Raw genomic sequence first — 56232 nt, 5'->3', positions numbered from 1 at the left:
GGGAAGGAACCGACGAGGAGGAAGGAGGCGACCGCCGCCGCCGTGACGAGCGCGAGGAGCACGGAGACGCCGCGCGGCCCGCGTCGGTCGGCGAGCGTCCCGAGCGGCATCCCTGCCGACGAGCCCACCGCCCAGGCGACGGCGAGGCCCGCGCCGACCTGGCCCGCGGAGAGCCCGGCGACGCCGGTGAAGTAGAGCGCGGAGGTCACGTAGAAGGCGCCGTCGCCGACGGAGTTGCCCAGCTGGGCGAGGAGCAGGGTGCGGGTCGCGGCCGGACGGCCGGGGCCCGCCGCGTCGGGTGCGGAGGTGGTGCCCACGGCGGAGCGCGCTGGGGAGGTGTTCGCCATGGACACGACCGTACGGGGATGTGGCCCGCTCCTTCTGGTCCATTGACGGCATGGAGAACTGGGCCACTTGGGCCGCCCGTCAGCGCCCGTACATGTCCCGGCACAGCTCCGCCGCGCCCATCGGGGCCTCGATCCGCTGCGCCTCCCGGCACAGGTTCCGCATCTCGGGGACCTGCCCGGCCACCGGCCGGGCCTGACCGGCGGGAGCGGGAGCGGGAGCGGGGGTGGTGGTGCGGGAACGCGTCCGCGCGCGGGGCGGGAGCGGCTTCCTCCCGGTCTCGCGGGGTGCCGGAGTCGCCCGGGGTGCCGGAGTCGCCCGGGGTGCCGGAGTCGCCCGGGCGGGGGCCGCCGCCCTGCCGTTCCCCGCCTTCCGCCCGTCCGGCTCCCCGGTGGGCGCGGCGCCGGCCCGGGGGCGTACGGGATCGGCCTGGGGGTCCCGCACCGCCGCCGCACCGGCCCCCGCTTCCCCCTCCTCCCCCTCTCCTCCCTCTTCCGCCGCCGCCAGCTCCTCCCGGGGCGGGGCCTGCTCGGGGGGCTCCGGCCAGACCGGCAGGGCCGAGGGAGGTCGCCGGGCGGCGGGCGCGAGCGCGGGCGGCCCGGTCTCCGGAGTCCGCGCGGCGGGCGGCGCGGACGGGTCCGGGAGGGCGACGCAGCCGCCGACCAGGAGGGCGGCGAGGAGCGGGAGCGCGGTGCGGCGGAGGTTCATGGCGGCCACGCTGCCGCACGAGGGGGAGCCCGGTCGGCGCTACGGGCGGCGACCACCGCCACGGGTGAACTCCGCGAACGGGACGGGACGGGTCGGGTCGGGTCGGGACGGGACGGGCCGGGTCGGGACGGGACGGGACGGGCCGGGTCGGGACGGGTCGGAAAGAGACAGGACGGAACGGTCGGCGCGGCCACACCGCCACCCGCCTCCCCGCCCGTCGGCCCACGCCTTCGGACCGCGCCGCTATGCTACGGCGAAAACAGAATCCTGTTCTAGAACCGATTTCCGGACTGCCGGTGATCCACAGGGGGACCCGATGTCATCCACACCGCCGTCCTGGCACCCGGCGGGGCGGCCCCCCGCGCCGGCCCCCCGCGCCCGGCGTGACCGCGGGCTGACCGCGCTCGCCGTCGGCCTGGCGCTGCTGGTCGTCGCGGTGGCGGGAGCGGGGTGGTACGGGTACGGGGCCGAGCACGCGCGGCCCGCGGCCGCGCGGGAGGGGAACGCGCCACCGTCGAGGACCGCCACCCCGCCCGCCGGGCCCGCCCTCCGCACCGCCGAGCCGGTCCGCGCCCCCGGCGCCCGGGAGCTCGCCGCCGCCCGCCGCCCGGGCGAGGCCACCGCCTGGATCGCCTCGGACACCACGGACCTGCCCCGGCGCGGCATCCCCGTCGACGGCCCCTGGATCGTCGGCGACACCGTCGTCCAGGCCCTGTACCGCGAGGTCACCGCCTACCGGCTCTCCGACGGCGCCGAGGTCTGGAACCTGACGCTGCCCACCCCGGTCTGCGAGGTGCCGGAGAATCCGACCCCGGACGGCCGGATCGTCCTCGTCCTCGCGACGAGCGGCTCGCAGCGCGGCGCGCACTGCGACCGGTTCCAGATGATCGACCTGCGGACCGGGAAGGCCGGCTGGCGGAAGGAGCTGCTGCGGGACCCCGCCCGGGACACCCCCGCCTTCATCGTCCACACGGCGATCAGCGGGGACACCCTCGCCGTCGCCGAGGGGATCGGCGCCGCCGCGTTCCGCGTGTCCGACGGCGCCCGGCTCTTCACCATCCCGACCGAGGACCCGGGCCGCTGCCACCCCGACCAGGTGGCCGGCGGCAGCAGGCTCCTCGTCAGCGCCACCTGCGCGCTCGGCGTCGACCGCCGGAAGCGGTACACGCAGCTCCGCGAGCTCGATCCGCGCACCGGCGCCGTGCGCTGGCGCCATCGGACCCCGGCCGGCCGGAGGGCCGAGCGGGTCGTCTCCGTCGACCCGGTGGTGTACACGTCGCTCGACAACGACCGGCTCACCGACGACTGGCGGATCGTCGCCCTCGGCCCCCGCGGCGAGGTCCGCCGCACGATCGACCCGCGCCCCAAGGGCTTCGAGCACTGCGCTCACGTCGGCATCGACGCGGACCTCCAGCCGTGCCCGGGCATCGTCGTCGGCCACGGGCTGGTCCACGTGGGCGGTACGGACCGGGTCGGCGCCTACGACCTGGCGACCGGGAGACTCCTCTGGGGGATCCGGTCGCATGACGGCAGGACCCTGACACCGGTCGGCTTCCGCTCCGCGTCGGGAACGGTCGTGTACGAGTCGGCCACCCCGAGCCTCCCCGGCCGTACCTTCGTCCTGGACAAGGACGGAGCCGGCAAGGAGAAGGTGCTGATGAGACACCCGGCCGCCTCGGCCGAGGCCGAGTACAGCACGATGGCGGGCCGCGTCCTGAGGGTCGGCGGCCGGATCGTCGCGATGCCCACGGGCGTCAGCGGCGACGACGCCCAGCGCCGGCCCCGGCTGGTCTCCTTCGCCCCGGGGCCGGACTGACCACGCGCCCCTCACCGCCACCGAGTGAAGAGAGCGCTCTCAAGCCTCTCGTCCGTACGGATATCCTGACCCCGTCCGGAGCAGACGAAGGGGGCCGACGTGGCCGAGCAGACGACAGGGGCCCGCCCCACCCTGGAGGCCGTCGCGGCCCGTGCCGGGGTGTCGCGGGCCACGGCCTCGCGGGTCGTCAACGGGGGCGCGGGAGTCCGCGCACCGCTGGCCGACAAGGTGCGGCAGGCGGTCGAGGAGCTCGGCTACGTCCCGAACCTCGCGGCCCGCACCCTGGTCACCCGGCGCAACGGCGCCGTGGCGGTGGTGATCGCCGAGCCCGAGTTCCGGATCTTCTCCGACCCCTTCTTCCAGGAGCAGGTGCGCGGCATCAGCCGCGAACTGACCGCCCACGACTCGCAGTTGGTGTTGCTGTGGGTGGAGAGCCCGGGCGATTACGACCGGATCGCCCGCTACCTCGGCGGCGGGCACGTGGACGGCGCGCTCGCCTTCTCCCTCCACGACGAGGACGAGCTGGCGGCGGTGCTGCGCCGGGCGAAGATCCCGACCGTGCTCGGCGGACGCCCGACGGACGGGATCGGTCCCGACATGCCCTACGTCGACTGCGACAACCGCGGCGGGGCGCGCGAGGCCGTCCGGCTCCTGGTCGACCGGGGCTGCCGGGCCGTCGCGCACCTGGCCGGGCCCCGCGACCAGACGTCCGCCGTGGACCGCGCCCTCGGCTACCGGGACGCGCTCGGCGACCCGGATCCGGCCCTGCTGGGCCACGGCGACTTCACGGCGGAGAGCGGCGCCCGGGCGATGGCCGAACTCCTGGACCGGCGCCCGGACGTGGACGGGGTGTTCGCCGCCAACGACCTGATGGCCTCCGGCGCGCTGCGGGTCCTGCGGGAGCGGGGCCTGCGGGTGCCGGACGACGTCGCCGTGGTCGGCTTCGACGACGTGGCGTCGATCGCCGAGCGCACGGATCCGCCGCTGACGACGGTCCGGCAGGACATCGAGGGCATGGGCCGGCTGATGGTCCGGCTGCTCATGCGGCTCCAGAACGAGCACGGGTCCGGGGCACCGGCCCCGGACCCGCTGATCACGCCGACGACGCTGGTGCGCCGGGCGTCGGCGTGAGCGTCCCTCAGTCGTAGGGGATGACCAGGACCGAGTCCGCCGTGCCGGTCCTGACCGTCGACGGGCCGTTGCCGATGGCACTCCACAGCTCCAGGCGGACGGTGCCGCCGCGGAGGTCGCCGAGGGTGCCGGTGGCGGACTTCAGACCGCGGTTCTGGTCGTAGCGCTCCCAGCCGGTCACCGGGTCGGTGGCGAAGTAGTGGTAGGTCTCGGTGCGTTCGAAGGTGCCGTCGCCGGTCAGGTCGTAGCTGACCCGGACCTGCTGACCGAGGCCGACCGAGGTGCCGGCGTCCACCCCGAGGCGGAAGGCGGTGGCGGCGCCCGGGGCGAGGGTGCCGGTGACGTTCCGCACCTCGTAGACGAGCGGCTGGTACGGGGTGCCGTCGCGGTTGACGCCGCCGGCGGAGGCGATCGTGTCGCTGCCGGCGGTGGTGTCGGTGGCGGTGGTCAGCTTGCCGCCGGAGGCCAGGCGGAAGGTGTCGCCGGTGCTCGGGTCCGGGTCGGGGCAGACGGGTCCGCCGGGCTGGCCGCAGGGGATCGTCCCGGTGCCCTTGCCGGTGGCGGTGGAACGGGCCGGTACGGAGAGGGACTTGCCGTCGGAGAAGGTGACGGTGACGGGCGCCGAGCCGAAGTTGTGGGCGGCGTAGGTGCGTTCGGTGCCCTTCAGGAAGACGGCCGAGCTCGGGATCGAGCCGGTGACGCTCGCGTCGGGAGCGCCGAGCGCGTCCAGGGTGGTCAGCCAGTGGTAGGTGTGGGCGCGGGTCTCACCGGCCTCGGGGGTGTAGTTGCCGCCGACGGCGTCGAAGCGGGCCTTGGCGCGGGCCGGTTCGGCGAGCGACTCGAACTCCCAGAGGATGTCGCGCCATTCGACGGCCGGGCCGCCGTTCTCGCGCTCCATCTCGGCCAGGTTGCGCCGGATGGCGCCCGGGTAGGCGCCCATGTGCAGCGCGTTGCCGGAGGTCACCGGGAGGGTGTTGATGCCGTGGATCTCCTCCGGGTTGGCGGTCCACCAGGTGGAGTACGCACCGCCGCTGCCCCAGACCATGCCGACGGTGTCGTGGGTGAAGGAGCCGGGGAAGACCTGCTGGTCGGCGTCGAACCAGTACTGGCCGATCGCGTCGGACTCGGTGGCCAGGAGGTAGCCGCCGAGGTCGCGCAGGGAGGTGTCACCGGTCGCGGAGCCCCACAGGACGAGGGCGGCGCTGAGGTTGGTGGACTCCGAGGAGGACTCCTGGTTGTTGCCGGCCGCGAAGCCGGAGTGGCCGGAGGCCCAGCTGTGTCCGGCGTAGACGTCGAAGCCGCGCAGGAAGGGGAAGGCCGTGTCCGTGCGGCTGGGGTTGGCGACGTCGCGGACCAGGGTCCTCACCATGCCGCCCCAGGCGGAGTCGGCGGCCCAGGCCTGGTCGTACTGGGCGACGACGGCGGCGGCGTACACGTAGTAGCCGTAGTGGAAGTGGTGGTCGTTGAGCTCGGTGTCGCTGCCATAGGAGGCCGGGTAGCCGGTCAGGGTCTTCCAGGTGCGGTCGTACGAGAACTCGTTCGCGCCGCCGGCGGTGAACCAGTCCTGGAGCCGGCCCTTGAGCAGGCCGAGGAGCCGGTCGCGCAGGGCGGTGTCGCCGAGCTGCTCGGCGAGCGGCACGAGCTGGGCGAGCTTGCCGAGCGCCTTGCCGGTCCAGTACGTGTCGGTGGCCCCGGAGAACGGGTCCGCGGAGTTCACCACCTCGTTCAGGTACGTACGCAGCCGGGCCTGGTCGACGGCGCCGGTGGCGGGCAGCCCGGGCAGGACGGCGGCCTGCTTGCGGCTGGTGGTGAAGGAGCGGCCCTCGCGGACCTTCATGGTGCCGCGCGGCGAGACGTAGGTGTAGGCGGTGAGCGGGTCGGTGGAGTTCAGCCACTGGTGCCGGTAGAGGGCCTGGAGGGTGCCGGTCTCGGTGCCCTCCTTCGCCTCGGTGGTCAGCGTGTAGGTGGCGTCGACCTTGCCGCCGGCGGCGGACCAGGCGACGCGGGAGCCGGTGACGAAGCTGTAGGCGTAGCGGCGGTAGGTCGCGAGGGCGTCGGTCGAGGGCAGGACGGCGACGGAGAAGTAGTCCTTGCCGCCGAGGCCCGCGGTGAGGGTGGTGCCGGAGACGTTCCAGTCGGTGCCGGTGGGGGCGAAGAGGGCGTAGTGGTGGCCGGCGACGGTGATGCCGAGGACGTTGCCCTGGTCGGCGAAGACGGTGGGCGGCGCGGCGGTGGTGACGCGGGCGTCGCCGCCGGTGCCCTTGGCGTACACGTAGGGCAGGCCGTGGCCGATGGTGGTGCGCAGGGTGCGGGCGCCGTCGGACCAGAGGGGGGTGACGGTCCAGTCGGACCAGTCGTCGGCCTTGGTGTCGGGCGAGTTGAGCCCGGTGAGGCCGAGGGTCAGGTCGGCCTTGTGGGGGAACTCGTACTGGCGGCCGTCGCCGACGATCGCCGGGGTGGTGGGATAGCCGATCTCCAGTCCGCCGGCGACGGCCTGGTAGGTGAGCGGGTGGCCGTACATGGGGGTGGAGTACGGGTTGTCGCCGTAGCGCTGGAAGGCGAGCGAGGACCACCAGTCGTTGGTGGGGACGGGCCGGTCCTTGGCGGCGGCGGTCACCTTGGGGGTGACGGGGGCGCCGGTGTTGGTGGTGGGGCCGGAGGTCCCGGCGGGGCGGGTGTCGGAGTAACCGCCCGCGCCCACGGGGACGGTGGCGGCGGAGGCGGTCCCGGCGGCGGCGGGCACGAGTCCGGCGGCCGCCAGGGCGGCGGTGAGGACCAGCGACGCGGCCGGTCGGGAGCGGGGAGCTGACACGTACAGCACCTCGTTGGCTCGGAGGAGGGGTTCGTGGGGGTTCGTCCGTCGTTGTGACGGATCTTGAGAGCGCTCTCAACAGTGCGCAACGTAAAACTCCCGAAACCTGGGAGTCAAGAGAGTCGGGGGAAAGCCGAGTTGGGACGGCGGCCCCGTAGGGACCCTTCGATTCCGAGCCGTTACGCCTTCGAGTCTTGACGGGAGCCGGAGAGTCGAGGCACGCTCCAGACCGTTCTTGAGAGCGCTCTCAAGCGTCCTCCGGTCTCCGGAAGGACCCGGAGCCGACCCCGTTCCCCTCCCCCGATCCGCCCCGACGCCAAGGGAGCCCGTCCATGTCCACCACCCGAGCCGCCACCAAGGCCGCCCTCCGCATCGGAGCGGTCGCGCTCGCCGGTTCCCTCCTCGCCGCCTGCGGCTCCGGAGACTCCGGCACCGCCTCCGACAAGGCGGGCGGCAAGGTCACGGTCACCGTCGACCTCTTCGGCTCCTTCGGCTACAAGGAGGCCGGCCTCTACGCCGAGTACGAGAAGCTCCACCCCGGCATCACCATCAAGCAGACCGACACCGAGGACGAGGCCGACTACTGGAAGTCGCTCCAGACCCGGCTCGCCGGCGGCGGCGGTCTCGCCGACGTCCAGGGCCTGGAGGTCGGCCGGATCGCCTCCGTCACCCAGCAGCAGGCCGACCGCTTCGAGGACCTGCGGAAGTACGGCGCCGACGGGCTGAAGAGCCAGTTCGCCGAGGCGAAGTGGGCCGCCGCCACCGGGAAGAACGGCGAGGTCCTCGGCCTCGGCACCGACGTCGGCCCCGAGGCGCTGTGCTACCGCACCGACCTCTTCAAGCAGGCCGGACTCCCCACCGACCGCGCCGAGCTGGCCAAGAGATGGTCCACCTGGGACGGCTACCTGGAGCTCGGCAAGCAGTACAAGGCCAAGGCCCCCGCCAAGAGCACCTGGCTGGACAGCATCGGCAGCCTCTACTCGATCATGATCGGGCAGGAGAAGGAGCGGTACTACGACGCCTCCGGCGCGCTGATCTGGGAGACCAACCCCGCCCTCAAGACCGCCTGGGAGACCTCCGTCAAGGCCAGCGAGGCCGGCCTCAGCGCCAAGCTCGACCAGTGGTCCCCGCAGTGGAACCAGGCCTTCGCCGCCGGCTCCTTCGCCACCATCCCCTGCCCCGCGTGGATGCTCGGCTACATCAAGGGCCAGGCCGGCGAGACCGGCAAGGGCAAGTGGGACATCGCCACGCTGCCCGGCGGCGCCGGCAACTGGGGCGGCTCCTACCTCGCCGTGCCCAAGGCCGCGAAGAACAAGAAGGAGGCGTACGAGCTGGTCAAGTGGCTCACCGCGCCGGAGCAGCAGGCGAAGATCTTCGCCAAGCAGGGCAACTTCCCGTCCTCGACCGGCGCCATCGCCGAGGTCGCCGGCACCACCGACCCGTACTTCTCCGGCGCGCCCATCGGGCAGATCTTCGGTGACGCCGCGAAGGCCGCACCGGTCCAGGTCCTCGGCGTCCACGACCAGAACATCAGCCAGCAGATCACCAACGCGCTGAGCGAGGTCGAGCGCAAGGGCCTCGCCCCGGAGAAGGCCTGGGAGAACGCGAAGAAGGGCGTCGCGAACACCCTGGGCTGACCCCGCCGGCATACCGGGACCGGGGCGCCGTCCGCCCCGGGTCCGGGCGCCGGCCGCCGGGCCGGTCACGCGGCACCGGGTCGGTCACGCGGCGCCGGGTCGGGTGGCACGGCCCCGGGTCGGGTGGCACGGCCCCGGCGGTACGACCCCGGCGGCGCTCGGCACCCCCGTCCGGCACGGTCCCGCCGGGCTTCCGTCCTGGCGGAGGTCGGGCGGAGGTCCGCCGGACCTCCGGAGGACGCCGGGCTCGGCGCGGGGGCGCCCGGCCGGGCGCCGGGACCACAGGGGCGCAGCCGCAGCCGGCCGCGCCGCAACCCGGCGGCGAACGCCTCACTGTCCGTCCGGTCCCACCGGAATCCGCCCGAACGGGCCGGCCGCCCCCACGGGCTCCGGCCGGTGAACGTCCCGGCCCGGTGGGGCGCAGCCACGAGCGGCGGGCCCCGGCGGGCCGCGCCACGACGGCGTACACCGCGCCGTCGGCCCGGCCCCACGGGGTGCCTCCCGACGGGCAACCGCCCAGCGGGCACCGCCCCCACGAGCATCGTCCCCAAGGGAACGGTCCCGACAGGCACCGTCCCAGCGAGCCATGTCCCCCACGAGGACCGGCCCGACGGGCAACCGCCCAGCGGGCCGTCCCCACGAGCACCGTCCCTACGAGCACCGTCTCACGAGCACCACCCCGGCGGACACGGTCCCGGCGGGCACCGTCCCGCCGGACGACCGTCCCGCCGGACGCCGTCCCCACCGGCACGTCCCGGCACGGGCGCACCCCCGGCCCTCGGGCCGCGTCCTTCCCGGGCCGAGGCCCGGCAGGTGCGCCCGTGCCCGGGGCGGGCGGCCCGCCGTGGCCGTCCCCCGGGCGGGCCGGCCGGGGCTCGTCCCCACTCCTCCGTCACCGTCTCCCGAAGGGCCGCACCGTGACCCTCGTCGCACCGGCGAAAGCCGCAGCAGTCCCGCGTACGCCGGTCTTCCGGCGCGTGTGGGGCGTCCTCTCCCCGTACACGTACGTCGCCCCGTTCTTCACCCTGTTCGCCGCCTTCGGGCTCTTCCCGCTGGTCTACACGGCGTACGTGTCCCTCCACCGGGTCGAGCTCCAGGACCCCGGCGCCATGGAGTGGCGCGGGCTCGGCAACTACACCGCGCTCTTCGGTGACGAGTTCTTCTGGACCGCACTGCGCAACACCTTCACCATCGGCGTGCTCTCCACCGTGCCGCAGCTGGTGATGGCGCTGGCACTCGCCCATCTGCTCAACCACCGGCTGCGCGGCCGGACCTTCCTGCGGACGGCGATGCTGCTGCCGTACGCCACCTCCGTGGCCGCCGCGACCCTCGTCTTCGCCCAGCTCTTCGGCCGCGACTTCGGGCTCTTCAACTACGTCCTCGGCCTCGTCGGCGTCGGCCCGATCGACTGGCAGTCGGGCACCCTCAGCTCCCAGATCGCGGTCTCGACGATCGTCGTCTGGCGGTGGACCGGCTACAACGCGCTCATCTACCTCGCCGGCATGCAGTCCATCCCGTCCGAGCTGTACGAGGCGGCCGAGATGGACGGCGCGTCGCGCTGGCGGCAGTTCTTCCACGTCACGCTGCCCGGGCTGCGGCCCACGATCCTCTTCACCGTCGTCGTCTCGACGATCGGCGCGACCCAGCTCTTCGGCGAGCCGCTGCTCTTCGAGGGGTCCATGTCGGGCGGCATCTCGCACCAGTACCAGACCCTCGGCCTGTACATGTACGAGCAGGGCTGGGGCTTCTTCCACCTGGGCCGGGCCGCCGCGATCGCCTGGGTGATGTTCCTGCTGATCCTGGTGCTGGTCGGGGCCAACGCCCTGATCGCGCGCCGCCGTTCCCGCAAGGAGGCCGGCCGATGACCGCGCTCGCCGACCCGCCCGCCCCGGCCGCCCCGGCCGTCTCCCCCACCCGGCGCCCGTCCGTCCGGCGCCCACGCCGCTCGGGCGCCGGACGGACCCTGAAGGCCGGCCCGCTCGCGTACGCCGTCCTGATCCTGGCGGTGCTCGTCTCGGCCTTCCCCTTCTACTGGACGATCGTCGCGGCCAGCCGCACCAACGCCGACCTGGCGCAGGTGCCGCCGTCGCTGGTGCCGGGTCCGCACCTGATCCGCAACTTCGAGGCGGTCCTCGCCGAGGCGGACATCGGCAAGGCGCTGCTCAACTCGCTGATCGTGTCCGGGTCGATCACCGTGGGCACGGTGCTGTGCTGCACGCTCGCCGGCTTCGCCTTCGCCAAGCTCCGCTTCCGGGGCCGGGGCGCGCTGCTCGCGATCACGGTCGGGACGATGATGATCCCGCCGCAGCTCGGCGTCATCCCGCTCTTCATGCTGATCGCCGAGCTCCAGTGGGTGAACCAGCTCCAGTCGGTGATCCTGCCGGGTCTGGTCTCCGCGTTCGGCGTGTTCTTCATGCGCCAGTACCTGGTGCAGTCGCTGCCCGACGAACTGATCGAGGCGGCCCGGGTGGACGGCGCGTCCACCGCCCGGATCTTCTGGTCGATCGTGGTGCCGATCGCCCGCCCGGGCATGGCCGTCCTCGGCCTCCTCACCTTCATGGCCGCCTGGAACGACTTCTTCTGGCCGATCGTGGCCCTGTCCTCGCAGGAACCGACCGTCCAGGTGGCGCTCCGTCAGCTCGGCGGCGGATACGTCCACGACCAGTCCGTGATCATGGCGGGCACCCTGCTCGGCACGCTGCCCGTGCTGCTGGTCTTCGGCCTCCTGGGCCGCCAGATCGTCGGCGGCATCATGCAGGGCGCGGTCAAGGGCTGACCCCCCGGCGCCCCTGCCAGGATGCCCCTGGACCTCCCTCCTCTCCTCTCCTCTCCTCCCCCCTCCCCTCTTTCGCTTCCGTTCCCTCTCCCAGGAGTTGCCTCCTCATGACCGCTGTCGACGCACGCCCCGAGTCCTCCGCGACGCTCCGCTTCCCGGAGGGCTTCCGCTGGGGCACCGCCACCGCCGCGTACCAGATCGAGGGCGCGGCCACGGAGGACGGCCGGACGCCGTCCATCTGGGACACCTTCAGCCGGACGCCGGGCAAGGTCCGCAACGGCGACACCGGCGACATCGCCGCCGACCACTACCACCGGGTCCGCGAGGACGTGGCCCTGATGCGCGAGCTGGGCGTCACGGACTACCGGTTCTCGGTGGCGTGGCCGCGCGTCCAGCCGACCGGGCGCGGCCCGGCCCTCCAGAAGGGGCTGGACTTCTACCGGCGCCTCTGCGACGAGCTGCGGGAGGCGGGAATCCGGCCGGTGGCGACGCTGTACCACTGGGACCTGCCGCAGGAGCTGGAGGACGCGGGCGGCTGGCCGCGCCGGGAGACGGCCGAGCGGTTCGCCGAGTACGCGGGGATCACGGCGGCGGCGCTCGGCGACCGGGTCTCCACCTGGACCACGCTGAACGAGCCGTGGTGTGCCGCCTTCCTGGGGTACGGGAACGGGGTGCACGCCCCGGGCCGGACCAGCGACGCGGACGCGCTGCGCGCCGCCCACCACCTGAACCTGGCGCACGGGCTCGCGGTGGGCGCGCTGCGGGAGGCGCTGCCGGCGGGGTCGGAGGTGTCGCTGACGCTCAACCTGCATGTGGTGCGGGCGCTGACGGAGTCGGCCGAGGACCTGGACGCGGCGCGCCGGATCGACGCGGTGGCGAACCGGATCTTCCTGGACCCGGTGTTCCGTGGCCGGCTGCCGGAGGACCTGGTGCGGGACACGGCCCGGGTGACGGACTGGGGGTTCGTGCGGGACGGGGACCTGGCGGCGATCTCGGCACCGATCGACTCGCTGGGGCTGAACTACTACTCCCCCACCGTGGTCGCGGCGGGGTCCTCGGAGTCGCCGTCGCCGTGGGCGGGGGCCGAGCGGCACGTGCGGTTCCTGCCGGCCCCGGGGCCCCGGACGGCGATGGACTGGCCGGTGGACGCGGACGGGCTGTACGAGCTGCTCGCCCGGCTGCGCGACGAGCTGCCGGGCGTGCCGCTGGTGATCACCGAGAACGGGGCCGCGTACGACGACTACGCGGACCCGTCCGGACAGGTGCGCGACCCGGAGCGGGTGGCGTACCTGCACGGTCATCTGGCGGCGGTGCGCCGGGCGATCGAGGACGGCGCGGACGTGCGGGGCTACTTCCTGTGGTCGCTCCTGGACAACTTCGAGTGGGCGTTCGGGTACAGCAAGCGGTTCGGGATCGTGCACGTGGACTTCGCGAGCCAGCGGCGGACGCTCAAGGACAGTGCCCGCTGGTACGCGGAGGTGATCGCGCGCGGCGGGCTGCCGTCCTGAGCGTCCGGCCCGCCGCCGGTCAGGCGGTGGTGAGGACGGCGAGGCGCTGGGTGGCGCGGGTCATCGCCACGTAGTGGTCGACCGCGCCCTCGATGCCCTCGCCGAACCGCTCCGGGTCGAGGAGGACGACGAGGTCGAACTCCAGGCCCTTGGAGAGGCTGGGGGTGAGCGCCCTGACCCGGGGGCGGTCGCCGAGGTCGGGGAGGCGCCCCTCGGCGGCGATGACACAGGCGACGCCGTCGGCGTGCTCGGCGGTCCAGGCGTCGAGGAGGGCGTCGAGTTCGTCGGTGGTGCCGTGGTGGACGGGGAGGCCGGAGGCGCGGACCGAGGTCGGCACGTTGGCGTCCGGGAGGACGGCGCGGATGACCGGTTCGGCCTCGGCCATGACCTCTTCGGGCGTGCGGTAGTTGATGCCGAGCGAGGTCATCCCGACCCGGTCGAGGCCGACGCGCTCCAGGCGCTCCGGCCAGGTCTCGGTGAAGCCGTGGCGGGCCTGGGCGCGGTCGCCGACGATGGTGAAGCTGCGCGAGGGGCAGCGGGCGAGCAGCATCTGCCATTCGGCGTCGGTGAGTTCCTGGGCCTCGTCGACGACGACGTGGGCGAAGGGGCCGGCCAGCGGGTCGCCGGCGGCGACCGGGAGGCCGCTGTCGTCGACGAGGCTGTCCTGGAGGTCCTTGCCGAGGAGCATGGTGACGGCGCCCTCGCCGTCGTCGTCGGAGCGCACGATGTTGTCGATGACGCCGGCCATCCGCTCCTTGCGGGCGGCGAGGGTCGCCTTCTCGCGGCGCTTGCGGGCGCTGGCCCGGGGGTCGCCGAGCCGGTGCCGGGCCGCGTCGAGGTAGGGCAGGTCGGACTCGGTCCACGCCTGGGCGTCGGCCCGCTGGAGGGCGCGCACCTCGTCCCGGTCCAGCCAGGGGGCGCACAGGCGCAGATAGGCGGGGACGGTCCAGAGGTCGCCGACGAGGTCGGTGGGTTCCAGCATGGGCCAGGCGCGGTCGAGGGTGGAGACCAGCTGCCGGTCGTGCCGCAGGGCCCGCTCGAAGAGGATCTCGGGGACCTCGTCGCCGGCCTTCTCCTTCAGGAGGGTGACGAGCTCCTCCCAGATCAGCTCGCGGGCCTCGTTGTGCGGGGTGCTGGGGCCGGGGGCGTCGAAGGCCTCGGCCCAGTCCTCGGCGGTGACCGTGAGGTCGCCCCAGTCGGTGGTGACGGGGGTCGGTTCGGCCGGCGGCTCCTCGTAGAAGCGGACGGCCTTCTCGATGCCCCGGACCAGGGCGGCGGAGGACTTGAGCCGGGCGACCTCGGTGTCCTTCTCGGGGCGGACGGTCGCCCCTTCGGGGACGAGGTCGCGGACGGTGCAGGTGCGCACGCCCTCCTCGCCGAGGCTGGGGAGCACGTCGGAGACGTAGGCGAGGTAGGGCTGGTGGGGGCCGACGAAGAGGACGCCGCCCCGGCGGTGGCCGAGCCGGGGGTCGGAGTAGAGCAGGTAGGCGGCCCGGTGGAGGGCGACGACGGTCTTGCCGGTGCCGGGGCCGCCGTCGACGACGAGGGCGCCGCGCGAGCCCGCGCGGACGATGGCGTCCTGGTCGGCCTGGATGGTGGACAGCACGTCGCGCATCCGCTCGGAGCGGTTGGTGCCGAGGCTGGCGATGAAGGCCGACTGGTCGTCGAGGGCGGCGTGCGCGTCGAGGCCGCCCTCGGTGAAGACCTCGTCCCAGTAGTCGGTGATCCGGCCGCCGTTCCAGCGGTAGCGGCGGCGGCTGGCCAAGCCCATCGGGTGGGCGTGGGTGGCGGCGAAGAAGGGCTCGGCGGCGGGCGACCGCCAGTCGACGAGCAGCCGGTTGCCGTCGCTGTCGGTGAGGCCGAGGCGTCCGATGTAGAGGGGCTCGGTGTCGTCGGCGGAGACGATCCGGCCGAGGCAGAGGTCGAGTCCGAAGCGGCGCAGGGCGCGCAGCCGACCGGAGAGGCGGTGGACCTCCAGGTCGCGCTCCATCGCCTCGCGGCCGACGCCGCCGGGGGCGCGGCGTACCTCGTCGAGCCGCTCGGAGAGTTCGGCGACGGCCTGTTCGAGGCTCTCGGCGACGGCGGCGAAGTGCTTCTCGTCGTCGGCGATGAGCGCCGGGTCGGCCTTGGCGGCGAGACGGTCGGGAAGCTCGAAGGGGCCGGTGGTCCGCGGAGGCATGGGCACGCGCGCAATCTCGTTTCGGCAGGTGACGGGGGTAGATGTGCGATTGTGCGGCATCCGGGGGGCCTTGCCGCAAGGCCCCCCATGCGCTATATCTTGAACATGGCGGGAGAAGTTCCCGCCTTTCGTGTGTCCGGCCGCGGCCGGCCCGGCCTCCGCTGTGCCCGGCCTCCGCGAGCGCCTCGCCGCTTCTCTCCCGCCGCCGTGACCGGACCCGTCAGCGGGTGTCGCCGGTCCAGTCGAAGCGCGCGGGATCGCCGGCCCGTGGACCGTACACCGCCTTTCCCTCCGCGCCGTAGCGGCTGAGCTCCGTCTCCAGGGCGGCGCCGGCGCGTATCTCCTCGCCGGTCCAGTCGGTGACGTCCAGCAGGAGCCCGTCGAGCGGGCCGCCGACCAGTTCCACGTAGGCCCGCCCGGGGCGCGGTCCCGGGCGCGGGTCGTCGTGGTCCATGCCGTAGACCCGGCCCCTCAGCAGCTCCTCGTCACGGTCCCCGCCCATGTCGCCGCCCTTCCCCCCGCCCCCGGGACTCTCGCTCTGCCTGTCCATGGCTCCAGCGTGCCAGCCGCCACTGACAACGGCCCGCCGGCCGGCCCCGTACGGACGCTTTCGGGCGGTTCCGGGGAACCGTACGGGCCGTCACACCGTCCTCCCGGGCAGAGCCCGCCGGATCTTGTTCCGGCCGCACCACCTGGAAGGACGCCGATGACGATCACGCTCGCCGAGGAGATCACGCTGCTGTCGCTGGACGACGAGTCCGGGGAGGCGAAGGAGCGGCAGTCGGCCTCGTGGGCGGTCGCGGGCGGGATCCTGCTGGAGCTGGCGCTCGCGGGGCGGGTGTCGGTGGCCGGCGGACGGCTGACCGTGACGGACGGGAGCCCCACCGGGGAAGCGCTGCTCGACGAGCGGCTGGCGCTGCTCACCGCCTGGGCGGGGCGCCGGAGCAGGGCGCCGAAGGTCACCGACTGGCTGACGAAGGACCAGGCGAAGGCGCCGGCCGCGACGATCGCGCGGCTGTGCGAGCGGGGGCTGGTCGTGGAGGAGCGGCGCCGGGTCCTGGGCGTGTTCCCGGTCCGGCGCTATCCGGAGGCGGACGGTTCGGTCGAGCGGCGGCTGCGGGAGCGGCTGCGGGCCGCGGTCCTGGACGGCGCGGCGCCGGACGAGCGGACGGCCGGGCTGATCGCCCTGGTGCACGGGGCGAAGCTGCACCGGATCGCCTTCCCCGAGGAGCCCCGCAAGGAGGTCGCCGCGCGGATGGAGAAGCTCGCGGAGGGCCAGTGGGCGGGCGAGGGCGTGCGGGAGGCGATCCGGAACATGCAGGCGGCGATGGCCGCGGTGACGGTGGCCACGATCGTCGCGGCCACCGGCTGAACCGGGCCGGCGGCTCAGGTCACGGCGTGTCCGTGCGCGGCGGCCAGGGCGTCGAGTTCGGGGTCCCCGTAGAGCCGGCGCAGGGCCTGGAACACGGTGACCTTCTCCTGGCCGAAGCGGGCGATCCGCGTCTCGAAGCTGTCCGGGGAGACGAACCGGGGCGGGGTGCTCTTGCTGTGGAACTTGTCGGCGTACATGACCATCCGCTCCTCCGGCGTGGTGGGCACGTAGTCGGCGGGCGGGATGGGCAGGCCCTGCGCGAGGACGTCCTCCTGGGTGATGCCGACGCCGGTGTGGCAGGAGCAGAAGCGGCAGAGGGCCTCGGGCAGGCCCTCCTCCGCGAGCAGCCGGTGGCCGAGGACGCCGTGCGTCACGTAGGAGGCGCCGTCGATGCGTCCGGCGGAGTCGTACAGCCGGTAGACGCCGATGTCGTGCAGCAGGCAGCCGGCGCGGACGAGGTCCGCGTCGACGCCCCGTCCGGAGCGGGAGAGCAGCTGGTCGGCGATGGCGGCGACGATCTCGCAGTGGGTGAAGACGAGGGCGAAGGCCGCGTCGCTGGGGGCGTGCTTCCGGTGCAGCGCCCGGATTTCGTCATATGAGGGGATCTCCACACCGGAAGGATAGCCGGGTGGGTCTCCGCCCCCGCCGGAGTGCGGCGGGAGCGTGACGACCGGGCGGCCCGTCCGTCGGGGCGGTCCGCCCGCCGCCCGGAGCGGTGCCGCGGGACGCCCCGGGGAGGGAACCCAAGCTTCCACCGCGCCGCCTCCGGAGTCGAACTCCCCGTAACCGTCCGGTAACTGACGGGTTGTCTCCTCTGTACCCAGACAGCTCCCTTTCGGGAAGGACTCCCATGCAGCGCAGGCCCCTCCTCGTCCTGGCGGCCGCGGTGATCCTGTCGGCCGGATCGTCGGTGCCCCTGGCACAGGCCCGTGCCGACGGCCCCGCCGTCGCGACGCGCGGCACCGTCCACGGAGCCGCCCGCGTCACCAGCACCCCGGCACCGGGCGTGACGCTCACCACCCTCACCTACGGGAAGCGGGACGCGGACGACGTCTGGACGGTCCAGGTGAACCTCCCCCGGCAACCCGACGGGCCCACGACCGGGGCACCGCTCGCCCTCGGGCCGCGCGACACCGCGCTGCGGGTCGCGACGGCGCTGAGCGCGGCCGGCTTCACCCCGCGCGTCGAACAGGTGACCACGCCGGAGTACGCGGACCGGCGCGCGGGGGTGCTCGGCTGGACGGTGCGGACCGGGCGGTACGCGGACGAGGCCGCGGCGACGGCGCTCGTCGACCGCCTCAGGGCCGCCGGCTTCACCGCCCGCACCCGCTACACGGGGCAGGACGGCACCGACGACGACGCGCCCCAGCGCGTGCACGTCCTCCGGGTCGACCTCGCCGCCTTCGGAGGCCGCCTGGAGGCGGCCCACGGCCCCACCCTGGAGGGCACCGAGAAGCTGACCGCCCTCATCGGCGCCTCGGGCGCCGTCGCGGGGATCAACGGGCAGTGGTTCTACAACAGCGCGCCCGGCGGCCTGTACGTGAAGAACGGCAGGATCCTCGCCTCCGCCACCCAGGGGCGGGCCGGCATCCGGCTGGACGACGGCGGGCGCTCCTTCGCCGTCGACACCTTCACGGCACGGGTGACGGTGACGGCGGACGGCGAGACGGCGGAGGTCGACGGGGTCAACCGGCTCCCCGGCGAGATCTGGAACTGCGGCGGGGTCGGCGGCGACCTGCCGACGGAGCGCCCCCAGCACGACCTCAAGTGCACGGACGCCAGCGAACTCGTCCGGTTCACCCCCGAGTGGGGCACTCCCCCGGCAGGCCCCGGGGCGGAGGCCGTCCTCGACTCCCGGGGCCGGGTGACCGCCGTGCACACCACGCGCGGCGCGGCCGTCCCGCCCGGCGGCTCGACGCTCCAGGCCACCGGCGACAGCGGCACCTGGCTGCTGCGCACCGCGCGGGTCGGCGCGACCCTCTCCTTCGACGAGCGGATGTGGGACGGCCAGGGCCGCCCGGTCACGCTCGGGCCCGACACGCTGATCCTCCAGGTGGGCCCCTCCCTGGTCCGCGCGGGGCGGGTGGCGGTCAACGCGGTGGGCGACGGCGTCGTCCGCGAGGGCGCCGACCAGACCTTCACCTACGACTGGACGGTACGCGCCAACCCCCGTTCCATGATCGGCAGGGACACCCAGGGCCGGCTGATGCTGGTCGTCGCGGACGGCCGCGACCCCGGGGTCAGCGAGGGCCTGAGCATCGACGGCGCCGCCCGCCTGATGCGTTCCCTGGGCGCCCGCGAGGCCCTCAACCTCGACGGCGGCGGTTCGAGCGTCCTCGCGACGGACGCGGGCATCGTCAACCGGCCCTCGGACGCCACCGGCGAACGCTCCCTCGGCACCGGGCTGCTCCTGCTCCCCCGGTGACTCCGACCCGCCGGTGGGCGGGCTCGCGACAGGCGGAGGGCGCCCGGAGCGGCGAGACTGGGCCTGGACCGGGTGTCGACGGCAGGCAGGTGCAGCATGTTCGAGGACGTCCCGCCCCCTCCGGCCCCGGAAGGGGCGGCCTCCGGGGACGGTGTGGCGGCGTCCCTGCTCGACCGTGCCGTCCTCGACGTCGTGTTCCGGCAGGCCTCGGTCGGCGTGCACGTGCTCGACCGGGACCTGCGGCTGATCCGGGCCACCGGAGCGGCGCTCGCCCAGCGGAGCGTCACGGAGGAGGAGGTCCTCGGACGCCCGGCGGTGGACGCGTACCGGATCCTCGGCGTCGAGGTGAAGGAGCAGATGCTCCGCGAGGTCCTCGACGGCGGGCCCCCCGCGCGGGACCTCCTGGTACGGGGTCGGCCACCGCACGACGCGGGCCGGGAGCACGTCTACTCGGTCTCCGTCTACCCACTCCACACCCCGGGGGCGGACGGCGCGAAGCGGGAGGCGATCGGGCTCGTCGCCACCGTCACGGACGTCACCGAACGGATCCTGGCCCAGCGGCGGCTCGCGCTGCTGTACGAGGCCCGGGAACGGATCGGGCGGACGCTGGACGTGGAACGGACCGCCCGCGAACTCGTCCAGGTGACCTCGCCCGGCTTCGCCGGCTCGGTCGTGGTCGCGCTGACGGACGCGGTGCTGCGCGGGAAGCCGCCGGAGCTGCGGCACGCGGGCGAGACGCCGCTGCTGCGGTGCGCCGCCGTGGGCGGCTCCGGGGACCCGGGCGCGGACGGGCCGCTGCCGGAGCCGGGGGCGGTGCTGCTGCCCGGGCTGTTCGGCGACCGGCTGCCCGACGGCCCCGAACTGCGGCCGGTGGGAGGGGAGGTGCGGCTGATGGCGCCGCTGGCGGTCCGCGGGCAGCTGCTCGGGGCCGTGGCCTTCCGCCGCCCGCCGGGATCCGACCCGTACACCGAGGACGACCTCGCGATGGTCGAGGGGGTGACGGCGCACACGGCGACCTGCCTGGAGAACGCGCTCCGCTTCACCCGCGAGCACATCGTCATGACGGCCCTCCAGTCCTGGCCGCTGCGCCCCGAGGGCGAGACCCGGCACGCCGTGGAGCTCGCCCAGCGGCACCGGCCGGGCGGCACGGGGGCCGGCTCGTGGTTCGACGTCATCGCGCTGCCGGGGGCGCGGGTGGCGCTGGTGGTCGGCCAGGTGGAGCGGCCCGGGCTGAGCTCGGTGGCGGCGATGGGCCGGCTGCGGACCGCCGTGTACAGCCTGGCGACGCTCGACCTCGCCCCGCACGAACTGCTGGCCCGGCTGCACATGGTGACGCAGCGGCTGGCCCGGGAGCAGGGGCACGCGTACGGCATCGACGAGCCCGCCGCGAGCTGCACGGTCGCCGTGCACGACCCCGTGACCGGCCGCCTCGACCTCGCCCGGGCCGGAACCTCGCTGTGCGTCGCCGTCCGGCCGGACGGCTCCCTCGACTCGGACCTGGTGGAAGAGGGGCCGCTGCTGGGCGGTGACGGCCCGCCGTTCGCCTGCTCCTCCCTCCTCCTGCCGGAGGGCACCACCCTGTGCCTCGCCTCCTCCGCCCGCGCGGACGGCGGCCCGTCGCAGGCCCGGGTGGCCGCGGCGCTGGCCTCCCCCGACCGGGGCCCGCACCCGATGGCGGACGACCTGGCGGCCCTGCTCGCGCCCGAGCGGGTCCTGCTGGTGGCCCGCACGCTGCGGCTGCCGGCGGCGGACGTCGCCGAGTGGGAGGTGCCGGGCGAGCTGTCGGCGGTGGCCCCGGTACGCCACGCGGCCATGGAGCGGGTGCGGGAGTGGGACCTCGGGGTGGACCCGCTCACCGTCGAACTGGTCGTCAGCGAACTGGTCACCAACGCGGTCCGGCACGGCGCCCCGCCGTACGCCCTCCGGCTGCTGCGCGGCGAGTCCACCCTCACCGTGGAGGTCCGCGACGGCGCGGCCACCGCTCCGCACCTGCGGCACGCGAAGGCCGGCGACGAGGGCGGCCGCGGCCTGCACATCTGCGCGACGCTGGCGGACGCGTGGGGCGTGCGGTACGAGGAGAAGGGCAAGACGGTGTGGGCGGAGATCGCGCTGGACGGGGCCGGGGCCGCCTGAACGGCCCCGGACCGGCTCAGCCGATCCCGTACGACCGCGGGACGAGCGGCTCGACGGCCCGTGGGGCCGGGACGAGCCCGAAACCGTGGGTGGCGGCGACGGCGCGGATGTGGTCGACGGAGAGCGATCCCTGCCGTTCCAGGACGAGCGCGGGCAGGCCGGAGCGGGTGTGTCCGGCGGTGCGGTGGAAGGCCAGGATGCTGACGGACGTCGGCCGGTGGAAGGGATGGCGCCGGCGGGCGGCCTCCTCGTCGGCGTGGGCCAGGATCCGGACGCCGGGCTCGGCGCCGAACTCCTCGGCGAGACCCTCGGCCCGCCAGTGCGGGGGCTCGTGGTCGCGCCCGGTGAGATGGCGGGAGCGGTTGACGGAGGTGACGGCGAGGAAGTCGCCGCCGGTGAGGGCGAGCGCGGCGCCGAGGAAGGCGTGCGAGGGGCAGCGGGTGCCCGGCACGACGACCTGGACGGTGGGGCCGCCCTCTGCCGGGGCGACGAGCGCCTCCGGCACCCGGCCCGCCGCCGGTCCGCGCAGCCCGATGGGCCCGAGGCCGAGCAGCTCGTCCATCAACGACCTGACCTGCTGCCAGGGCACCCCGTCCGGGAGCCGCGTCCAGTCGAACGCGGCCGGCACCCGCTCGGGCAGCGTCGTCGCGCTCGCGGTCTGTCCGGCCGGGCGCCCCTTCATCCGGTTGACCCGCTCCACGGCCTCCCGCTCGGGACGGAAGCTGAGCGCGTAGAAGTTCCCGAACCCATGCGCCACGGCCTGCCCGCCCACGAGCGCGTCGGCCGCGTCCCGTACGTCCTGCGGGTCGTCGAGCACCAGGGTCTTCACCGCCGTGGCCTGCTGAACGCTCACGGAAACCACCTCCGCGTCTTCGCCATGTGATCGTTTTACGCGTGCAACGACCCAACACCCCCACGGTCACCCAAACCGCCCCATCGGCCCACGCGCCCGGCTACCCGCTACGATCCCGGCTTCGGCCCGGGCGGTACGGCTCGGGGGGGTTCCGGCGGCCTGTGGCGCGCCGGTCGTCGAGGGGATGGGCTGTGAAGGGTGTGTGGGGTGTGTTCCACGACCTCGTGGCGTTCGTGGTGGAGTTGGTGGCGCTCGGGGTGCTCGCGTGGTGGGGCTGGCGCGCGGCGGATCCGGTGGTGCTGCGGGTGGTGCTGGCCGTGGCGGTGCCGGGGACGGCGGCGGTGGTGTGGGGGTTGTTCGCCGCGCCGAAGGCGCGGTTCCGGGTGCCGGTGGCGGGGGTTCTGGCGGTGAAGGCGCTGGTGTTCGGGGCGGCGACCGTGGCCTTGGTGGGGTTGGGGCACGGTACGGCGGCGGTGGTGTTCGGTGTCGTCGCGGCGGTGAACACGGTCCTGGTGACGGTGAGCAGGACGGGCGGCGCGCGCCGGGACGTCGCCTAGGGACGGGCGGGCGGCGCGCGCCGGAACGTCTCCTGGGACGGGCGCGCGCCGCCGGACGGGGGGTCAGACCACCGCGCCCGTGGGGTTGGCCGCGCGGGGCTTCGCGGGGCGGGTGGGGGCCGGGGCCCGGGACTCCAGGGTGACCGTCAGGGGGAGGGCGGTGAAGACGGTCGAGGCCATGCCGAGGACCACGCCGGCCAGGAGCGCCACGGAGAAGTCCGTGAGGGTGTCGCCGCCGAGGACGGCCAGCGCGGCGAGGACGAAGAGGGCGCCCATGCCGGTGTTGACCGTGCGCGGGAGCGTCTGGGCCACCGCGCGGTCGGCGAGGTCCGCGAGCGGGAGGCGGGCGCCCGTGCGGCGGAGTTCCCTGAGGCGGTCGAGGACGACGACCGAGTCGTTGACCGAGTAGCCGACGACGGTCAGCAGCGCGGCCAGGAAGACGCTGTCCACCGGCTTGCCGAGCCAGGCGAAGAGGCCGACGACGAGCAACACGTCCTGGACCATCGCGGCGACGGCCGCCGCCGCGTACGTCCAGCGGAAGCGGACGGAGAGGTAGGCGAGCTGGGCGGCGACGGCGAGGCCGAGCGCGAGCAGCGCGTGGGTGCGGAGTTCGCCGCCGAGGCTCGGGCCGACCAGGTCGTCGCGCTCGACCGTGACGGGGCCGACGGCTTCCGTGAGGGCCTCGGTGACGCGGCTCTGGGCCGAGTCGTCGGTCTCCCCCACGCGGACGGTGACGTCCCGGCCCCCGTCGCCGGTGGTCTGGACGACGGCGTCGGGGAAGCCGGCGGCGGCGACCGCGGCGCGGGCCGTGTCGGCGTCCACCGGGCGCGTGGCCGCGTACTGGACGTCCCGGCCGCCCGTGAACTCCACGCCCAGCTGCACGCCGCGCACGCCGATCCCCGCGAGGGCGACGAGGAGCAGCGCGGTGCTGACGGTGAACCAGCGGCGCCGGTGGACCATCAGGCGCGGTGCCCGCCGGGCCAGCCGGGTGCGCAGCCGGCCGAGGCCCGCCATGCCGGTGAGCGCGGGCCTGCGGCGTACGGCGGGCAGGGCGAGGGCCGCGTCGGCGAGCAGCCGGGTGATCACCATGGCGGTGACCATCGAGGCGAGGACGCCGATGGCGAGGGTCACGCCGAAGCCCTTCACCGGCCCGGTGGCGAAGACGAAGAGGAGGCCGGCGGCGAGCAGCGTGGTGACGTTGGAGTCGGCGACGGCGCTCCAGGCCTTGCCGAAGGCGGCCGCGAGCGGGCGGCGCGGGTCGTGGACGGCGGCGGAGCGGCCGAGCGCCGCGTACTCCTCCCGGGCCCGTTCGAAGACGAGGACGTTGGCGTCGACGGCGATGCCGACCGCGAGGACGAAGCCGGCGAGGCCGGGGAGGGTGAGGGTGGCGCCGAGGGCGACGACGGCCGCGTACGAGATCAGCCCGTAGAGGAGCAGGGCGACCGTGGCGAGGAGGCCGAGCAGCCGGTAGACGGCGATGACGAAGACGCCCGTGCAGGCGAGGCCGATGACGGCGGCGAGCGCGCTGGCGCGGATGGCCTCGGCGCCGAGGGTCGGGCCGACGGTGCTCTGTTCGACGGTGGTGACGGGCAGGGGCAGTGCGCCGCCCTCGACGAGCGCGGCGAGGTCGCGGGCCTCCTCCGCGGAGAAGCCGCCGGTGATCTGGGTGGAGCCGCCGGCGATGCCGGCGCCGCAGGTCACCCCGGTCTGGACGGCGGGGGCCGAGACGATCCGGTCGTCGAGGACGATCGCGACCCGGCGGGCCGGGTCGCCGGCCGGTGCGCAGGCGGCCTCTCCGGTGAGGCGGGCCCAGTCGGCGGCGGCGCCGTCGCGGAAGGCGAGGTCGACGGTCCAGCCGCGGCCGCCGGTGGTGTCGAGGACGGCGTCGGCGCTCTTCACTCCGTCGCCGGTGAGGGCGGGCGCGGCGAGCGTGAGGAGGCCTCCGCCATCGGGGTCGGGGAGGGTCCGGGTGCCGTCGGCGGCGGGGCGTCCGTCCGGTGCGGCGGCGGTGCCGGTGACGGCGTGGACGGTGAGCTGGGCGGTGCGGCCGATGACCTCGGCGGCCTCGCGCGGGTCGCGCAGGCCGGGGAGTTCGACGACGATCCGGTTCTCGCCGGCGCGGGCCAGCGACGGCTCGGCGACGCCGAGGCCGTCGACCCGCTTGCGGAGCACTTCGAGGGCGCGGTCGGTGGCCTCCGCGTCGGCGCGGAGCTCCGGGGTGTCCTGGGTCTCCAGGACGATCCGGGTGCCGCCCCGGAGGTCGAGTCCGAGGCGGGGCTGGGTGGTGAGGGCGGTCCAGAGGGCGAGTGCGACGACGGCGAGCGCGAGGAGCGCGCGCCGGAGCACGGCGGACGTGGGCATGGGTCCTCCACGGGCGGTGCACGGCCGGACGCGAGGGGCGGCGGGTCCGTGCGGGCATGACGGGGGTACGCGCGCGTGGCGGGGTCTCGGACATGCCGAGGGCCCGGACGGCGGCGCGGTCGGGACGGCGTCAGCTGTGCCGGGTGGAGGGTGGGCCGCGAGGGGCCGCGAGGTGGTGCGGGAGCCCGGGCGGCGCGCGCTCCCGGCGCGGGTCCCCGGCGACGCGCCCGCGCACGGGCGCCTCGGTCCCGTCCCGGACGACCGGGGGCGCGACGGGCGGCGCGTGGAAGCGTACGGACTGCTCGACGACGGCGGGCAGTTCCGCCGTCTCGGCGGCGGACACGTGGGTGTCGGGCGCGGTCGGCGCGGGGGCGACCTCCGCGACGGCGACCGTCGGGACGCCGGTGCCGATGTCGGCGCTCGCGGGCGCCACGAGGAACGCGCAGAGCGCGCAGAGCAGCGCCGGGAGGAGCCGGGCGAGGGCACGGGCCGAGGCCGGCGTCGTGGTGCGTCGCACCGCCCACCCCCGTCCTCCGTCGTGACCACCCGTCGTGACCACCCGTCGGGCCAGCCTAGACGGGCGGCCGCAGGGACGGGACACCCGGTGGGCGGGGCGGCGGGATGAGTACGCGGGTGAGTACGGGCGCGCATGCCGGAGGGGGTGGCTCCGGCTGACGATGGGCCCGTCGCCGTACCGGTTCCGAAGGTGGAGGGCCCCGCCCGTGCTCAGTCGTCTCGCCGCACGTCTCGTCCCGTTCTTCGGACGGTTGACCGTGACCGCGGATCCCGGTGCCCGGATCGAGCCGGGCAGCATCATCGTCGTCAACCACACGTCGCTGGCCGATCCGGCGCTGGTGCTGGCCGCGCTGCGCCGGCGGCTGGGCGCCGAGCCGGTGCTGCTCGCGGCGGCCGGGCTGTGGCGGGTGCCGGGGCTCGGGCGGGCGCTGTCGCGGGACGGGTACGTGCCGGTGCACCGCAACACCTCGCACGCCTCGGCGGCGCTCGACCGGGCGGCGGTGGCGCTCGCCTCGGGGCGGCCGGTGATGCTCTACGCGGAGGGGCGGATCCCGCCGCGCAGGGAGGCGTCGGAGGCGCCGCCGGAGGAGTTCCGTACCGGCCTGGCGCGGCTCGCGGGGGCGACGGGCGCGCCGGTGGTGCCGGTCGGTCAGGCGGGGGCGCGGCGGATCACCTCGGGCGGGACGGTCAAGCAGATCGCGGGGGTGCTGACGGCACCGCTGCGGCGCCCGTGCCTGCACGTGCACATCGGGTCGCCGCTGCGGCTGCCGCAGGACGTGCCGACCGCGACGGCGCTGGCCCACGGGGCCGTCACGGAAGCGTGGCGGACCGCGGCGCTGGCGCTGGGCGAGCCGGCGGCGGGGGCGGAGCCGGTCAGCCGGCCGCGAGGCCGAGGTCGCCGCCGGGCGGGGGCGTGAGGTAGCGGGCGACGTCGGCTTCGGTGACCCCGGCGAGGGCCGCCGGGTCCCAGCGCGGGTTCCGGTCCTTGTCGACGACCTGGGCGCGGATGCCCTCGACGAGGTCGTGGCTGGTGAGGGCGGCGCAGGAGGCGCGGTACTCCAGGTCCAGGACGGCTTCGAGGCTGTCGAGGGCGCGGGCGGCGCGCAGCACCGTGAGGGTGGCCTTGAGGGCGGTCGGGGACTTGGCGAGGAGGGTGTCGGCGGTCTCCTTGGCGGCGGGCACTCCGGAGTCGAGGAGGCGTTCGACGATCTCCTCGACGGTGGCGGCCGAGTAGCAGGCGTCGATCCACTCCCGCTGCTCGGCGAGGACGCCGGGGGCGGGCGGGGTGGTGTGCCGGGCGAGGGCCTCGTCGACGGGGAGGCGGGGGAGGTCGGCGGCGAGGGCGTCGAGCGCGGCGGCGGGGACGTGGTGGTCGGCGAGGCCGGTGAGGAGGGCGTCGGCGGCGCCGATCTGGGCGCCGGTGAGGGCGAGGTGGGTGCCGAGCTCGCCGGGTGCGCGGCCGAGGAGCCAGGTGCCGCCGACGTCGGGGACGAAGCCGATGCCGGTCTCGGGCATGGCGATCCGGGAGCGTTCGGTGACGACGCGGACGGAGCCGTGGGCGGAGACGCCGACGCCGCCGCCCATGACGATGCCGTCCATGAGGGCGACGTACGGCTTGGGGTAGCGGGCGATGCGGGCGTTGAGGCGGTACTCGTCGCGCCAGAAGGCGGCGGAGGCGGTGCCGCCGGCGCGGGCGTCGTCGTGGATGGCGCGGATGTCGCCGCCGGCGCACAGGCCCCGCTCCCCCGCGCCGCGCAGGACGACGGTGGTGACGGCCGGGTCGTCCGCCCAGTCGGCGAGGGCGGCGTCGAGGGCGCGGACCATGGGGTGGGTGAGGGCGTTGATGGCCCGGGGCCGGTCGAGGGTGAGGAACCCGGCCCTGCCCTCGGTGCGGCGCAGGACGTCGGGTCCCGGGGCGGCGGGGGCGGCTGCGGGGTTCTCGGCGGGCACGACGTTCACTCGGTCCTTCCCTGGCACGGCTCTGTGTCGCCGCCCACGCTACCCGGCGGGGCGCCGCGTCCCGGGAGCGGTCCCGCCCGGTCGGCCGCCGAAGAGGACGGAACCGAGGCCTCGGCGGCGTCGATCGCCGCGAGGGTCGGGGGTGCGGTCCAGCCGGTGACTCCGGCGAAGCGGACGTCGGTCACGCCGGTCGCCGGAGGAGCCGCGTCGCCGGATCCGGGGCCGACGGGCGGGGGGAGCGGTACCGGCCTAGCGTGGATCGGGGGAGGGTCCTAAGGAGGGATCGCGGTATGGGCAGCGCCGCCGACAAGGCCCGGGGAAAGATCAAGGAGATCGCCGGAAAGCTCACCGGCGACGAGCGGCTGGAGGCCGAGGGAAGGACGGACCAGGCGAAGGCGAAGGCGCGCGAGGCCGTGAGGAGCCTTCGCGAACGCGCCCGTGGTGTCAGGGACTCGCTCAAGCGCGACCACTCCTGACGGCCGACGCCGCGCCGAGGCGTTCGGGCACGGAAGCGGATGCGGATGCGGATGCGGAGACAGGTACGGCGAGGAGTGGTGCCCCGATGGCGCTCGACCTGTTGTTGATCGGGCTGGCGATCACCTTGTTCCCGCTGCCGGTCATGGCCTTCGTCCTGGTGCTGGCCTCGCCGCGCGGGGTGCGCAAGGGGCTGGTGTTCATCCTGGCCTGGGTGGCGTGTCTGGTACTGGTGATCACGCTGGTCCTCCTCCTCACGGGAGGCACGCCGCCGGCGCCCCGCTCGCCGCCGTCCGCGACGGCGCTCTGGATCTCGCTGCTCATCGGCGCGGGCCTGGTCGGCTACGGCGTGCGCCGATGGCGCCGGGTACGGAGCGGCGCGATCGCGCCGAAAGCGGCCGAGGAGTCGCCCGCGTCCGCGCACAAGGGCGCCTCGCTCTGGTCCGCCGCCGCCCTCGCCGTACTCCTCCAACCGTGGGGGATGGTCGGCGCCGCGGCCGCCACCGTCGTCCAGGCCGATCTCTCGGAGGCCGGGTCCGTCGTGGCCCTGGCGGCCTTCTGCCTCGTGGCCACGTCCAGCCTGCTGGCCATGGAGCTGTCGATGGTCTTCGCGCCCGAGCGGTCCGGGAACGCCCTGATGGAGCTGCACCGTTGGCTGCGGCGCCACAAGGAGCCCGCCATCATCGGCCTCTGTCTGCTGCTGGGGCTGTGGTTGGTCAGCCGCAGCCTCTACCAGCTGGCCTAGTGACGGGCTCCCCGCGGTGCTCCCGGGAAGGGGTCAGCGTGCGGCGGTCTCGTCGGGCTTCACGACGCACAGGGCCCAGATGACGAAGCCGGACATGGCGATCATCAGGATCGACCAGGCCGGGTAGTAGGGGAGGGACAGGAAGTTGGCGACGATGACGAGGGCGGCGATGGCCACGCCGACCACCCGCGCCCACATCGACACCTTGTACAGGCCGAAGCTCACGACGATCGCGACGGCTCCGAGGACGAGGTGGATCCATCCCCATCCGGTCAGGTCGAACTGGAAGACGTAGTTGGGCGTCGTGAGGAACACGTCGTCCTCGGCGATCGCCATGATGCCCCGGAAGACGCCGACGAGGCCGACGATCCCGAGCATGACGGCGGCGAAGACGGTCAGTCCCCCCGCCCACAGCTGGCTCGCACCGTGCGTCCGGTGCGGGGTGTGCGTGGCGGCCATGGTGGACCTCGCTCTCGCTCCGCCGGGTACGGACCCGCCGGACCCGCGCTTCCTTCCATGGTCGGCCCGGGAGCCGTACGGCGCGCGGCGGTCCGCGGTCCTATCCGGCCGGGCCCTCGCGGTGGTGGAACAGACGGCGGCGGCGGGGGCCCGCCGGCACCTCCGCCGACTCCTTGAGGCCGGGATCGGCGGCGGAGGCGCGGCGGAACCAGGCTCCGTACGCGCCCGCGAGGGCGGCGGCGGTGGCGCCGTGGAGGAGGACGCTGAGGGCGACCGTGACGGCGACGACCCGGCCCAGCAGTTCGGTGCCCGCGACGTGCTCCTCCGCGACCAGGAGGCCGAGGACGACCGAGGCGAGGCCGCGGGGGCCGAACCAGCCGATGTAGAGGACGGTCGGGAGCCGCAGGCCGCTGCCGAGCAGGGAGAGGGCGACGGGGACCATCCTGACCACGGTCAGGCTGAGCAGGGCGTAGAGGACGATCGGCCAGGTCAGGTGCTGGAGGGCGGGACCGAGCAGCACGGCGCCGAACAGGAGCAGGGCGATCGAGGCGAGGAGACCGCCGAGGTCCTCGGCGAGGTCCGCGGTCGTGTCCCGGTCTCCGTCCGTCCCGGGACCCCGGTCACGGCCCGGAGCGGCGGCCGGCAGAGGGCCCGCGGGGATGTTCCGCAGGGCGTGGCCGAAGGCGAAGCCGGCGACCCAGGCGGCGATGAAGCCGCTGCCGTCGACGACGACGGCCAGCTCGTAGGAGCCGGCGGCGACGGCGAGGACGTAGACGTGGCGCCACTCCCGGGTGATCCAGCCGCGGGCCCGGGCCGCCTGGAGCAGCCGGCCGGCGACGCCGCCGACGAGCAGGCCGAGGACGGTGCTGAGGAGCAGGGAGCGCCAGAAGGTGCCCGCCACGCCCTCGGCGGCGTACGAGGTGCCGGGGACGGCGGCGAGGCAGACCACGAAGAAGGGCAGGACCATGCCGTCGTTGAGGCCGCTCTCGACGTTCAGGCCCTGGCGGACCAGGGGCGGGACGCGCAGGTCGGAGAGGGCGGACTTGCCGAGTGCGGCGTCGGTGGGGGCCAGGATCACGCCGACCAGGGCGAGTTCCCAGACGGTGAGTCCGGGCAGCAGCGGCCAGGCCAGCAGCCAGCCGGCCGCGATGCTCAGCAGGAGGCCGATCCCGAGCAGCCGCCGGGGCAGGAAGCCGCCGCGGGTGAGGTCACGGCGGCGGACGGCCATGGCGTCGGTGAAGAGCACCAGGGTCAGGGCCGCTTCCAGCAGGGCCGTGATCGGTCCGGCCTCGTCGGTGTCGACGACGCCGAGGACGGCGGGGCCGAGGAGCACCCCGCAGCCGGTGAAGACGATCGCGGACGAGACGGGCGTGGACGCCAGGCGCCGCGAGCCGAGGGCGTAGGCGGCGGCCACACCGGCCACGGCCAGGACCGTCCACGCGCCACCGCTCATGGAACCGCCTCCCTCGCCCGCCCCGGCGTCGGCGGGGAGGCGGGCGGAACCGGGGAATGGGGCGGGAAGGACTCACCCGCTTCTCGCGGATCCTGATTGCACGGTGCGCGGCCTCGGGGACCGCTACTCCGTGTCCTCGCACGGAGTCCTTCCCGTCACCTCCATGGAACCACCCCGTGGCGCCGCCCGCAGGTCCGGCGGCGCCCGGTGGTTCAGGCCGGGAGGAGGTCCTGGAGGACCCGGCCCCGGCGGGGGGCGTTCAGGCGCAGCTCGATGATGTCCCGGACGGTGGGCCACTCCTCGTCGAGGATCGAGTAGAAGGCCGTGTCCCGGACGGCGCCGTCGAGGCCGCGCGAGTGCGCCCGGCGGGTGCCCTCGCAGGTGGCGCCGAGGCGTTCGATGGCGACGCGCGAGCGGGTGTTGCGGGCGTCGGCACGGAGGGTGATCCGGCGGACGCCCCAGGTTTCGAAGGCATGGCGGAGCATGAGCAGCTTCGCCTCGGTGTTGATGCCGGTGCCCCGGGCGTCGCCCGAGATCCACGTGTTCCCGATCTCGGCGGCGTCGGGGACCGCGGTGAGCGGATCCCCGTGGGGGTGGCCGGGCGTCGGGGGCCAGACGAGCGGCCCCCGCCAGTAGTCGAGTTCGAGGAAGCGGGTGGAGCCGATCACCCGGTCGTCGGCGGTACTGACCAGGGCGAAGGGCAGACAGCGCCCGGCGGCCTGTTCGGCCAGGGCGCGGGCGATGTAGTCGAGAGCGGATTCCAGGCCGTTCGGCACGGGAGTGAAGGCATAGGCCGATCGGTCCGCCTCGCCGGCCCGCGCAAGGGCTTCGGCGTGCCGCATCGCCAGCGGCTCCAGGCGCACGGAGCGCCCGGTCAGGAGAACAGGTACTGGCACGGAACCTCGGGTCTTTCACGGGCAGGGGTCACTTCCGTCACGACGCTGTGCGCCGGAAGTGAAGGGGGGAATCTCGCCGGGTGCCGATTACGTCGAAAGACGTCGGATGAGCAGGCAAAACGGTTCGTCACCAGGTGCGAGGAGGAACAGTATGCAGCCACAACAGCCCTGAGAACAGAACCTCGGGAGAACCCGGATCCACACGGGGGTGAACCCTGCCGGAGAGGCCGATCCGTCGGTCTCAGGGGGCGGACATGGACGCCCGCCCCTCGGACGGCCTCAGCGCTCAGACGCAGGTGGGATGGCCCCAGCCCTCGGTGTTCTTGGCGATGCTCTCCCCCTTGTCATAGGCACGCCCACAGCGGCAGCGGCCCGCAAACTTGGCCTTCAGGGTGCCGCCGGACGGGCGACTCCGGCGGGCACCGGACCCGGTGGATCCGCCCGGCGCGGAGGAGCGTGCCCGGGGCGTGCGGGGCGCGCCGACCCGGGCGGTCGCGGGCTCGGGATCGGGAAGGGCGGAGCCGGCGTCCGAGCCGAGGGGCTCCTGGGTCCGGGCGCTGTGGCTGGCGGCCCGGTCGGCGGCGTCGTTGAGGGGGTCGCCGCCGGTCCGGTGCGCGGGGGTGTAGACGAAGTCGACGTCCCGGCCGGTGAGCAGGGCGTCGATCCGCACGACGAGGTCCTTGTTGGCGACCGGGGTCCCGGCGGCCGTCTTCCAGCCCTTGCGGCGCCAGCCGGGCAGCCAGGTCGTGACGGCCTTCATGGCGTACTGCGAGTCCATCCGGATCTCCGCGGGCGCCACGGGATCCAGGGTCTCCAGAAGCCGTTCCAGGGCAGTGAGTTCGGCCACGTTGTTGGTGGCGCGGCCGAGCGGCCCCGCCTCCCAGCGTTCCACGGTGCCGTCCGCCCGGCCGATGACCCAGGCCCAGGCGGCGGGGCCGGGATTTCCCTTGGACGCGCCGTCACACGCGGCGATGATCTTCTCCAGCATCCTTCGATCCTGACACGGGAGCGTGTGTGCTCCGGGCCGCCGGCGGGTCTCCCGGGGGGTCCCCTGGCCGGGTGGCGGCTTGCTCCCCGCGCCACGGGGTGTCGGTGCTTCCCCGTAGACTCGCCGTCTGCCCGGCGGTGCTCGGCACCGACCCAGCCGACAGGAAGCGACGGACTCCATGAACCACGCGGACGGCACCGCACCGATCTACGCCCAGCTCATACGGGAGCGAGGGGACGTTCCCGGTGACGTGCGCCAGACCGCGGAGGAGGTGCTGCGGGACCTGAGCCGTTACATCAAGCTTCCCGCGCCCACGCCGCAGCAGCCGCCGATGGGCGTCGGAGCGCCGGCGGGCCTCCAGGGGATGCCGGGCATGCAGGGCCAGCCGGGCATGCAGGGTCAGCCGCCGATGGGCGGGCCCGGGATGCAGGGTCAGCCGGGGATGCAGGGTCAGCAGGGCATGCCCGGTCAGCAGGGGATGCCCGGTCAGCCGCCGATGGGCCGGCCCGGGATGCAGGGTCAGCCGCCGATGGGCCAGCCGGGCATGCAGGGCCGGCCGCCGATGGGCCAGCCGGGGATGCAGGGTCAGCAGGGCATGCAGGGGCTGCCGGTGCCGGGTCTTCCCGCGCTTCCCGGTCAGCCGATGCCCGGCCAGCCCGGGATGGCGGGCCCCGCGGCTCTGCCCGGCCCGGCGGGCCTCCAGGGTCCCGGTCCGGTCCCCGGCCAGGGCGGTCCGGCCGGTCACGCCGGCGTCGTCGCGATGCGCTCTCTGCCGCAGGGCTGAGCCGGCTTCCCGCGGAGAGGGGGAGTCGTGACGAGCCGCTGCCGCGGGGCGGCGCGCGAGCGGGTCGGGCACCGAGGTGACGGACACGCCGACCGCGACGACCGCTCGGGCGCGGCCGTCGCGATCGGCTCCCGCCTCCGGGAGCGCGGCCTCGCCGGGGACGGCCGCCGGCCGGCCGGGAGCCCGGGAACCGGAGACGGCGCGTGACCTCCGGCCCGTACGCGTACGTCGACGTCCACGTCGACGTGGAGGATCCGGAGACGGCCGTCGACCGTCTCCGGACCGTCCTGGGCATCGAGGTCCCCGTCACGGTCCGGCACGATCTGGTCCTCGGTCCGCTCTGGGTGACGGGCACCCCCAACGACTACCGGACGTGGGCGCGCGCCGACGCGCACGACGCCCTCCGGTGGCCGACCGTGCTGGAGGCCGAGGTCTCGCCCGGCACGGCGCCCGCCGAGGTGGTCGAGGCGGTGGCCACCCTGCTGAGGACCCTGTGGAGCCTGGGGTACAAGGCCGTCGCCGCGTGCGACTTCGAGGACGAACTGCCCGATGCCGGGGGCAGGTCCCGCTGCCCCTGACCGGCCGCCCCGGTACGCCGGGTCATCCGATCGGTGGACCCCCGGGTCCACCGGAGGGGTCGGGGGGTGTGGACGGGCGGGCGAGGGGGCCGCGGGCCCGGCGGCCGGAGGATCGGGGTACGGGAGGGGCCGGTTTCGCGCGGTGTCCTCCTCCTGTCCCGTACCGAGGAGTCCGAGATGACGAAGATCCGCCGCACGTCCCGTACCGCTCGCGTCCTGCTGCCCGCGGCCGTCGCCGGGGTCCTGCTCTCGGGATGCGCGCAGGCCGACGAGGCTCCCGCCGCCGCTCCGAGCCGGTCGGCGAGCTCGGCTCCCGCCCCCGCCGTCACCGTCACTCCCCCGCCCGCCTCCGGTGCCGCGAAGCCCGGCGCGCGGCCGGCGGCCGGGACCCTGCTCGTCGGCGACTTCGGCTCGGACACGGTGACCTTCGTCGATCCCGCGCGCGGGGCGACCGGCTCCGTGAAGGTGGGCACCGCGCCGTACGGGCTCGCCCTCGGGAAGGACGGGCGGGCCTGGGTCGCCACGGCCGAGGGCGTCGCCGTCGTCGACACCGCCACCCGGGAGCGGCTGGCCCTCGTCCCGTACCGGACGGACACCGGACCGGTGACCACCGGCGAGTACCGGGGCGGCGGGATGGGCATCGCGCTCTCGCCCGACGGGAAGCGGGTGTACGTGGGCGTGAACGTGCCCGGCGGGAACGGCACCCTGGAGGTGATCGACACCGCCGCGGTGAAGGTCGTGGACGTGGTCGACGTGGGGCGCCGCCCCTTCGACGTGGACGTGAGCCGGGACGGGTCCGCCGTGTACGCGACGAACCACGACTCCTTCGACGTGACCGTGGTCGACGCGGACTCCCTCGACACCCGGCGCGTCGAGGTCGCCCCGTACGGCACCGAGGGCGGGCTCGGCTCCTGGCTGAAGCCGCACTACACCGCCGTACGGCCCTCGGACGGGAAGCTGCTGCTGCCCTTCGAGGGCGAGCGGCTCGCGGTCGTGGACCCGGCGACCGGGCGGGTCGAGATCGAGGAGATGACCGCCGACACCCACCAGCACGGGGCGACCGTGACGGCGGACGGGACGCTCTTCGCCGTCGGGACCGGCCCCATCGACCCGAGCGAGGACCGGGGGCCGTCGCTGACCGTCCGGTCGCCCGAGGGCGTGGAACGGGTCTACCCGCTCGACGGGCCGCACGAGGACGTGGCCGTCTCGGAGGACGGCCGGACCGCGTATGTGACCGGTGGCTTCACGCGGGACGGGTACTGGGACGGGATCAGCGTCGTCGACCTCGGCTCGGGCGAGGTGCAGCGCCTCGCGGCGGGCGCGCGGCCGCTGGGCGTCGTCGTCTTCTAGAGCGCGCGGCCTCCGTTCCAGGGCCCGTCCGCTCTTCCCGATCTTCCCGAGCCCGTCCGCTCTTCCCGAGCCCGTCCGCTCTTCCCGTCCTCCAAGGCCCGTCCGCTTCCGCTTCTAGGTCCTGTCCGCCGTGACCAGCCATGCCGTGCTGAGCAGCCTGACGGTGCCGTCGGGCTGCTCGTGCGGGCGCAGGTGGTCGGTGAGGGCGGCGCGGGCACGGGCCCGCTCGGGCTCGTCGGCGCGCTCCATGAGGTGCCGGCCGGGGCCGGTGGCCAGGAGGAAGTCCGCCGCGTCCGCGGCGTCCCGGCCCCAGGTGCCGTACACCCGCGTCTCGTCGAGCCTGATCTCCGTGAGCCCGGCTGCCGCGAGGACGGCGCGGACGTGGTCCGGCTCGGCGAGGGAGAACATCCCGGGCCGGCCGGGGTGGGCGAAGTCGCCGACGGGCAGGATGCCGCGCAGGGCGGTGAGGGCGGTCACCCAGCCGTTGAGCTCCGGGTCGGAGGGGCAGACGAGGGCGAGCCGGCCGCCGGGGCGCAGGGCGCGGGCGATGTTGCCGAAGGCCGCCTCGGGGTCGGCGAAGAACATGGCGCCGAAGCGGCTGACCGCCGCGTCGAAGGCCCCCTCGTCTAGGGGGTGGGTCTGGGCGTCGCCGCGCGTGAAGGAGACGTTGCGGACGCGGTCGGCGGCCGCCCTGGCGCGGGCCTCGGCGAGCATGGGACCGGAGAGGTCGAGGCCGAGGGCGTGTCCGTGCGGGGCGCGGAGGGCGGCGAGCCGGGTGGTCCGGCCGGCGCCGCAGCCGATGTCGAGGGTGCGGTGGTGGTCTCCGACGCGGGCGGCGTCGAGCAGCGGCTCGTTGAAGCCGTCGTTGACGGCGTTCCAGCGGTCCTGGTGGCGGGCCCAGTGGGCGCCCTCCGGGCCGTTCCAGGCCTGGTCCTGTGCGGTGTTGGCGATGACGTTCACTGCTGCCTCCGTGGATGACGCCCGAGAATGGGCGAGCGCCCATTCCCGTACGGCCACAGTATGGGCACGCGCCCATTCCGGCAATCCCGTCTACGATCCAAGGGATCCCGGCAGCCGGAGGCCGGGGAGGCACGGGCGAAGTGCGACGGAGAGGACGACGGGTTCATGTCACCGCGTGGAGTGGCCACGCCGGATGTGCGCGAACGGCTGTTCGCGGCGGCCGAGCGGGTCGTGGAGAGGGACGGTCCGGGGGCGCTCACCAGCCGGTCCGTGACCACCGAGGCGGGCTGCGCCAAGGGGCTGCTGCACGCGCACTTCGAGGGCTTCGACGAGTTCGTCGCCGAGCTGTGCCTCGACCGTTTCGCCCGTACGGCGGTGCGGGCGCGGGCCCTGGCCGGGCTCGTCGGCCAGGGCACGGTGGCCGGGAACCTCGACACCGTCGTCCAGGCCCTCTTCGACTCCGGCGGCCCCGCGGTCTCCGGCCTCGCCATGGCCCGGCCCGCCGCCGCGCTCCGCGTCCGCGAGGCCCTGGCGGGCGGCGCCGCGGGCTTCGCCGCCGTGGAGGAGGCCGTCGCCTCCTACCTGGAGGCCGAACGCGGCCTCGGCCGCACCCCGGCCGCCCTGGACCCCGCCACCGCGGCCCTCGCCCTGGTCGGCACCAGCCACCACCTCCTGATGACCACCTGGCCCGGCTCCCCCGATCCCCGCCCGGCGGTCCGGCGCCTGGTGACCGCGCTGGTCGCGCCCGGAGCCGCGGAATGAGCTCCTCGCCCGCGCGGGCGGCCGGACGGACCGGTGTCGAGCACCTCGACGTGCTCGTCGTGGGGGCCGGGATCTCCGGCATCGGCGTGGCCTGTCACCTGCGCCGGGAACTGCCGGGGAAGAGCTTCGCCGTGCTGGAGGCCCGCGCCTCGCTCGGGGGCACCTGGGACCTCTTCCGCTACCCCGGGATCCGGTCCGACTCGGATCTGCACACCTTCGGCTACGCCTTCAAGCCCTGGCGGGACGAACAGGCCATCGCCGACGGGTCCCGGATCCGGGACTACCTGCGCGAGACGGCGACCGAGAACGGTCTCGACGGGGCCATCCGCTACCACCACGGCGTGCGCGCCGCGTCATGGTCGACCGAGCGGGCGCGCTGGACCGTCGAGGTGGAGCACGCCGACACGGGCGAATCGTCCACGCTGACCTGCGACTGGCTGTTCGCCGCCGGCGGCTACTACCGCTACGACGAGGGCCACACTCCCGAGTTCGAGGGCCGGGAGCGCTTCCGCGGCACGATCGCGCACCCGCAGCACTGGCCGGACGACCTCGACCACGCGGGGAAGCGGGTCGTGGTGATCGGCAGCGGCGCGACCGCCGTCACGCTGGTGCCGGCGATGGCCGGCACCGCCGCGCACGTGACGATGGTGCAGCGGACGCCGACGTACGTCCTGCCGGTGTCCCGGAACGACGCGCTCGCCGGCGCCCTCCGCCGCGCGCTCGGCGAACGACGCGCCCATGCGCTGATCCGGCGGAAGAACGTCTTCCTGCAGAGCGCGTTCTTCCGCTTCTGCCGGCGGTACCCGAAGGCGGCACGCCGGCTGATCCGCCGGCTCAACGCCCGTCGGCTGCCGCCCGGTTATCCGGTCGACGAACACTTCAACCCGCCGTACGAGCCGTGGGACCAGCGTCTGTGCACCGTGCCCGACGGGGACCTGTTCCGGGCGATCCGGGAGGGCGGGGCGACGGTGGTGACCGACCGGATCACGGCCTTCACCGAGACCGGCGTGGCGCTGGCCTCCGGGCGTCACGTCGAGGCGGACGTCATCGTGACCGCCACCGGTCTGAACGTCCGGGTCCTGGGCGGCATCGCGCTCACCGTCGACGGTGCCCCGGTGCGCCTCGCCGACACGGTCGTCTTCAAGGGGCTGATGCTGTCCGGGGTGCCGAACCTCGCCCTCGCGATCGGCTACACCCACGCCTCCTGGACGCTGAAGATCGACCTGATCGGCGCGCACTTCTGCCGGCTGCTCCGGCACATGGACGCCCACGGCCTGGGCGTCTGCCGCCCCGAGGTGGCCGACCCCGCCATGCCGACCCGGCCGCTCCTCGACCTCGGCTCGGGATACGTCCGGCGCGCGGTCGACGAGCTGCCGCGCCAGGGCGACCGCGGGCCGTGGCTGACCTCGGCGCACTACCGCACCGACGTGAGGCTGCTGCGCGACGGCGCCGTGCCCGACCCCGAGCTCCACTTCAGATGATCGGCTTGCGCATGGCCTCGCGGATCCTGCGGGTCTCCTCCGCCGCCAGGTCGAGGTTCACGGTGGCCGGACTGAACGAGACACTGGCCGCGGTGTTGTCGTCGGCCCAGGCGCACCGGGTGGTGTAGGCGCCGGACACGGTGACCATGTCGCAGCTGAACTCGACGTCCGAGCCGGGGAAGCGGAACTCCCTGCGGGGCTCGATGACCTTGTCCCCGGTCGCGACGCTCATGTACGCCTCCCGACGCCCCTCCGGGTCCTTGAGCCGGCCGAACACGCCGAAGGCCTCCATGCCCCGGAACGTCGACTTCTCGCTCCCGTAGTAGCCGGCGGAGAGGTAGCGCGTGTCCTCCTCGGCCGCGTCGTCGGTCCGCTCGGCCGGCGGCAGGGTCTCGGAGGTCTGGCTGTACGTGCCTCCCAGCATCGAGGTCGGCATGATCAGCATGTGCGTGGCCCTGGGCAGGGACGACGGGGTCGTGCCCTCGGGGGGAGACTCGTACAGGGCGTAACCCACCGCGCCGGCCAGGACCAGGACGCCGGCCACGGCGGCGGCGACCGGCCCGGGGCGCCCCCTCCGTCCCGGCGCGGGCGTCGGCACCCGGTCCCGGGGTCCGGGAACCGGGACGGCGGCGGTGAGGGTCGCGGCGCTCTCGTCGCCCGCCCTTGTCCGCGCGGTCGGCGAGACTGGCGGGACCGCTTCGGCCGGTTCCGCCGGTGAGACCGGGGCGGCCGGTGGGACCGCGTCGGCCGGTACGGCGAAGGTCGGGGGGTGCGTGGCCGGGGACGGTGGACGCGTGGCCGCGGCGGGCTCATGGGCCCGCGCCGGAGCCGGACGCGAAGCCGGAGTCGGGTCCGCGGCCGGGTCCGGGTCCGGTGCCGCCTCCGGTACGAACAGGTCGAGCAGGCGCGACGGCGTCGGCCGTCGCTCCGGGTCCTTGGCGAGGCAGGCGGCGACCACCGGGCGCAGGCCCCCGGGCAGGGCGGAGAGGTTCGCCTCCTCGTGGACCGACCGGTACATCAGCGCCATCGGCGTGCCCTCGCCGAAGGCACTGCCTCCGGCCGCCGCGACCAGCACGGCGCCCAGCGCGAACACGTCCGCCGCGGCGCCGACCTCGCCTCCCCGGGCCTGCTCCGGGGCGAGGAAGCCCGGCGTCCCGAAGGCCGTGCCGGTGGAGGTCAGCCGGGTCGACTCCAGGGCGCGGGCGATGCCGAAGTCGAGGACGCGGGGTCCGTCGTCGGCCATGATGATGTTGCCCGGCTTGAGGTCGCGGTGGATCAGCCCGCAGGCGTGGATGACCTGCAGCGCCTCCGCCAGGGCCGCGCCCAGCATGCGCAGTCGCCGCTCGTCCATCGGCCCCCGCTCGCCGAGCAGGCCCGACAGCGTCGGCCCGGGGATGTAGGCGGTGGCCAGCCAGGGCGTCTCCGCGTCCGGGTCGGCGTCGACGACCGGCGCCGTGTGGAAGCCGCCGACCTTGCGGGCGGCCTCCACCTCGGCCCGGAAGCGCGCGCGGAAGTGCGGATCGGCGGCCAGCTCGGGCCGGGCCACCTTGACGGCGACGGTGCGCCCGCCGCGGGACCGCGCCAGGTACACCGTCCCCATGCCGCCCGCGCCCAGCTCCCGCTCCAGGACGTACCCGCCGATCCGTCCCGGCAGGTCCCGGCCCTCCGACCCCAGCCCCATGTGTGGCACGCTCCCCTGTTGAGACATCGCGTGCGAGTATGGCCGACGCCGCCCACCCCCCGCTCACACTATGGCGCGCGTCACATCAACTCCCCTTTCCCTACGTCAGGTTGACGATGTCTCAGGCGACTGTGGACCGGCCGGGCCGGTCGGACCGGGTCAGAGGCCGACGATGAGCTGGATGCAGACGATCTTCACCAGGATGGCGAGGGCGAAGAGGGTGGCGTAGCCGGTGTTGACCCGGCTGTCGGAGACCCGGCTGTTGGCGTAGGCGGTGATGGCCGGGTTCCCGACGTATCCGGCGAGGAGGCCCATCGTGCGGGGGCGGCTCTGGCCGAGGAGGCGGCAGACCAGGACCATCAGGGCGTAGCTGAGGACCGCGCCGACGGCGAGGACGGCGAGGAGCTTGAGGCCGAAGACGGAGAAGGCGTCACGGCGGAAGGCGTAGCCGGAGGTGAGGCCGACGCAGGCGAGGAAGACGAGCAGGCCGATCTGGCGCAGGGTCAGGTTGGCGCGGGTCGGCAGGACCCAGACGAGGGGGCCGATGCGACGGAGCCGGCCGAGGACCATCGCCATGACGAGGGGGCCGGCGGCTGTGCCGAGGGAGAGCACCGTGGAGCCGAGGGTGACCTCGGGGATGCCGATGAGGAAGCCGGCGGCGAGGCCGAGGCCCATGCTGACGGCGCTGACCTCGCTGACCCGGGCCTCGGTGTCGCCGAGGTAGGCGGTGACCTCGGCGGTGCGCTCGCGGGGCATGGCGACGCGGATCCGGTCGTCGAGCTGCAGCAGCAGGTCGTCGTGGGCGAGGAGGTCCTGGTCGCCCCGGCGGACCCGGGTGGCCCGGGCGCCGAAGCGGTCGCCGAGGCCGATCTCGGCGACGGTGCGGGCGGCGAGGTCGGGGTTGGTGAGGAGGACGCGGCGGTAGTCGACGACGTCGCGGTGGTAGAGGAGGTGCTCGGGCGCCTCCGTGCCGAGGGCGGCGACGCCGGCGGCGACCGACTCGGGGCCGCCGACGAGGACGAGCGCGTCACCGGGGGCGAGCGGCCCGGGGTCGCCGCCGTCGACGACGTGGATGGTCCCGCCCGCCGGGCGGTGGGCGCTGGCCAGGAGGTCGCCGGAGGCCACGCCGGGGACCTCCGCCCAGCGCGCGGGGCGGGTGAGATCGACCGTCCGGGTGATGAGGCGGTCGGGGAGGCCGGTTCCGGGGTCGCGGCGGCCGGGCCAGTTCCGTGCGGCGGCGACGGCCGCGACGAAGAGGATGGTGAGGACGACGGCCAGGGGGTAGCCGATGGCGTAGCCGGTGGCGGCCTGGGTCGGGTCGTCGGAGGCGGCCTGCGCGGCGGCGAGGCCCGGGGTGGTGGTGCCGATGCCCGCGTATCCGCCGGCGAGGAAGGGGCCGGGGATGTCGAGGAGTCCGCTGCCGACGAAGCCGACGGCGAGGGCGGTGAGGACGAGCGCGACGACCGCGCCGAGCATCACCGCGAGTTGGGGCCGCAGCTCGCGGAAGAAGGCCGGTCCGGCCTCCAGGCCCACCGTGTAGACGTACAGGGCGAGGCCGAGGACGGAGAGCCCGGCCGGGACGGCCTTGCCGACGTCCGGGTCGAGCGCCCCCACGAGCAGTCCGACGAAGAGGACACCGGCCGCGCCGAGCTTCACGGGCCCGAAGCGGACCATGCCGAAGAGCGATCCTGATGCAATGACGATAAAAAGGGTAAACCACGGATAGTCAGCGAAAAATTGCCACATGTCCCTATGCAGTCATAGGGACGGGCACTCTGCACGCTCATACGGAAGGCGGCAAGCGTGACGCGACCGAGGATCCTCGTGGTGGGCGCCGGTTTCGCCGGCGTGGGCTGTGTGAAGCGACTCGAACGGCGGCTGACGGAGCGGGAGGCGCGGATCACGCTGCTCTCGCCCTTCTCGTACCAGCTCTACCTGCCGCTGCTCCCCCAGGTGGCGGCCGGCGTCCTGACGCCGCAGTCGGTGGCGCTGTCGCTGCGGCGCAGCCGGAAGCACCGGACGCGGATCGTGCCGGGCGGCGCGGTGGGCGTGGACACGGCGGCCAAGGCCGTGGTGGTCCGGACGATCACCGGGGAGTACGACGTGGAGCCGTACGACCATCTGGTGCTCGCGCCCGGCAGCGTGACCCGGACCTTCGACATCCCGGGGCTCGCCGACCACGCGCGGGGCATGAAGACCCTGGCGGAGGCGGTCTACGTCCGGGACCACGTGATCGCCCAGCTGGACCTGGCGGACGCGAGCGACGACGACGCCGAGCGGGCCGCGCGGCTCCAGTTCGTCGTCGTCGGCGGCGGCTACGCGGGCACCGAGACGGCGGCCTGCCTCCAGCTGCTCACCCACAACGCGGTCAAGCGGTATCCGCGCCTCGACCCGGCCCTGATCAAGTGGCACCTGGTGGACATCGCGCCCCGGCTGATGCCCGAGCTGGGCGACAAGCTGGGCGCGGCGGCGATGGACATCCTGACCCAACGGGGCATCCAGGTGTCGCTGGGGGTCTCGGTGGCCTCCGTGGACGACGACAACGTCACCCTGACGGACGGCCGGGTGCTGCCCTGCCGCACCCTGATCTGGACGGCCGGTGTGGCGGCGAGCCCGCTGGTCGGGACGGTCGGCTCGGAGACCGTGCGCGGCCGGCTGGTGGCGACGCCCGAGCTGCAGGTGCCGGGCGTCGAGGGGGTCTGGGCGCTCGGTGACGCGGCGGCCGTGCCGGACCTGGCGAAGGGCGAGGGCGGCGCGATCTGCCCGCCGACGGCGCAGCACGCGATGCGGCAGGGCAAGGCGCTCGCGGACAACCTGGTGGCGACCCTGCGGGGCGAGCCCCTCCGGCCGTACACGCACAAGGACCTGGGCCTGGTGGTGGACCTGGGCGGCATGGACGGGGTGTCGAAGCCGCTGGGCGTGGAGCTGCACGGGCCGGCGGCGCAGGCGGTGGCGCGCGGCTACCACTGGGCGGCGCTGCGGACCAACGTGGCGAAGACCCGGGTGATGACGAACTGGCTGCTGAACGCGGTGGCCGGGGACGACTACGTACGGACCGGGTTCCTGGCCTCGAAGGCGGGGACGCTGCGGGACTTCGAGTACACCGACGCCTATCTGACGCCCGACCAGGTCCGGCTGCACACCGGGGCGTTCCGGGGGGCGGTCGGCTGATCCCGCTCCCCCGGGCCGCGGCCGGCCCCCGGATCCGTCCGCTCAGCGGGCGAGTTCGGGGGCCGGTCCCATGACGACGACGGGTTCGGCGGCGGGGTCGAGGGCGAGGAGCAGGGCGCGCAGGTCGTCGCGGTGGAGGGCGACGCACGCCTGGGTGGGGCCACCGTGGTCGACGTGGATCCAGACGCCGCCGCCCTTGTCCGCGCCGAGCGGGCGCTCCTTGTCGAGCGGGGTGCGGCCGGGGACGCGGTTGTAGTCGATGGCGATGACGTGGTCGAAGGAGCCTTCGAGGGGTTCGCCGCGGAAGCCGGTGCCGCTGATGGCGAACTCGGGGTCCTCGTCGTACGGGAGGCGGGCGCCGGGGTCGGGCAGCCGGCCGCCCGCGTCGCCGATGCGGTAGACGCCGATGGGGGTGCGCAGGTCTCCGGCGGAGTGGTCGGCGGTCCAGCCCTTGAGGGCGTTGTGCGCGGACCAGGGGCCGCCCGCCTCGTACCAGCGTCCGCCGGCGGCGCGCTGGTGGAGGACGGCGGTGGCGGTGTTGCTGTTCTCGGTGGCGCCGGTGACGACGAGGACCTGGGTGGTGCCGTCGGGGACGCGGGCCTGGGTCCGGGGGCCGAGGCCGGGGATGTGCGGGACGCTGCGGGGGCGCGCGTCGGTGGCCCGGGCCTCGCCCGAAGGGCCCTGGGCCGCGGGGCTCGCGGGGGCCTTCGCGGGGGTGGCCGCCGGGGGCCGGGGGGTCGGTGCGGGGTGTGCGCAGGCGGTGAGCAGCAGGGCCGCGCACAGGGTGCCGGCGCCGAGCAGCGCGGGTGCGCCCTTGCGGACGAAGGCGGGCATGGTGGGGCATCCTCCTGGCCGGGGGCAGTGGAGCGATCCGTACCCGTTCGGCGGGCGGCGCTGCGCGGGACGGCGCCGCCCCACCCGTACGGCGGAGCGGGCGGGGTCCGGAAAGCGGTTGACCGCCGGCCGGGGGCCCGCTTGGGTGCGGGGATGAGCGATCCAGAGGGGTACACGGAGCTGCGGGTGGTTCCGGCGGTGGGCGGCCGGGAGCTGGCCGACTGGCGGGCGGTCCACAACGCGATCATCCCGACGGCGGTGCTGTCGGCGGACGAGGTGCGGGAGCGGGCCGGGCGGAACCGGCTGGACGTGGCGTATCTGGGCGGGGTGGCCGTGGGCTGCTCGACGGTGCGGCCGCCGGACGGGGAGACGCCGGCGGCGACGGTGATCGCGCGGATCCTGCCGGAGTACCGGGGGCGGGGTTTCGGGACGGCGCTGTACGAGCGGGGGCTGGCGCACGCGCGGACGCTGGGCGAGGAGGGGGTGGAGACGGTGGTGCTGGCGTCGAACGAGGCGGGGCTGCGGTTCGCGCTGGCGCGCGGTTTCGCGGAGGTGGAGCGGTATGTGCTGCCGGGGGACACGATCCCGTTCGTGACGCTCCGGCTGGCGTGATCCGGCCGACGCGACAGGGAATCTGACGTAACGTCAGATCGTGGTGTCGCGGGTCTGGGAACCTCCGTCCCCCGGCGCTACCCTCCGCGCATGATACGGACGGTGGTGTGGGGAACCGGAAATGTCGGGCGGGCGGCCATCCGGGCCGTGGACGCCCATCCCGGGCTGGAACTGGCGGGGGTCCTCGTCTCCGACCCGGCGAAGGTGGGCCGGGACGCGGGCGCGCTCGCGGGGCTCGGGCACGAGCTCGGCGTGGCCGCGACCGACGACGTCGGGGCGGTCCTCGGCGCACGGCCGGGGGCGGTGGTGTACGCGGCCTCCGGGGACGTGCGGCCCGACGGCGCCCTGGAGGACGTGGTGCGGGCGGTCGCGGCGGGGGCGGTGGTGGTGACGCCGTCGCTGTACCCGCTGTACGACCCGCGGAACGCCCCGCCGGAGTTCCGCGACCCGGTGCTCGCGGCGGTCGCCGAGGGCGGCGGGTCGCTCTTCGCGTCCGGGGTGGACCCTGGCTGGGGCAACGACGTGCTGCCGCTGCTCGTGAGCGGGCTCGGCACGACCGTGGACGCGGTCCGCTGCCAGGAGATCTTCGACTACTCGACGTACGAGCAGGAGTTCTCCGTGCGCGAGCTGATCGGGATGGGCAAGCCGCTCGACTACGAGCCGCCGATGCTCTTCCCCTCGGTCCCGACGATGGTGTGGGGCGGGCAGATCCGGCTGATGGCTCGGGCGCTCGGCGCCGAGGTGGAGGAGATCCGCGAGACGGTGGACCGGCGCCCGCTGGAAGCCACGGTGAAGACGCGGACGATGGGCGTCTTCGAGGAGGGCACGCAGGGCGCGGTCCGCTTCGAGGTGCAGGGGATCGTCGGCGGCGAGCCCCGGATCGTGATCGAGCACGTGACCCGGATCCATCCGTCCTGCGCGCCGGACTGGCCGGTGCCGCCGGACGGGGCGGGCGCGCACCGGGTGATCGTCGAGGGCCGGCCCCGGATCGAGGTGACGGTGGCGGCGACCGACGAGGGCGAGAACCGGGCGGCCGGCGGGAACGCGACGGCGGTCGGGCGCCTGGTCGGGGCGATCGACTGGCTGGCGGAGGCCGAGCCGGGGCTTTACGACGCGCTGGACGTGCCGATACGCCCGGCGGTGGGCAGGCTGGGAAGGAGACCACAGTGATCATCGACATTCCCGAGGGGCAGGAGCCGATCGGGTACGTGTGGGGCGACATGGTCCCGGAGATCGGGACGGCGGCGGCGAACTTCTCGCTGTCGGTGTACGCCCATACGACCCTGGGGCTGCGCGAGTTCGAGGCGGCGCGGCTGCGGATCGCGCAGATCAACGGCTGTCACTTCTGCCTGGACTGGCGCACGGACCGGGACGGGGAGAAGGTCGAGGAGGGCTTCGACGAGGTGGTCGCGGCCTGGCGGACGACGGAGGTGTCGGACTCCTTCGACGTGCGCACCCGCCTCGCGGCCGAGTACGCGGAGCGGTACGCGCTCGACCACCACGGCCTGGACGAGGAGTTCTGGGCGCGGATGACGGCGCACTACGGCCAGGCGGAGATCGTGGAGCTGACGATGAGCCTGGGTTCGTGGCTGGCCTTCGGCCGGCTGAACCGGGTGCTGGGGCTCGACGAGGTGTGCGTGCTGCCGACGGGCTGAGACGGACGTACGTCAGGGCCGGCCGGTTCTCGAACCGGCCGGCCCTCGTGCGTCCGGGTCACGCTCAGAAGTCCTCGGCGATGATGCGCTCGATGTTGCGTTCGGCGAGGGCGGTGATGGTGACGAAGGGGTTGACGCTGGTGTTTCCGGGGATCAGGGCGCCGTCGATGACGTAGAGGCCCTGGTAGCCGTGGAGGCGGCCGTGGTTGTCGGTGGCGCGGTCGAGGACGGCGCCGCCGAGGGGGTGGTAGGTGAGGTGGTCGCCCCAGATCTTGTACGCGCCGAAGAGGTCGGTGCGGTAGATCGTGCCCTCCTTGGCGTTGATCTTGTCGAAGATGGACTTCGCCATGTCGATCGAGGCCTGCTTCCAGGACCGGTTCCAGCTCAGGTCGACCTTGCCGGTCGCCGGGTTCCAGGTGAACTCGGCACGGTGCGGGGTGCGGGTGATGGAGAGGTAGAAGGAGGCGTAGGTCTCGATGCCGGTGGGCAGCGGGGCGACCTCGGCGAAGGCGCCGCCGGCGTTCCAGTTGTCGATGCCGGCGGTGGGCATGGAGGACTGGAGCTTTCCGGTGGGGTCCCACATGTGGTTGGCCCGGCCGCACATGACGTTGCCGTTGTCGCCCCAGCCCTTGCCGATGTGCTCGTTGAGGGCGGGGAGCGCGCCGGTGGCCTTGAGCCGGGTGAGGAGCTTGCTGGTGCCGACGCTGCCGGCGGCGAAGAAGACCCGGTCGGCGCGGACGGTCTTGGAGGCGAGGGTGGCGCCGGTGGTGTCGATCTGGTCGATGGCGACGGTGTAGCCGCCGGCGGCGGCCGGGGTGACCGCGGTGACCCGGTGGAGGGCGGAGACGGTGACCCGGCCGGTGGCCGCGGCCTGGGCGAGGTAGGTCTTCTGGAGGCTCTTCTTGCCGTGGTTGTTGCCGTAGATGACCTCGCCGGCCAGGGCGGACTTCGGTACGGCCCCGGCGGCCTCCTGCTTCATGTAGTCCCAGTCGTAGACGTTGGGCACGAAGACGAAGGGGAAGCCGGAGCGCTGGGCGTGCTTACGGCCGACGCGGGCGTACTGGTAGGCGTCGGTCCCCTCCCACCAGGCCTCGTCGACGGAGGTGACGCCGAGGCCCGCGTTGGCGCGCGGGTAGTAGGTGGCGTACATCTCGGCCGGGTCGACGGTGGGGAGGATCTCGGGGAAGCGCTCGCGGAGCGGGGTGACGGCCATGCCGCCGTTGACGAGGGAGCCGCCGCCGATGCCGCGGCCCTGGTAGACGGTGATGCCGGCGAAGTCCTCGGCGTCGAGGATGCCGGTGTGCCGGGGCACGTCCTTGTCGAGGGGGAAGCCGAGGAACTGGCTCAGCGGCTGCTTGGTGCGGGTGCGCAGCCAGAAGGAGCGGTAGTCGGGGGTGGTGGTGTTGGCGAAGATCCTGCCGTCGGGGCCGGTGGCGTCCCAGGCCATGCCCATCTCGATCATGTGGACGTCGACTCCGGCGCGGGCGAGGCGGAGGGCGGCGACGGAGCCGCCGTAGCCGGTGCCGACGACGAGGGCGCGCACGTGCGAACCGTCGGGGATGGGACAGACGTTCAGGCCGGGGACCTCGGCGCGGGCGGGGGTGGTGAGGGTACCGGCCAGGGCGGCGGCACCGAGAACAGAACCTGTTCCCGTCAGGAAGCGGCGGCGACTGACTCCGTGAATTCCCTGGGCGGACAGGGGGTGTTCACTCATGTGATCTTCCTCACTCGTGAGCGAATGGGAACATGTTCTACGACCGGCCGCCAAGGAAGTCACGAGAAACCGACGGGTAACTTCAGGCCGGACAGGCCCTCTTGATCGCCCCTCGACGTACGCCGCGCGGCCCCGCGCCGCGGGCGGCCCGTCCGCCCGGAGCCGCACTCCCCCGCCGGGTACCGGACCCGGGCCGCGGCGGGCCACCGGCCGGTGCGCCTCGGGAAGCGCGGGCCATGGTGGTCAGCGGATCCGGAGCCGGATCGGGGCCGGGGCGCGGGCGCGGGGACGAGCCCGGCCTCGACGTCGCCCCTCGGCCACTCGCCGGAGGGGTGGCGGCGGAGCCGTACACGCGAGCGGCCCGGCCCCCAGGACGTCGGGGACCGGGCGGGGTCGTTACCGGCTCACGGGCGGAGGAGGGGGGTCGACGCCCGCGAGCCGGTGTTCGGGGGCCGTCAGGCGCGGGCCGCCACGGGGGCGGGAGTGGCCTCGCGGGTGGCGCCGGTGGCGAGCGCGGGGGCGGTGCGGACCGGGCCTTCGAGGAGGCGGCGCAGGACGGCGGTGCGGCGGGCCGGGTCGTCGCCGTCGGTCTCGGCGAGCAGGGCGGCCAGGACGGCTATCCGGGCCTGGCCGGCCCGGAGGCTGCCGGCCAGCAGGCCGCCGTTGGCGACGAGGTCGACGGCGCCGCCGCCGGCGTAGATCTCGGCGAGCGGGCCGGCCGGGACACGGGTCGTGACGGCGACGAGGACGCCCCGCGCGGTGGCCTCCGCGACGGCCTCGGCGATCTCCGGGGTGGCGTTGCCTGCGCCGGTGGCGACCAGGACGATGCCGCGGGCGCCGGCGGCGAGGGCCGCGTCGAAGTGGAGCCGGTCGCCGTCGGTGTGATGGAAGACGACGTCCACCCGGGGCAGCCCGCCACGGCCCGCGTCCGGGTCGGCGGCGAGCGCGGCGGCCGGCAGCGGGAGGACGGCCGGGCGGTCGGGGAGGCGCTCGATGTCGACGCGCGAGAAGCCGACCCGGCCCAGGCGCTCGGCCGAGGGGTCCGCGAAGGCGTCGGCGGCGAGGGTCTGGGTCTTCACCGTGCCGCGGGCGGCGTGGACGCGGCCGTCGAAGACGACGAGGACGCCGAGTTCGCGGACGGTGGCGGCGACCTGGAGGGCGTCGTAGAGATTGCCGGGGCCGTCGCCGTCGCCGGTGCCGAAGGGGCGCTGGGCGCCGGTGAGGACGACCGGCCGGGCGTCCTCGTGGTGCAGGTCCAGGAGGAAGGCGGTCTCCTCCAGGGTGTCGGTGCCGTGGGTGACGACGATGCCGTCGACGCCCGGGTCCGCCAGGGTCTCGTGGACGGTCCGGAGCAGCGCGAGCTGGTGGGCGGCCGTGAGGCGCGAGCTGTTGACGTTGAAGAGGTCGCGGACCTCGACGGTCACGCCCTCGGGCAGCGGGGCGGTGGCGAGGACGTCGTCGCCGGAGGCGTCGGCCACGTAGCCGGTCCCCTGCCAGCGACTCGCGATCGTGCCACCGGTGCTGATGACGACGATCCGGCGCGGGCTTCCGTCGTTCGTCCGCTGCATGTCCGCCGCCTCTCCGGGTCGTACCGGTTCCACCCTTGTCGTACCGGTTCCACACTTCTGGGCAACGGTAGGCCATATGAGGGGACACACGATTGCCAATATGGGCGCAGAAATGTTTCGCCGTGGCAGATAATCGCGCCATGGACCGAATTGATCTCCACATCTTGCGCGAGCTCCAGCAGGACGGCCGGCTGAGCAACCAGGAGCTGGCCCAGCGGGTCGGCCTGAGCCCCTCCCCCTGTCTGCGCCGGGTGCGCCAGCTGGAGCAGGACGGGGTGATCCGGGGCTACCGGGCGGTCATCGACCCGGAGGCGGTCGGGCGGGGCTTCGAGGTGCTGGTCTCGGTCGAGGTGAAGCGGGACCGGGAGACCGTGGAGGCCTTCGAGGCGGCGCTCCAGTCGATCCCGGACGTGATCGAGGCGTACCGGCTCTTCGGCAGCCCCGGGTGCCTGCTGCGGATCGCGGTGGCGGACCTCTCGGCGTACGAGCGGCTGTGGATCGAGCAGCTGACGGCGCTGGCCGGGGTCACCGAGGTGAACTCCCAGATCATCATGAAGCGGATCAAGGAGCCGAAGGGGATGCCGGTGGACCTCCGGGGCACCTGAGGCCGAAGTGACGCGACTCGCCCCCGAACGGTTGCGGCGTATGCGAGAACGTCACCGAATGGCTCTTTGTCCGTAACACGACAACCCCCTCTGTCGTGCCACTCTCCCGGATGACACGTAGTCAACACGCGTAGAACACCACCCTCCCGAGCCGGGCGCGGTGTTCGTCCGCGTGCCCGTCCCCGGGAAAGGGCCCCCCATGTCGGTTGCACGGATACGCAGTTGGAAGGTCTGGGCGGCGCTGTCCGCCGCCGTCGTAGGACTCACGCTCCCCGCGGTCACGGCGACCCCCGCCGCCGCCACCACGACCGCGTACGACACCACGTACTACAAGAACGCCGTCGGCAAGACCGGCACCACCCTCAAGTCGGCGCTGCACACCATCATCAGCGACCAGGACACGGTCTCGTACGACGGGGTCTGGAACGCCCTGAAGACGCTGGACCAGGACCCCAACAACAGCTCCAACGTGGTGCTCCTCTACAGCGGCGTGTCGCGCAGCAAGAGCCTCAACGGCGGCTCGGTCGGCAACTGGAACCGCGAGCACACCTGGGCGCAGTCGCACGGCTCCTTCGGCACCGCGGCCGGCCCCGGCACCGACCTGCACCACCTGCGGGCCTGCGACGTCCAGGTCAACAGCACCCGCGGCAACAAGGACTTCGACAACGGCGGCAGCGCGGTGAGCGGCGCCCCCGGCAGCTACACGGACTCCAACTCCTTCGAGCCGCGCGACGCCGACAAGGGCGACGTGGCCCGCATGATCCTCTACATGGCCGTGCGGTACGAGGGCGGCGACGGCTGGCCGAACCTGGAGCCCAACGAGTCCACCTCCAACGGCAGCGTGCCCTACCACGGCAGGCTCTCCGTCCTGAAGCAGTGGAACGAGCAGGACCCGCCGAGCGCCTTCGAGGAGCGCCGCAACGACCTCGTGTACTCCACCTACCAGGGCAATCGGAACCCCTTCATCGACCACCCGGAGTGGGTCGAGGCGATCTGGTAGCCCGTCAGGGCCGCTCGTCCGGCTCCCCGGAGGACGGGGAGCCGGACCCCGGTTTTGGATTGTCGGAGGATCATCAATACGATCCGCCGATGATCACGAGAAAACGGCTGGCGACCGGGGCCTGTGCGCTGCTCGTCGCCCTGACCGCCGCGCTGCTGCCGACAAGCGCCTCCGCCGACGAGCCGGCGGCGAAGGAATCCCCCAAGGTCGAGCTGGTCCTCGACGTCAGCGGCTCCATGCGCGCCAGGGACATCGACGGCAAGTCCCGGATGAGCGCCGCCAAGCAGGCCTTCAACGAGGTCCTGGACGCGGTGCCGGAGGAGGTCAGGCTCGGCATCCGCACGCTCGGCGCCGACTACCCGGGCAACGACCGCAAGCGGGGCTGCAAGGACACCCGACAGCTGTACCCGGTCGGACCGCTCGACCGGACCGAGGCCAAGACCGCCGTCGCCACCCTCGCCCCCACCGGCTGGACCCCGATCGGCCCGGCGCTGCTCGGCGCGGCCGACGACCTCGGCGAGGACGGGGCGACCAAGCGGATCGTCCTCATCACCGACGGCGAGGACACCTGCGCCCCGCTCGACCCCTGCCAGGTGGCCCGCGAGATCGCCGCCAAGGGCATCCACCTCGTGATCGACACCCTGGGCCTGGTGCCGGACGCCAAGACCCGGCAGCAGCTCACCTGCATCGCCGAGGCCACCGGAGGCACGTACACCTCCATCCACCGCACCGAGGAGCTCTCCCGCCGCGTCCGCCAGCTGGTGGACCGCGCGGCCGACCCGGTGGTGACCCCGGTCGCCACCGAGGGCGCCGGCCGGTGCGCGGACGCCCCCCGGCTCAAGCCCGGCCTCTACACCGACCGGGAGACCTTCGGCGAGCACCGCTGGTACAAGGTCGACCTGCTGCCCGGCCAGGAGCTGCGCGCCTCCGTCAGCATCTCCGCCGACCGCGCCGTGAACGACGACTACGGCGTGCTGCTGCGCGCCGTGACCCGGCACGGCCGGGAGATCGTGCGCGGCTCGGAGGCCGGCGACGGCCGCACCGACGTCATCTCGACCGGACTGCGCTACCCGAAGCCGGAGGTGGAGGACGCGGACGAGGACGGCGACGGCAAGCCGGCCGCCGAGACCGTCTGCCTCCAGGTCAGCAACTCCTTCTCCGCTCCCCCGGCGGTGAAGACCACGCCCGGCATGCCGATCGAGCTGACCGTCGACATCGTGGACGGCCCGGCGAGCGCCTCGGACGTGGCCTCCTTCGGTCTCGGCCGCGGCTGGTGGCTGCTGGGCGCCCTGGTGCTCGCCGGCTTCCTGGCCGGTCTGATCTGGGGCTGGCTGTCCCGCTGGCGCGTCGCCGTCTGGAGGACCCACTGATGCGTACCGTACGGATGCTCGCGGCGGCCGCGCTGGCCGGCGCCGCCCTGCTGGGCCCCGCCGCGCCGGGCGCCCTCGCCGACACGCCCACGCCGTCGGCCTCGGCCGGTTCGGACGCGGGCCCCACGGAGGCCGGCACCACCTTCCGCACCGCCGCCGCCTTCCGCCCCGGCCAGGAGGCCACCGCGCAGGCGGCGACGGGCGACTACCTCTACTGGGTGTTCCCGGCCGACACCGGCGAGCGGCCCACCGTGAAGGCGACGGTGACGCTGCCGGAGAGCGCGCTGCGGCACGGCCCCGCCACCTGGCGGGTCGACGTGTACGACGGGCTGCGGCGCCGTCAGCCCTGCATGTACGGCTCCCAGTCGCGTACCGCCGCGAAGGAGGCCGCGTCGCTGGAGCTCGCCTGTGTGCTGCGGCCGGTGCGGGCCTCCGCCGACGCCTGGGCGAACGACCCGCTGCCGGGCAGCTACTACGTGCGGCTGACCGTCACGGGGCTGCCGGAGGAGGACCTGGGCCAGCCGTTCTCGGCCCGGGTCGGCGTCGACGTCTCCGACAAGGGCGGCTCGTACGCCACCGACGGGGCGCTCGCCGCACCGCTGGTCCCGGGCGCGACCACCGCCGAACTGGCCGAGGCCGAGGAGGAGCAGGGCCGCCGGACCGCGGTCGAGGCCGCCGCGCCCGAGGACGGCTGGTCCTCCGGCTGGTGGTCCGACCGCTGGATCTGGACCGCGGCCGGCGGCGTCCTCGCGGCGCTCGCGGGCATCGGCGGCTACGTCCTGACCCGGGGCACCGGCCGTCCGCCGCGGGTTCCGCCCGCCGTCTGAGCCACCCCTTCCGAAGGCCCCGGCCGCGCGCGCGACGGGGGCCTTCGGGCGCTCGGCGCTCATCGGGGCCGGTCGGCGTCAGGGCATGCGCCGGGCCCCTTCGATCACCGCCTGCCGAATGCGGTGGTAGGTGCCGCAGCGGCAGATGTTGCGGAGCTCGTCGAGGTCGGCCTCGGTGACCTCGCGGCCCGCCTCCCGGGCCCGGCGGACCGCGTCGACGGCCGCCATGATCTGCCCGGGCTGGCAGTAGCCGCACTGGGCGACGTCGAGGTCGAGCCAGGCCTCCTGCATCGGGTGGAGCTCGGCGCCGACGGTGTCGGGCAGGCCCTCGATGGTGGTGACCTCGTCGTCGTCGGCGAGCTCGCCGACGGGTACGGCGCAGGGCGTGAACGCCTTGCCGTTGAGGTGGCTCGTACAGGCCCGGCAGACGCCGACCCCGCAGCCGTACTTGGGGCCGGTGACGCCAAGGACGTCCCTGAGGACCCACAGGAGCCGGACGTCGGACTCGACCTCGGCGGTGACGGCCTTGCCGTTGAGGATGAAGGTGTGCTGGGGCACGGGGGAACTCCGGGAGGGTCAGAGGACGCGGTCGCGGCCGTCGGTCGGGGAGGCCGGGACCGGCGGGACGGCCGGCGCGGGCGTGAAGGAGAGCGGGGCGGCGTGGTTGACCGGGAAGACGGTCGGCATGGTGCCCGTCGCCCGGCCGTAGGCGCCGGCCACGGCCGCCATCGCCGCGGCGACGGCCAGCTCGCCCGCGCCGCCGGGCTTGTCGCCCGTCGGCGGCATGACGACGATCTCCAGCTCGGGCGGGGTGTTCCACTGCCGGGTGTAGTAGTAGTTGTCCCAGCTGGACTCCAGGAAGGCCCCGTCCCTGAGGTGCAGCCCGGAGGTCAGCGCGAGGGCGATGCCGTCGGAGACGCCGCCCATCATCTGCGCCTCCAGACCGCGCGGGTTGACGGCGAGGCCGACGTCGACGGCGCAGACCACCTTGGTGACGCGGGGGCCGGTGTACGCGTTCGGGACGGTGCGCCCGGTGGTCGCGGGCCGGCAGTCGATCTCGGCGAGCACCGCCACGTACGAGTGGTACTCGGGGTGCACCGCGATGCCCTGCGCGGTGCCCGGCTCCATCGGCCTCCCCCAGCGGCCCAGCTGGGCGACCTTATCGAGGACGGCCCGGGCCCGGGACTCCTTCATCAGGCGGCGGCGCAGCGCGTAGGCGTCCTCGCCCAGGCAGCGGGCCAGTTCGTCGATGACGAGTTCCTGGGCGGTGCGCACGTTGGGCGAGTAGATGTTCCGCATGGAGCCGGTGTTGTAGCCCTTGTCGGTCTCGGCGAGGAGCTGGGTGGTGACGCCGAGGTGGTAGGGGCTGATCTGGGTCAGCTGGAACATCGTCTCGGAGAACGTGAGGTCGGCGACCGGCAGCCGGGCCGCCTCCGCCGTCAGCACCTCGCCGAGGCCGTGACCGAAGTCCGTGGCGACCGAGGTGTGCCGCTGCTCGTACGTGAGCACCTCGCCGAGCGAGTAGGTGGCGCGCACCCGCGAGGTCGACATGGGGTGCGTACGCCCCTGCCGGAAGTCGTCGGTGCGGTGCCACATCAGCTTCACCGGCTTGCCGAGCTTCCCGGAGATCTCGGCGGCCTCGTGGGCGGCGTCGTGGAAGAGCTTGCGGCCGAAGGAGCCTCCGCCCTCGGTGACGTGCACCTTCACGGCGGAGACCGGCAGGCCGAGGCGGAGCGCGATCTGCTCCTGGGCGACGATCGGGGCCTTGAGCGAGCCCCAGATCTCGGCCGAGCCCGGGCGGACGTCGGCGATGGCGCAGTTGGTCTCCAGAGCGCCGTTGCTCGCGAAGTGGAAGGTGAAGCGGGCGTCGACGGCCTTGGTCAGCAGCGGCAGCGGCGGGACGACGAGCGGGAGTTCGGCCCGGCGGAGCTCGGCGAGGACGGTGGCGTCGGTGGCGTCCTCGGCGGTGCCGGGCCCCCAGTCGACGTCGAGGGCGCGGACGGCGTCGACGCACTGGCCGAAGGTGCGGGCGCGGACGGCGACGCCGGTGGAGACGGTGACGACGTCGGTGACGCCCGGCATGGCCCGTACGGCGTCGAGGTTGGCCACGGCGCGGACGGTGCCGTTGATGGTGGGCGGGCGGCAGACCATCGTCGGCAGGGCGCCGTCGACGTGGAGGTCCATCGCGAACTTCTTGCGGCCCGTGACGGCGTCGAGCGCGTCGAGCCTGCGGCGGGCCGTGCCGATGACCCGGAAGTCCTCGCGGTCCTTGAGGGTGACGGCGACGGCGGAGTCCGCCACGGCGGCGGCCCGGGCGGCGAGTTCGCCGTAGCCGAGGACGGCGCCGGCCGGGGAGAGGACCGTGCCGGCCTTGGTGGTGAGGGTGGACACGGCCTCGCCGAGGACGAGGGAGGCGGCGTGCAGCAGCCGGCCGCGGGCGACGGCGGCGGCGACCCGGATCGGGGTGTAGGTGGAGACGGTGGTGTTGGAGCCGCCGGTCAGCTGGTTGAAGAGCAGCTCGGGACGGGCGTCGGCGAGGGTGACCTTCACCTTCTCCAGGGGCAGGTCGAGCTCCTCGGCGATCAGCATGGCGGAGGAGGTGGTGACGCCCTGACCGACCTCGGCGCGCGGCAGGGCGAAGTGGACGGTGCCGTCGGGGTCGAGGCGGAGGGTGATGAGGTGGCTGGTCGGCAGCGCCGCCACCGTCAGCAGGTCGTTGAGGTCGAGGAGTTCCGCCGGTCCGGGGAGCGACGGGATGACGGCCTCCGCGGTCGTGGGCGCGACGGCCTCGGCCCCGACCTGGGCGGCGACGGTGAGGGTCGGCGCGGCGAGCACGTAACCGAGGAAGCGGCGCCGGCCGATGCCGGGCGCGTCCCCGCCCTGTCCGGGGGCGGCGGGCGGGGCGGGCGGGGGACTCTGTTCGTTCGCGCGCGCGGGATGCCGCCTGGCCATGGAGGGTTGCCTTTCGACGCTGCCGTACCGGCCCGGGGGCCCGGTCCTACTCGGGTGCGGGGGCGATCATCGCGCATCGAAGGCCCCCGCGGGGCCGCTTCGGCGAGGAATCCGCGCAAGATCCACGCTGGTCAGAGGCGTTTTCAGTCAGGTCTGCCGGATTTCTACCGGTGGCTGTCCGCCTGCGACGGCGGCGTCGGCGTGCCGCGCGTCCGTCCTCGCCGA

At 74.5% G+C, this 56232-nt stretch carries 48 protein-coding genes and 1 pseudogene (1 of these 49 only partly in view); 27 read left to right on the top strand and 22 right to left on the bottom strand.

Annotated features, from left to right (window positions below; genetic code table 11):
* Together ACFQ8C_RS11990 and ACFQ8C_RS11985 are read right to left on the bottom strand one after the other, a co-directional pair.
* Positions 1-347 carry the start of an MFS transporter gene (locus ACFQ8C_RS11990; protein WP_383455227.1) on the bottom strand. It extends 973 nt beyond the left edge of the window, so 347 of the gene's 1320 nt are visible here — the first part of the coding sequence; its start codon is at positions 345-347; the stop codon falls past the left edge of the window.
* A 79-nt stretch (positions 348-426) separates the two neighbouring features.
* Positions 427-1053 carry a hypothetical protein gene (locus ACFQ8C_RS11985; protein ID WP_383455224.1) on the bottom strand — a complete coding sequence of 209 codons (627 nt, stop codon included), beginning with the start codon at positions 1051-1053 and terminating at the stop codon, positions 427-429.
* Positions 1054-1369: 316 nt separating this feature from the next.
* On the opposite strand from ACFQ8C_RS11985, the gene ACFQ8C_RS11980 reads away from it, so the two are divergent.
* Positions 1370-2869, top strand: a complete 1500-nt coding sequence (locus ACFQ8C_RS11980; RefSeq protein WP_383455221.1) for a PQQ-binding-like beta-propeller repeat protein — start codon at positions 1370-1372, stop codon at positions 2867-2869.
* Between the two features lie 99 nt (positions 2870-2968).
* Positions 2969-4000, top strand: a complete 1032-nt coding sequence (locus tag ACFQ8C_RS11975; protein WP_383455218.1) for a LacI family DNA-binding transcriptional regulator — start codon at positions 2969-2971, stop codon at positions 3998-4000.
* A gap of 7 nt (positions 4001-4007) precedes the next feature.
* On the opposite strand, the gene ACFQ8C_RS11970 is transcribed toward ACFQ8C_RS11975, so the two are convergent.
* On the bottom strand, positions 4008-6812 hold the full coding sequence (locus ACFQ8C_RS11970) for a glycosyl hydrolase (protein WP_383455215.1): 2805 nt from the start codon (positions 6810-6812) through the stop codon (positions 4008-4010).
* Between the two features lie 332 nt (positions 6813-7144).
* Between ACFQ8C_RS11970 and ACFQ8C_RS11965 the strand changes: the two genes are divergently transcribed.
* The 4 genes from ACFQ8C_RS11965 to ACFQ8C_RS11950 all read left to right on the top strand — a co-directional run bounded on the left by ACFQ8C_RS11965 (position 7145) and on the right by ACFQ8C_RS11950 (position 12733).
* A complete protein-coding gene (locus ACFQ8C_RS11965) occupies positions 7145-8449 on the top strand; it encodes an extracellular solute-binding protein (protein WP_383455212.1) in 1305 nt (434 codons plus the stop codon).
* A 917-nt stretch (positions 8450-9366) separates the two neighbouring features.
* Positions 9367-10314, top strand: coding sequence for a carbohydrate ABC transporter permease (locus ACFQ8C_RS11960; RefSeq protein ID WP_383455209.1), 948 nt, complete (start codon positions 9367-9369; stop codon positions 10312-10314).
* A complete protein-coding gene (locus ACFQ8C_RS11955; protein ID WP_383455207.1) occupies positions 10311-11225 on the top strand; it encodes a carbohydrate ABC transporter permease in 915 nt (304 codons plus the stop codon). The genes ACFQ8C_RS11960 and ACFQ8C_RS11955 overlap by 4 nt, the downstream gene beginning before the upstream one ends.
* A gap of 107 nt (positions 11226-11332) precedes the next feature.
* Entirely contained in the window at positions 11333-12733 is a 1401-nt protein-coding gene (locus ACFQ8C_RS11950) for a GH1 family beta-glucosidase (RefSeq protein WP_383455205.1), read from the top strand.
* A 19-nt stretch (positions 12734-12752) separates the two neighbouring features.
* On the opposite strand, the gene helR is transcribed toward ACFQ8C_RS11950, so the two are convergent.
* Positions 12753-14912, bottom strand: coding sequence for an RNA polymerase recycling motor ATPase HelR (gene helR / locus ACFQ8C_RS11945; protein ID WP_383455254.1), 2160 nt, complete (start codon positions 14910-14912; stop codon positions 12753-12755).
* 220 nt (positions 14913-15132) lie between these two features.
* Positions 15133-15462, bottom strand: a complete 330-nt coding sequence (locus ACFQ8C_RS11940; RefSeq protein ID WP_383455203.1) for a hypothetical protein — start codon at positions 15460-15462, stop codon at positions 15133-15135.
* A gap of 156 nt (positions 15463-15618) precedes the next feature.
* On the opposite strand from ACFQ8C_RS11940, the gene ACFQ8C_RS11935 reads away from it, so the two are divergent.
* Entirely contained in the window at positions 15619-16284 is a 666-nt protein-coding gene (locus ACFQ8C_RS11935; protein WP_383455200.1) for a GPP34 family phosphoprotein, read from the top strand.
* A 14-nt stretch (positions 16285-16298) separates the two neighbouring features.
* Here ACFQ8C_RS11935 and ACFQ8C_RS11930 read toward each other — a convergent pair whose 3' ends face one another.
* Entirely contained in the window at positions 16299-16895 is a 597-nt protein-coding gene (locus ACFQ8C_RS11930; protein ID WP_383455197.1) for an HD domain-containing protein, read from the bottom strand.
* A 239-nt stretch (positions 16896-17134) separates the two neighbouring features.
* On the opposite strand from ACFQ8C_RS11930, the gene ACFQ8C_RS11925 reads away from it, so the two are divergent.
* Complete coding sequence (locus ACFQ8C_RS11925) at positions 17135-18709, top strand: phosphodiester glycosidase family protein (RefSeq protein WP_383455195.1); 1575 nt, start codon at positions 17135-17137, stop codon at positions 18707-18709.
* Between the two features lie 96 nt (positions 18710-18805).
* Positions 18806-20842: a SpoIIE family protein phosphatase gene (locus ACFQ8C_RS11920; protein ID WP_383455192.1), complete on the top strand. Its 2037-nt coding sequence runs from the start codon at positions 18806-18808 to the stop codon at positions 20840-20842.
* A 16-nt stretch (positions 20843-20858) separates the two neighbouring features.
* Here the strand turns inward: ACFQ8C_RS11920 and ACFQ8C_RS11915 are convergent, their stop codons facing one another.
* Positions 20859-21695 (bottom strand): hypothetical protein, encoded by an 837-nt coding sequence (locus tag ACFQ8C_RS11915; protein WP_383455189.1) that lies wholly within the window; start codon positions 21693-21695, stop codon positions 20859-20861.
* Positions 21696-21904: 209 nt separating this feature from the next.
* Here ACFQ8C_RS11915 and ACFQ8C_RS11910 point away from each other — a divergent pair, with 209 nt between their 5' ends.
* Complete coding sequence (locus tag ACFQ8C_RS11910) at positions 21905-22252, top strand: YrdB family protein (protein ID WP_383455187.1); 348 nt, start codon at positions 21905-21907, stop codon at positions 22250-22252.
* Between the two features lie 63 nt (positions 22253-22315).
* Here ACFQ8C_RS11910 and secD read toward each other — a convergent pair whose 3' ends face one another.
* Together secD and ACFQ8C_RS11900 are read right to left on the bottom strand one after the other, a co-directional pair.
* Entirely contained in the window at positions 22316-24613 is a 2298-nt protein-coding gene (secD, locus tag ACFQ8C_RS11905; RefSeq protein ID WP_383455186.1) for a protein translocase subunit SecD, read from the bottom strand.
* Positions 24614-24743: 130 nt separating this feature from the next.
* Positions 24744-25130, bottom strand: coding sequence for a hypothetical protein (locus ACFQ8C_RS11900; protein WP_383455183.1), 387 nt, complete (start codon positions 25128-25130; stop codon positions 24744-24746).
* 205 nt (positions 25131-25335) lie between these two features.
* Here ACFQ8C_RS11900 and ACFQ8C_RS11895 point away from each other — a divergent pair, with 205 nt between their 5' ends.
* Positions 25336-26046: a lysophospholipid acyltransferase family protein gene (locus tag ACFQ8C_RS11895; protein WP_383455180.1), complete on the top strand. Its 711-nt coding sequence runs from the start codon at positions 25336-25338 to the stop codon at positions 26044-26046.
* Here ACFQ8C_RS11895 and ACFQ8C_RS11890 read toward each other — a convergent pair.
* Complete coding sequence (locus ACFQ8C_RS11890) at positions 26003-27079, bottom strand: enoyl-CoA hydratase/isomerase family protein (protein WP_383455251.1); 1077 nt, start codon at positions 27077-27079, stop codon at positions 26003-26005. The two genes, ACFQ8C_RS11895 and ACFQ8C_RS11890, sit on opposite strands and share 44 nt — an antisense overlap.
* Positions 27080-27378: 299 nt before the next feature.
* On the opposite strand from ACFQ8C_RS11890, the gene ACFQ8C_RS11885 reads away from it, so the two are divergent.
* Together ACFQ8C_RS11885 and ACFQ8C_RS11880 are read left to right on the top strand one after the other, a co-directional pair.
* Positions 27379-27564, top strand: coding sequence for a CsbD family protein (locus ACFQ8C_RS11885; protein WP_383455178.1), 186 nt, complete (start codon positions 27379-27381; stop codon positions 27562-27564).
* An 86-nt stretch (positions 27565-27650) separates the two neighbouring features.
* On the top strand, positions 27651-28307 hold the full coding sequence (locus ACFQ8C_RS11880) for a GAP family protein (RefSeq protein ID WP_383455176.1): 657 nt from the start codon (positions 27651-27653) through the stop codon (positions 28305-28307).
* Between the two features lie 33 nt (positions 28308-28340).
* On the opposite strand, the gene ACFQ8C_RS11875 is transcribed toward ACFQ8C_RS11880, so the two are convergent.
* The 4 genes from ACFQ8C_RS11875 to ACFQ8C_RS11860 form a co-directional block, all read right to left on the bottom strand.
* On the bottom strand, positions 28341-28766 hold the full coding sequence (locus tag ACFQ8C_RS11875; protein WP_383455173.1) for a hypothetical protein: 426 nt from the start codon (positions 28764-28766) through the stop codon (positions 28341-28343).
* Between the two features lie 100 nt (positions 28767-28866).
* A complete protein-coding gene (locus tag ACFQ8C_RS11870; protein WP_383455170.1) occupies positions 28867-30219 on the bottom strand; it encodes a cation:proton antiporter in 1353 nt (450 codons plus the stop codon).
* 212 nt (positions 30220-30431) lie between these two features.
* Complete coding sequence (locus tag ACFQ8C_RS11865) at positions 30432-31115, bottom strand: GNAT family N-acetyltransferase (protein ID WP_383455167.1); 684 nt, start codon at positions 31113-31115, stop codon at positions 30432-30434.
* Positions 31116-31401: 286 nt separating this feature from the next.
* Positions 31402-32103, bottom strand: coding sequence for a ribonuclease H (locus ACFQ8C_RS11860; RefSeq protein WP_383455165.1), 702 nt, complete (start codon positions 32101-32103; stop codon positions 31402-31404).
* 178 nt (positions 32104-32281) lie between these two features.
* On the opposite strand from ACFQ8C_RS11860, the gene ACFQ8C_RS11855 reads away from it, so the two are divergent.
* The 4 genes from ACFQ8C_RS11855 to ACFQ8C_RS11840 all read left to right on the top strand — a co-directional run bounded on the left by ACFQ8C_RS11855 (position 32282) and on the right by ACFQ8C_RS11840 (position 34815).
* Entirely contained in the window at positions 32282-32887 is a 606-nt protein-coding gene (locus ACFQ8C_RS11855; protein ID WP_383455162.1) for a hypothetical protein, read from the top strand.
* 27 nt (positions 32888-32914) lie between these two features.
* Positions 32915-33094 carry a hypothetical protein gene (locus tag ACFQ8C_RS11850; protein WP_383455159.1) on the top strand — a complete coding sequence of 60 codons (180 nt, stop codon included), beginning with the start codon at positions 32915-32917 and terminating at the stop codon, positions 33092-33094.
* Positions 33091-33465, top strand: coding sequence for a hypothetical protein (locus ACFQ8C_RS11845; protein ID WP_383455157.1), 375 nt, complete (start codon positions 33091-33093; stop codon positions 33463-33465). The genes ACFQ8C_RS11850 and ACFQ8C_RS11845 overlap by 4 nt, the downstream gene beginning before the upstream one ends.
* 177 nt (positions 33466-33642) lie before the next feature.
* The gene (locus tag ACFQ8C_RS11840) at positions 33643-34815 is read left to right on the top strand and encodes a hypothetical protein (RefSeq protein ID WP_383455154.1); all 1173 of its coding nucleotides are present in this window, start codon (positions 33643-33645) and stop codon (positions 34813-34815) included.
* Between the two features lie 114 nt (positions 34816-34929).
* Here ACFQ8C_RS11840 and ACFQ8C_RS11835 read toward each other — a convergent pair whose 3' ends face one another.
* Entirely contained in the window at positions 34930-35775 is an 846-nt protein-coding gene (locus ACFQ8C_RS11835; RefSeq protein WP_383455151.1) for a class I SAM-dependent methyltransferase, read from the bottom strand.
* Between the two features lie 165 nt (positions 35776-35940).
* Here ACFQ8C_RS11835 and ACFQ8C_RS11830 point away from each other — a divergent pair, with 165 nt between their 5' ends.
* A complete protein-coding gene (locus ACFQ8C_RS11830; RefSeq protein ID WP_383455148.1) occupies positions 35941-36537 on the top strand; it encodes a TetR/AcrR family transcriptional regulator in 597 nt (198 codons plus the stop codon).
* On the top strand, positions 36534-38018 hold the full coding sequence (locus ACFQ8C_RS11825; protein WP_383455147.1) for a flavin-containing monooxygenase: 1485 nt from the start codon (positions 36534-36536) through the stop codon (positions 38016-38018). The genes ACFQ8C_RS11830 and ACFQ8C_RS11825 overlap by 4 nt, the downstream gene beginning before the upstream one ends.
* Positions 38019-38721: 703 nt before the next feature.
* Here ACFQ8C_RS11825 and ACFQ8C_RS11820 read toward each other — a convergent pair.
* Positions 38722-39699 (bottom strand): annotated as a pseudogene (locus ACFQ8C_RS11820) (serine/threonine-protein kinase); the annotation flags it as partial.
* A 159-nt stretch (positions 39700-39858) separates the two neighbouring features.
* Entirely contained in the window at positions 39859-41445 is a 1587-nt protein-coding gene (locus tag ACFQ8C_RS11815) for an aspartate:alanine exchanger family transporter (protein WP_383455145.1), read from the bottom strand.
* 57 nt (positions 41446-41502) lie between these two features.
* Here ACFQ8C_RS11815 and ACFQ8C_RS11810 point away from each other — a divergent pair, with 57 nt between their 5' ends.
* The gene (locus tag ACFQ8C_RS11810; protein WP_383455142.1) at positions 41503-42870 is read left to right on the top strand and encodes an NAD(P)/FAD-dependent oxidoreductase; all 1368 of its coding nucleotides are present in this window, start codon (positions 41503-41505) and stop codon (positions 42868-42870) included.
* Positions 42871-42912: 42 nt separating this feature from the next.
* Here the strand turns inward: ACFQ8C_RS11810 and ACFQ8C_RS11805 are convergent, their stop codons facing one another.
* Positions 42913-43704: a L,D-transpeptidase family protein gene (locus ACFQ8C_RS11805; RefSeq protein WP_383455139.1), complete on the bottom strand. Its 792-nt coding sequence runs from the start codon at positions 43702-43704 to the stop codon at positions 42913-42915.
* 153 nt (positions 43705-43857) lie between these two features.
* Here ACFQ8C_RS11805 and ACFQ8C_RS11800 point away from each other — a divergent pair, with 153 nt between their 5' ends.
* The 3 genes from ACFQ8C_RS11800 to ACFQ8C_RS11790 all read left to right on the top strand — a co-directional run bounded on the left by ACFQ8C_RS11800 (position 43858) and on the right by ACFQ8C_RS11790 (position 45971).
* Positions 43858-44316, top strand: a complete 459-nt coding sequence (locus ACFQ8C_RS11800; protein WP_383455136.1) for a GNAT family N-acetyltransferase — start codon at positions 43858-43860, stop codon at positions 44314-44316.
* 90 nt (positions 44317-44406) lie between these two features.
* Entirely contained in the window at positions 44407-45486 is a 1080-nt protein-coding gene (locus ACFQ8C_RS11795; protein ID WP_383455133.1) for a dihydrodipicolinate reductase, read from the top strand.
* On the top strand, positions 45483-45971 hold the full coding sequence (locus ACFQ8C_RS11790; RefSeq protein WP_383455130.1) for a carboxymuconolactone decarboxylase family protein: 489 nt from the start codon (positions 45483-45485) through the stop codon (positions 45969-45971). Before ACFQ8C_RS11795 ends, ACFQ8C_RS11790 begins: the two co-directional genes overlap by 4 nt.
* 64 nt (positions 45972-46035) lie before the next feature.
* Here the strand turns inward: ACFQ8C_RS11790 and ACFQ8C_RS11785 are convergent, their stop codons facing one another.
* Together ACFQ8C_RS11785 and ACFQ8C_RS11780 are read right to left on the bottom strand one after the other, a co-directional pair.
* Positions 46036-47685, bottom strand: coding sequence for a GMC oxidoreductase (locus tag ACFQ8C_RS11785; RefSeq protein WP_383455127.1), 1650 nt, complete (start codon positions 47683-47685; stop codon positions 46036-46038).
* Positions 47686-48140: 455 nt separating this feature from the next.
* On the bottom strand, positions 48141-49253 hold the full coding sequence (locus ACFQ8C_RS11780) for an asparaginase (protein ID WP_383455124.1): 1113 nt from the start codon (positions 49251-49253) through the stop codon (positions 48141-48143).
* Positions 49254-49393: 140 nt separating this feature from the next.
* On the opposite strand from ACFQ8C_RS11780, the gene ACFQ8C_RS11775 reads away from it, so the two are divergent.
* From ACFQ8C_RS11775 to ACFQ8C_RS11760, 4 genes are all read left to right on the top strand, one after another.
* A complete protein-coding gene (locus tag ACFQ8C_RS11775; RefSeq protein WP_383455121.1) occupies positions 49394-49858 on the top strand; it encodes an Lrp/AsnC family transcriptional regulator in 465 nt (154 codons plus the stop codon).
* Between the two features lie 199 nt (positions 49859-50057).
* Positions 50058-50858, top strand: a complete 801-nt coding sequence (locus ACFQ8C_RS11770; protein ID WP_383455118.1) for an endonuclease I family protein — start codon at positions 50058-50060, stop codon at positions 50856-50858.
* Positions 50859-50947: 89 nt separating this feature from the next.
* On the top strand, positions 50948-52228 hold the full coding sequence (locus ACFQ8C_RS11765; RefSeq protein ID WP_383455115.1) for a VWA domain-containing protein: 1281 nt from the start codon (positions 50948-50950) through the stop codon (positions 52226-52228).
* The gene (locus ACFQ8C_RS11760; RefSeq protein WP_383455113.1) at positions 52228-53055 is read left to right on the top strand and encodes a hypothetical protein; all 828 of its coding nucleotides are present in this window, start codon (positions 52228-52230) and stop codon (positions 53053-53055) included. The genes ACFQ8C_RS11765 and ACFQ8C_RS11760 overlap by 1 nt, the downstream gene beginning before the upstream one ends.
* Positions 53056-53133: 78 nt before the next feature.
* Here the strand turns inward: ACFQ8C_RS11760 and ACFQ8C_RS11755 are convergent, their stop codons facing one another.
* Together ACFQ8C_RS11755 and ACFQ8C_RS11750 are read right to left on the bottom strand one after the other, a co-directional pair.
* Positions 53134-53613, bottom strand: coding sequence for a (2Fe-2S)-binding protein (locus ACFQ8C_RS11755; protein ID WP_383455111.1), 480 nt, complete (start codon positions 53611-53613; stop codon positions 53134-53136).
* Positions 53614-53631: 18 nt separating this feature from the next.
* Positions 53632-56007, bottom strand: a complete 2376-nt coding sequence (locus tag ACFQ8C_RS11750) for a molybdopterin cofactor-binding domain-containing protein (RefSeq protein WP_383455108.1) — start codon at positions 56005-56007, stop codon at positions 53632-53634.
* Positions 56008-56232 lie beyond the last annotated feature (225 nt).

It is taken from the genome of Streptomyces sp. NPDC056503, assembly GCF_042794995.1.
Lineage (GTDB): Bacteria > Actinomycetota > Actinomycetes > Streptomycetales > Streptomycetaceae > Streptomyces.
This window is presented reverse-complemented; position numbering and strand designations above follow the sequence as displayed.

What these genes read in the sequence shown, in the direction of transcription:
- ACFQ8C_RS11950 (WP_383455205.1), top strand. Translation starts at nt 11,333, where the DNA reads ATGACCGCTGTCGACGCACGCCCCGAGTCCTCCGCGACGCTCCGCTTC.
- ACFQ8C_RS11920 (WP_383455192.1), top strand. Translation starts at nt 18,806, where the DNA reads ATGTTCGAGGACGTCCCGCCCCCTCCGGCCCCGGAAGGGGCGGCCTCC.
- ACFQ8C_RS11825 (WP_383455147.1), top strand. Translation starts at nt 36,534, where the DNA reads ATGAGCTCCTCGCCCGCGCGGGCGGCCGGACGGACCGGTGTCGAGCAC.
- ACFQ8C_RS11965 (WP_383455212.1), top strand. Translation starts at nt 7,145, where the DNA reads ATGTCCACCACCCGAGCCGCCACCAAGGCCGCCCTCCGCATCGGAGCG.
- ACFQ8C_RS11880 (WP_383455176.1), top strand. Translation starts at nt 27,651, where the DNA reads ATGGCGCTCGACCTGTTGTTGATCGGGCTGGCGATCACCTTGTTCCCG.
- ACFQ8C_RS11940 (WP_383455203.1), bottom strand. Translation starts at nt 15,462, where the DNA reads ATGGACAGGCAGAGCGAGAGTCCCGGGGGCGGGGGGAAGGGCGGCGAC.
- ACFQ8C_RS11840 (WP_383455154.1), top strand. Translation starts at nt 33,643, where the DNA reads ATGACGAAGATCCGCCGCACGTCCCGTACCGCTCGCGTCCTGCTGCCC.
- ACFQ8C_RS11805 (WP_383455139.1), bottom strand. Translation starts at nt 43,704, where the DNA reads ATGCCCGCCTTCGTCCGCAAGGGCGCACCCGCGCTGCTCGGCGCCGGC.
- secD (WP_383455186.1), bottom strand. Translation starts at nt 24,613, where the DNA reads ATGCCCACGTCCGCCGTGCTCCGGCGCGCGCTCCTCGCGCTCGCCGTC.
- ACFQ8C_RS11750 (WP_383455108.1), bottom strand. Translation starts at nt 56,007, where the DNA reads ATGGCCAGGCGGCATCCCGCGCGCGCGAACGAACAGAGTCCCCCGCCC.
- ACFQ8C_RS11870 (WP_383455170.1), bottom strand. Translation starts at nt 30,219, where the DNA reads ATGAGCGGTGGCGCGTGGACGGTCCTGGCCGTGGCCGGTGTGGCCGCC.
- ACFQ8C_RS11800 (WP_383455136.1), top strand. Translation starts at nt 43,858, where the DNA reads ATGAGCGATCCAGAGGGGTACACGGAGCTGCGGGTGGTTCCGGCGGTG.
- ACFQ8C_RS11765 (WP_383455115.1), top strand. Translation starts at nt 50,948, where the DNA reads ATGATCACGAGAAAACGGCTGGCGACCGGGGCCTGTGCGCTGCTCGTC.
- ACFQ8C_RS11955 (WP_383455207.1), top strand. Translation starts at nt 10,311, where the DNA reads ATGACCGCGCTCGCCGACCCGCCCGCCCCGGCCGCCCCGGCCGTCTCC.
- ACFQ8C_RS11795 (WP_383455133.1), top strand. Translation starts at nt 44,407, where the DNA reads ATGATACGGACGGTGGTGTGGGGAACCGGAAATGTCGGGCGGGCGGCC.
- ACFQ8C_RS11815 (WP_383455145.1), bottom strand. Translation starts at nt 41,445, where the DNA reads ATGTGGCAATTTTTCGCTGACTATCCGTGGTTTACCCTTTTTATCGTC.
- ACFQ8C_RS11785 (WP_383455127.1), bottom strand. Translation starts at nt 47,685, where the DNA reads ATGAGTGAACACCCCCTGTCCGCCCAGGGAATTCACGGAGTCAGTCGC.
- ACFQ8C_RS11775 (WP_383455121.1), top strand. Translation starts at nt 49,394, where the DNA reads ATGGACCGAATTGATCTCCACATCTTGCGCGAGCTCCAGCAGGACGGC.
- ACFQ8C_RS11770 (WP_383455118.1), top strand. Translation starts at nt 50,058, where the DNA reads ATGTCGGTTGCACGGATACGCAGTTGGAAGGTCTGGGCGGCGCTGTCC.
- ACFQ8C_RS11780 (WP_383455124.1), bottom strand. Translation starts at nt 49,253, where the DNA reads ATGCAGCGGACGAACGACGGAAGCCCGCGCCGGATCGTCGTCATCAGC.
- helR (WP_383455254.1), bottom strand. Translation starts at nt 14,912, where the DNA reads ATGCCTCCGCGGACCACCGGCCCCTTCGAGCTTCCCGACCGTCTCGCC.
- ACFQ8C_RS11875 (WP_383455173.1), bottom strand. Translation starts at nt 28,766, where the DNA reads ATGGCCGCCACGCACACCCCGCACCGGACGCACGGTGCGAGCCAGCTG.
- ACFQ8C_RS11885 (WP_383455178.1), top strand. Translation starts at nt 27,379, where the DNA reads ATGGGCAGCGCCGCCGACAAGGCCCGGGGAAAGATCAAGGAGATCGCC.
- ACFQ8C_RS11860 (WP_383455165.1), bottom strand. Translation starts at nt 32,103, where the DNA reads ATGCTGGAGAAGATCATCGCCGCGTGTGACGGCGCGTCCAAGGGAAAT.
- ACFQ8C_RS11855 (WP_383455162.1), top strand. Translation starts at nt 32,282, where the DNA reads ATGAACCACGCGGACGGCACCGCACCGATCTACGCCCAGCTCATACGG.
- ACFQ8C_RS11760 (WP_383455113.1), top strand. Translation starts at nt 52,228, where the DNA reads ATGCGTACCGTACGGATGCTCGCGGCGGCCGCGCTGGCCGGCGCCGCC.
- ACFQ8C_RS11925 (WP_383455195.1), top strand. Translation starts at nt 17,135, where the DNA reads ATGCAGCGCAGGCCCCTCCTCGTCCTGGCGGCCGCGGTGATCCTGTCG.
- ACFQ8C_RS11935 (WP_383455200.1), top strand. Translation starts at nt 15,619, where the DNA reads ATGACGATCACGCTCGCCGAGGAGATCACGCTGCTGTCGCTGGACGAC.
- ACFQ8C_RS11830 (WP_383455148.1), top strand. Translation starts at nt 35,941, where the DNA reads ATGTCACCGCGTGGAGTGGCCACGCCGGATGTGCGCGAACGGCTGTTC.
- ACFQ8C_RS11980 (WP_383455221.1), top strand. Translation starts at nt 1,370, where the DNA reads ATGTCATCCACACCGCCGTCCTGGCACCCGGCGGGGCGGCCCCCCGCG.
- ACFQ8C_RS11985 (WP_383455224.1), bottom strand. Translation starts at nt 1,053, where the DNA reads ATGAACCTCCGCCGCACCGCGCTCCCGCTCCTCGCCGCCCTCCTGGTC.